Here is a 57671-nt window from a genome sequence, read left to right as displayed (position 1 = left end):
GACGTGGGTGACAGCCCGGGAGTCGTGCACCGCTACACCGCCGGCAACGGGATCGACCTCTACCCCGACGGCGCGTGGGTCGGCGTCATCACGGTCGGTGGCCAGGCCGGCATCCGGGTCGTGGCGCGCAGCGAGTACGTCGCCTCCTACCTGCTGAGCTCGGCGCGGCGCGTGGGCGAGGTGGACAGCAACGGCTGCGAGCCGGCCGCCGACCTGGCGATGACCGACGGGGTGCCCGTCCTGCAGGCCCTGCTGAGCGTGTCGGCGGTCTCCGTGTGCGGCTACGACGTGGTGGCGGGGCCGGCGACGCTCGAGCCGTTGGCCTGGAGCGCACGGCTCACCGGGGACGCCGCCCAGGAGCTGCTCGACTCCCTCAAGGAATCCGCCCTGCACGCTAACGCCAGTGCGCGTCGCTGCCTGCGAGATCCGTTCGGGCCGGCCTACCTGCTCCGGTTCGGGTCGGAACGGGTCTGGATCCGACCGGTGGGCTCGTGCCCGCCGGACGGAGCGGTCGTGGACGGTGCCCAGACCCGTTTCCTGACGCCGGGGATCCTGCGTGAGGTGGCCGCTCTGGCGCCGGGGGCGGGTGGCTCCTGAAACCCGGATGACTCCGGCCGCCTCGGCAGCGACAATGGGGTCGTGGGTCACGTGGATGTCGCCGGAGTGCGTTACGAGCTGCCCGACGGACGGGTGTTGCTCGACGACATCTCGTTCCGGGTCGGCGAGGGAGCCAAGGTCGCGCTCGTCGGTGCCAACGGCGCGGGCAAGACGACCCTGCTGCGCATCATCACCGGTGACCTCACCCCGCATGCCGGGGTCGTCACCCGGTCCGGAGGGCTGGGCGTGATGCGCCAGATGGTCAATGCGGGGCTGGGGGAGGACCCCACCGTCGCGGACCTGCTGCTGTCCGTGGCCCCACCCCGGGTGCGTGCCGCGGCAGCGGAGGTCGAGCGCTGCGAGCTCGCCCTCATGGAGTCCGACGACGAGAAGACCCAGATGCGCTACGCGCACGCGCTCTCGGAGTTCACCGACGCCGGTGGCTACGACATCGAGGTCACCTGGGACGTCTGCACCATGGCCGGCCTCGGGGTGGCCTACGACCGGGCGAAGTACCGCGAGTTGCGCACACTGTCGGGAGGCGAGCAGAAGCGGCTGGTGCTGGAGTTCCTGCTGCGCGGACCCGACCAGGTGCTGCTGCTCGACGAGCCCGACAACTTCCTCGACGTGCCGGGCAAGATCTGGCTCGAGCAGCGGATCAACGAGTCGGACAAGACGATCCTCTTCATCAGCCACGACCGCGAGCTGCTGGACAACACCGCCACCCGGGTCGTCACCGTGGAGCTCGGCAGTGCGGGCAACTCCGTGTGGACCCACCCGGGTGGCTTCGCGTCGTACCACCAGGCACGCAAGGACCGCTTCGAGCGGTTCGAGGAGCTTCGGCGCCGATGGGACGAGGAGCACGCGAAGCTCAAGGCGCTGGTGCTGCGCTACAAGATCAAGGCCGAGTACAACGACGGCCTGGCCTCGCAGTACCGCGCCGCCCAGACCCGGCTGCGCAAGTTCGAGGAGAAGGGCCCGCCGACCGAGCAGCCGCGCGAGCAGCAGGTCACCATGCGCCTCAAGGGTGGGCGCACCGGCAAGCGCTCGGTGGTCTGCACCGACCTGGAGCTGACCGGTCTCATGAAGCCCTTCGACCTCGAGGTCTGGTACGGCGAACGGGTCGCCGTGCTGGGCTCCAACGGCTCGGGCAAGTCGCACTTCCTGCGGCTGCTGGCCGCTGGCGGGAGCGACCCGGACGTCGAGCACCAGCCCGTCGGCGAGGTCCCGGTCGCGCCGGTGCCGCACACCGGCAAGGCCAAGCTCGGTGCCCGGGTCCGGCCCGGCTGGTTCGTGCAGACCCACGACCATCCCGAACTGCTCGGGCGCACGCTGGTGGAGGTGCTCCACCGAGGCGACGGCTCGGTCAACGGGCGCGACGGGATGGGGCGCGAACAGGCGGCTCGGGTGCTGGACCGCTACGAGCTGGCGCACGCCGCGGAGCAGAAGTTCGAGTCGCTCTCGGGAGGCCAGCAGGCACGCTTCCAGATCCTGCTGCTGGAGCTCTCCGGCGCCACTCTGCTGCTGCTCGACGAACCCACCGACAACCTGGACGTCCAGTCCGCCGAGGCGTTGGAGGACGGGCTGGCCGCCTTCTCCGGGACGGTCCTCGCGGTCACGCACGACCGCTGGTTCGCCCGGGGCTTCGACCGGTTCCTGGTGTACGGCGCTGACGGTTCGGTCTACGAGTCGGACGGACCGGTCTGGGACGAGGGCCGGGTCGTCCGCGCTCGATGACAGGTCGACGCCGGGTGTGACCTGGGCCACAATCAGCATCATGAGCGCACCTGAACCGAGCTTCATCGACGAGCGCCTGGACTGGTGGGCGCAGCACACGCCCGACGCCGAGGCGATGACCTACGGCGACCGCACCTGGACGTGGGCGCAGTGGAACGACCGGGTACGCCGCGCAGCTGGGGGACTGCGGGCCCTCGGGATCTCGCGCGGCGACACGGTGGCCTTCCTGGACAAGAACCACCCCGCCTGTGTCGAGATCACTCACGCCGCGGCCTCCGTGGGGGCCGCGAACGCCATCGTCAACTGGCGCTCGGCAGGCGACGAGGTCGACTTCGCGGTCAACGACTCCGGCGCCAGGGTGCTCTTCGTGGGCGTCGAGCTGATGCCCACCATCGACCGGATCCGCGACCGGCTGGGCAGCGTCGAGCAGGTCATCACCGTCACGCCCGACGGGGCCGAGGGCGATGAGTACGAGGCGTGGCTGGCTCGCAGCGAACCGACGCCCAGGCAACCCGAGGTCGAGCCGGACGACGTGTGCCTGGTGATGTACTCCTCCGGCACCACCGGCCGACCCAAGGGGGTGATGCTGACGCATCGCAACATGGTCGCCCACACCATCAACGCCCACGAGGGCTGGGGGTTCGATCCCGGCGACAAGTCGATGGTGTCGATGCCGCTGTTCCACGTCGGCGGGACGTCGTACGTCATGTTCGGCCTGTACGACGGCATCCCCAGCGTGATGACGCGTGACCCGGACGGTGCCTCGCTGGCCGGCGCCATCCTGAAGGGCGCCAACCGGACCTTCCTGGTCCCGGCGGTGCTCGCGCAGGTGCTGCAGTCGGGCCCCGAGGCGGTCCAGCTCTTCGGCCGCCTGAAGACCTACACGTACGGCGCCGCACCGATGCCGGCCCCGCTGCTGCGGGCCGCGATGCAGGCGTGGCCGGCGACCGACTTCATCCATGTGTACGGGCTGACGGAGGTGGCCGGCGTGGCCACCCATCTGCTCCCCGCGGCGCATCGGGACCCAGGGCACCCCGAACGGCTCGTCTCGGCCGGGCAACCGCTGCCCGGCTGCGAGCTGCGCATCGTCGACCCGGTCACGCTGCAGGACCTGCCGGTGGGTGAGCACGGCGAGATCTGGTTGCGCACCCCCCAGCTGATGAAGGGCTTCCTCCACCAGCCCGAGGAGACCGCCAAGGTCATCACGTCTGACGGTTGGTTCCGCACCGGTGACGTGGGGCGCGTCGACGACGAGGGCTTCGTGTTCGTCCAGGACCGGATCAAGGACCTGATCATCTCGGGTGGGGAGAACATCTACTCGCCCGAGGTCGAGCGGGTCCTGGCCGAGCACCCGGCGGTCATGGAGGTCGCGATCATCGGCGTGCCGGATGACCGGTGGGGCGAGGCGGTCAAGGCGGTCGTCAGCCTGCATGCCGGTGCGAGTGCCACGGAGTCGGAGCTGATCGACTGGTGCCGGGAGTCCTTGGCGGGCTTCAAGTGCCCGAAGTCGGTCGACGTGCTCGAGGCGCTGCCGCGCAACCCGACCGGCAAGATCCTCAAGCGTGAGCTGCGTCGCCCCTACTGGGAGGGTCGCGACTCAGCGGTCGTCTGAGCCGGCTCCCGCCTCGATGTGGAGGGTCAGCTTCTTGAGCATCCGGTTGAGCGTGGCCAGCTCCTTGCGCGTGAGCGCCGCCGCGAGGTCGTCCTCGGCGGCGCCGCGGATGGCCAGGGCCTCGCGCCAGATGCGTGCGCCCTCGCGGGTGATCTCGACGTCGACGCGCCGCCGGTCCGTGATGCCGGGGATGCGCTTGACCCAGCCCTTGGTCTCCAGGCCCTCGAGGCGTCCGGTCATGCCGGCGTTGGAGAGCCCCAGATCGGCGGCGAGCGTGCCCGGTGAGGCGTGGCCGGGAGTGTCGCGGATCATGAGGTGATGGAGGGTCTCGTACTCGAAGTCCTGCAGGCCGGTCTCGGCCAGGGCGAGCCGGGTGGCCGCCCTGAGGTGCCGCACCACCTGACCCACTCGGACGGTCATCGCCTCCACCTCGTCGTCGAAGGTGAGGTCGATGAAGCTGTCTCGCCAGCGCTCGACGTGCAGATCGGCGGCATCCTTCGGCATGGTGCCGAGTCTAGGGCACGATATTTCGTTGACGAACTGTTCGCTGACGAAATAGATTGCTGCCATGAAGGTGAGCCCGCTCCACCATGCGCCGTTCCGGTGGCTGGTCCTGGGCACCAGCACCAGCAGCCTGGGCAACGGCATCGCCCCCATCGCCCTGGCATTCGCGGTGCTCGACCTGGGCGGCAGTGCCTCCGACCTGGGCATCGTCGTGGGGCTCTACGCACTGGCCGACGTCGCCGCGGTGCTCTTCGGTGGAGTCCTGGGCGACCGACTGCCGCGCGCGGTCCTGATGCAGGGCGCCTCGGCCGCCGCGGCCGTGGCCCAGGGGGTGGCTGCCGCGTCCCTGATCGGTGGGTGGGGGAGCATCCCACTGCTGGCCGTGATCGGCATGCTCAACGGGGCTCTGGGTGCGCTCGGCGGCCCCAGCTCCTCGGCCATCACGGTGCAGACGGTTCCCGAGGTCCACCTCCGCCAGGCGATCGCCTGGCGCCGCCTCAGCCAGAACGTGGCGATGATCGTGGGCTCGGGCGTTGCCGGGATCCTGGTCGCGGTGGCCGGCAGTGGCTGGGCGCTGGCGCTGGACGCCATCACCTTCGCCGTCGCCGCCGGCTGCTTCTCGCGGATCCGGGTGCCCGCGCTCGCGGTGTCGGCGAGCTCGGGGATGTTCAACGAGGTCGGCGCCGGCTTCCGCGAGGTGATGCGCCACACCTGGTTGTGGATCCTGATCCTCCAGGCGCTGCTCTACCACCTGTTCTACGGCGGCGCCCAGGGTGTGCTCGGGCCGATCGTGGTCGGCGACGCCCTCGGCCGGCCCGCCTGGGGGTGGGCGTTGTCGGCGATGATGACGGGCTTCGTGGCAGGTGGTCTGCTGATGCTGCGCTGGAAGCCGCGCCGGGCGCTGTTCGTCGGCACCTGGTTCCTCGCCCTGACCGCGTGCTTCCCGTTCGCGATGGCCTGGAGCGCCACGGGCGGGTCGGGAGCCCTGGCGGTGGTGCTCGCCGGGGCCTTCCTGCACGGCTTCGGGCTGGAGATCTTCAGCGTCGGCTGGGACCTGTCGATCCTGCAGAACGTCGAACCCGACAAGCTCAGCCGGGTCTACTCCTTCGACATGATCGGCTCGTTCATCGCGAGACCGGTCGGTCTGGCCCTCACCGGGCCGATCGCCACTGCCGTCGGCTACCGGTCCTGGCTGGTCGTGGTGGGCACGGTGATCCTCATCAGCGTCGCGGCCGCGTTCGCCGTCCCGGAGGTCCGACGCCTCGAGCGGCACGCGGACGAGCCGGCTGCGGTCTAGCTCGGCTGCGACGTGCGCGGGCGACGACGCAGGGTACGACGGCCTCGGCCGCCGCTGCGACGGGGACTCAACTGGTTCTCTCGTTGGGGCTCGACCTGCATCTGGACCCAGGCCGCCAACGGGTGCGGTGTTCTACTCATGCCGACGATGAGGACAAAGTGGACATCCAGATACACCGAAATGCACCGAACGCCGCCCCCGACGATCCGGGAGCGGCGTTCGACGAGCCAGTGGATCAGGCCCAGCGCTCGGCCTGCGACTTGAAGTCGAGGGTGCGGTCGCCGGTGTAGATCTGCTTGGGACGCGCGATCTTCTGCTCCTTGTCCTGGACCAGCTCGAGCCACTGCGCCAACCAGCCCGGCGTACGGCCGATGGCGAAGAGCACGGTGAACATCTCGGGCGGGAACTGGAAGGCCTCGTAGATGAGGCCGGAGTAGAAGTCCACGTTGGGGTAGAGCTTGCGCTTGACGAAGTACTCGTCCTCCAGCGCGATCTTCTCCAGCTCCTTGGCGATCGAGAGGAGCGGGTTGACCCCGGTGACCTCGAAGACGTCGTCGCAGGCCTTCTTGATGATGGTCGCGCGCGGGTCGAAGTTCTTGTAGACGCGGTGTCCGAAGCCCATGAGCTTCTCGTTGCCGTTCTTCACGCCCTCGATGAACGCCGGGATGTTCTCCTTGGTGCCGATGCGGCGCAGCATCCGCAGCACCGCCTCGTTGGCTCCGCCGTGCAGCGGGCCGTAGAGGGCCCCCACACCGGCCGCGACGGCCGAGTAGGGGTCGACCTGCGACGATCCGACCGAGCGCACCGCGTTGGTCGAGCAGTTCTGCTCGTGGTCGGCGTGCAGGATGAACAGCACGTCGAGGGCCTTGACCAGACGGGGGTCGGCGTCGAAGCGCTTCTCACTCATCTTGAACAGCATCGACAAGAAGTTGGCGGTGTAGCCGAGCTCGTTGTCGGGATAGACGTAGGGCTTGCCCTGTGCGTGGCGGAACGCCCAGGCGCCCAGGGTCGGCATCTTCGCGATCATCCGCACGATCTGCATGTGCCGGTTGTCCGGGTCCCCGATGTTGCGGGCGTCGGGGTAGAACGTCGAGAGCGCGCCCACCGAGGCCATCAGCATGCCCATCGGGTGGGCGTCGTAGCGGAAGCCCTGCATGAAGGTCTTCACGTTCTCGTGCACGAACGTGTGGTAGGTGATCTCGTGCACCCAGGCGTCGTACTCGACCTTGGTCGGGAGCGTGCCGTGGATCAACAGGTAGGCGACCTCGAGGAAGGTCGACTTCTCGGCCAGCTGCTCGATGGGGTAGCCGCGGTACTCGAGAATCCCCTTGTCACCATCGATGAAGGTGACGGCGCTGCGGCACGAGGCGGTGTTGACGAATCCGGGGTCGTAGACGGCCAGGCCGGGCGTCTCCTCGTCGGTGCGGATCTTCCCGATGTCGGCGGCCTTGATGGTGCCGTCGACGATCGGGACGTCGTATTCGTTGCCTGTGCGGTTGTCACGAACGGTCAGCGACGCACTGCCGGATGCAGCTTGTGCGCCAGGAGAGGCCTGTACGTCGGTCACGTCGGCTCCTTGCGTTACTGTGAAGTTAGGTCGCAACAAACCTAGACCGCTTTGGCGAAAGCTGGGAAACCGGGTCCGTTTTGACTGTCGCCTGAGCGCCCGCGTAAACTCGGGCGCTGCGCCTGCCGACGGATGTTGTCGCGGCTGGCCCCGAACCGGGGATCCCCCCGGTTCACTCATCACGAACCTCAGGAAGTTGGCTTATCACCGTGCGTACGTACAGCCCGAAGCCCGCTGACATTCAGCGCGAGTGGCACGTCATCGATGCCACCGACGTCGTCCTCGGTCGCCTCGCTGTGCAGACCGCCAACCTCCTGCGCGGCAAGCACAAGGCGATGTTCGCCCCGCACATGGACACCGGCGACTTCGTCATCATCGTCAACGCCGAGAAGGTCGCCCTGTCCGGTGACAAGGCGAAGACCAAGATGGCCTACCGTCACTCGGGCTACCCGGGTGGTCTCACCGCCACGCCGATCGGCGAGCTGCTCGAGAAGGACGCCCGCAAGGCCATCGAGAAGGCCGTCTGGGGCATGCTCCCCAAGAACCGTCTCGGTCGTCAGCTGCTGACGAAGCTCAAGGTCTACTCCGGCCCGGAGCACCCGCACCAGGCCCAGCAGGCCATCCCGTTCGAGATCTCCCAGATCTCCCAGTAATCCGCGAAGAAAGTTTGAGTGAGGAACCCCGTGGCTGAGACCACCGAGACCGACAACCTGGCTGGTGACACCGAGGAGACCTTCGAGGTCGACGAGGCTGGCGTTGCCTACAGCTCCGAGAGTGCCCCGGCTGCCGACGCCCCGCTGCGTGCGGCGACGATCGCCCCGATGAACGCCACCGGTCGCCGCAAGGAGGCCGTCGCTCGCGTCCGCCTCGTGCCCGGCACCGGTCAGTGGCGCGTCAACGGTCGCACCCTGGACTCCTACTTCCCGAACAAGCTCCACCAGCAGGTCGTCAACGAGCCCTTCGTGACCACCGACCTGGAGGACCGCTTCGACGTGATCGCCCGGATCCACGGTGGCGGCATCACCGGTCAGGCCGGCGCCCTGCGTCTCGGCGTGGCCCGCTGCCTCAACGCCATCGACATCGACGCCAACCGCGCATCGCTGAAGAAGGCCGGTCTGCTCACCCGCGACGCTCGCGTCATCGAGCGCAAGAAGGCCGGACTCAAGAAGGCCCGCAAGGCGCCGCAGTTCAGCAAGCGATAGTCAGCAGCGTCTCGCATGACGCGACTTTTCGGCACGGACGGGGTCCGGGGCCTGGCCAACGGTCATCTGACCGCGGAGCTGGCCCTGGACCTTTCCGTTGCTGCAGCCCATGTCCTCGCCGACCGCGGCGAGTTCGCGGGGCACCGGCCCCTGGCCGTCGTCGGCCGTGACACCCGGATCTCCGGGCAGTTCCTCGAGGCCGCGGTCGTGGCCGGCCTCGCCTCGGCAGGGGTCGACGTACTCCTGCTCGGCATCCTCCCGACTCCCGGCGTCGCCTACCTCACCGGCACCTTGGGCGCCGACCTCGGGGTGATGCTCTCCGCGTCGCACAACCCGATGCCCGACAACGGGATCAAGTTCCTGGCTCGAGGCGGGGTCAAGCTCGACGACGTCGTCGAGATCGCCATCGAACGGCGGATGGGGGAGGACTGGGAGCGCCCGACCGGCGGCGCCGTCGGCACGGTCACGGCGTACCCCTCCGGCATCGACGAGTATGCAGCCCATCTGGTGCGCAGCATCGAGCACCCCTTGGCCGGCATCCGGGTGGTCATCGACTGCGCCGAAGGGGCGGCCTGGGAGGCCGGACCCAAGGCGTTGGCCGACGCCGGCGCCGACGTGACCGCGATCCACTCCCAGCCAGACGGCCTCAACATCAACGACGGTTGCGGCTCCACCCACCTCGGCCCGCTGCAGGCCGCCGTGCTCAAGGACGGGGCCGACGTGGGCTTCGCCCTCGACGGTGACGCCGACCGGTGCCTGGCGGTCGACCATGAGGGCAATGTCGTCGACGGTGACCAGATCCTGGCCATCCTGGCACTGTCGCTGAAGGAGTCCGGCCATCTGGCCAAGGACACCGTCGTGGCCACCGTGATGAGCAACCTGGGTTTCGTCCAGGCCATGAAGGCCAACGGGGTGGGGGTGCGCCAGACCAAGGTCGGCGACCGCTACGTCCTGGAGGCGATGAAGGTGTCGGGCTACACCCTCGGTGGTGAGCAGTCGGGCCACGTCATCCTCAGCGAGCACGCCACCACCGGCGACGGGGTCCTCACCGCCCTCCAGGTGCTGGAGCGGATGGCCACCACCGGCCAGAGCCTGCAGAAGCTGGCGTCGGTGATGACACGTCTGCCCCAGGTGCTGGTCAACGTCCCCGGTGTCGACAAGGCGCGCACCGACGACGACGCGGTCCTCGCGGCGGCCGTGGCAGAGGAGGAGGCCGAGCTCGGCGACTCCGGGCGAGTGCTGTTGCGCCCCTCGGGCACCGAGCCCCTGGTCCGGGTGATGGTCGAGGCGGTCAGCGCCGACCAGGCGCGCGCCGTGGCTGAGCGACTGGCCGAGGTCGTACGCCGCCAGCTGACGCTGTAGGGCCCGTAATTGGGTCGCGGCAGGGTCGGCCGGGTGCCTACCCTGACTGTTCGTGACCACCATCGAGATCCTCCGCGTCGACCCGTTCGACGACGTCGCGTTCGACGCCTGGCACGCGACCCAGTTCGCGGCCGACCGCTTCGGCCGCGAGGAGCACGCCACCCCGTGGATGCTCGAGGAGTCCCGGGTCGACAAGCAGAGCACGTTGAAGGGTCGAGACACGCTCACCTACTCCCTCCTGGTCGACGGCGCCGTGGCAACGGCCGCGGAGGTGTGGCTGCCGCTGCTGGACAACCTCGACCTTGCCGAGGTGGTGATCCACACCCACCCCGAGCACCGCAGGCGCGGCTACGCCGCCCGGATGCTCGCCCATCTCGAGGACGAGATGCGGGTGATCGGGCGCTCCAAGCTGATCACCGAGGCCGCCTACCCCTACGACGCCCCTCCCGATGGCTCCGGCCATCCCGGTCCGGACTTCCTGACCTCGCAGGGCTTCACGTTCGGGCTCGCCGACGTGAAGCGTGTCGTCTCGCTGCCGATCGCCGACGAGATCCTCGCCGGGCTGCTCGACGAGGCAGCTCCCCACCACACGGCGTACTCCCTGGTGTCCTGCGTGGGGCGCCTACCGGACGAGCACGTGCAGGCCTACGCCGAGCTCGACGCTGCCATCGTGACGGACGCGCCGATGGGTGAGCTGGACCTCGAGACACCCGCGGCAGACGTCGAGGACATCCGGGACAACGAGGCGCTGATGGCTCGTCAGCACCGGCGCCGCTACACGACCCTGGCGATCGCGCCCGACGGCACGGCGGTGGCCTACAGCGACCTGGTGATGCCCGAGGAGGATCCCGGCAAGGTCTACCAGTGGGGCACCCTGGTGCGCTCCGATCACCGAGGGCACCGGCTGGGTCTGGCGGTGAAGGCGGCCAACCTGCGCTTCCTGCAGTCGCAGCGCTCCGACGCTCGACTGTTGTCGACGTACAACGCGGAGGTCAACGCCCACATGATCGCCGTCAACGACCGTATGGGATTCCAGCCGGTGGAACGTCTCGGCGAGTTCCAGAAGCGTCTGACCGACGTTGGGCTGACCCGGTAGGTTCAGGGGCACCGACATCGAAGGAGCCCCGGTGATCCAGTTGACCAAGGGCGGAAATGCGCCCCTGACGGCGACCAGCGTGACGGTCACCGTCGACGTGGCGGCAGCCGCCGACCTGTCCGCCCTGCTCGTGACCCAGGCGGGCAAGGTGCGCACGGACGCTGATTTCGTGTTCTACAACCAGCCCACCGGCCCCGGGGTCACCTGCGTCCCCCCGAACGGCGGCCAGCCGTGGCAGATCCGTATCGATCTCGCCCAGGTCCCCGCCGACGTGCACGCGGTCCGCGTGGTGAGTTCGCTGGACGACGGGGGGAAGGTCTTCGGCCAGGTCGGACAGCCAGTGGCCCGCGTGGTGGACGCCGCCGGTGCGCCGGTGGCCGAGTTCACGATGGTCGACCTCGATCGCGAGGTCATCGTGGTCGCCCTGGAGTTCTACCGCCGCGACGCGACGTGGAAGCTGCGGGCCATCGGACAGGGCTACGCCGGCGGACTCGCCGACCTCATCACCGACCACGGGGTCTCGGTGGACGACACGCCAGCTCCCGCCGCCCCGCCGCCGCCACCACCACCGCCGGCCGCGGCAGCGCCTCCGCCGCCTCCTCCGCCTCCGCCGCCGCCTCCGGCACAGGCGACGCCTCCGCCTCCGCCTCCGCCACCGGCCGCGGCTCCCGCTGCTGTGACTGGCGAGGTGAGCCTGGTCAAGGGCAAGCCTGTGTCGCTGGCCAAGGGCCAGAAGGTGACCCTCACCAAGAACGGCGGCCAGGCCCTCACGCTGGTGCGGATGGGGCTGGGGTGGGACCCGATCAAGAAGAGCGGCTTCTTCGGCAGTCGCGAGGTCGACATCGACCTGGACGCGACGGCGGTGCTGTTCGCCGGCGGTCAGGTCGCGGACATGGCGTTCTACAACAACCTGCGCACGCGAGACGGCTCGATCCAGCACATGGGTGACAACCTCACCGGGCAGGGGGACGGCGACGACGAGGTGGTCGCGGTCGACCTGACCCGCATCCCGGTGCACATCGACACCGTCGTCTTCATCGTCACCAGCTATCAGGGCCAGACCTTCGAGCAGGTCGACAACGCGTTCTGCCGCTTGGTCGACCACCAGGACGGGGAGCTGGCCAGGTTCGCGTTGGCCGGCGGGATGCCGTTCACCGGGCTGGTGATGGCCAAGCTCTACCGAGAAGCCGGCAACTGGAAGTTCCAGGCCATCGGTGAGGGCATCTCCGCCCGGGTGCCCACCGAGGCGGTGCAGCACCTGAGTCGCTACCTGTGATCCACCTCGTCGCGGGCCAGAACCTGCCGTGGCCCGAGCTGCGGGTCACGGCGTACCTCGATGATCCGAGCGTCAGCGTGCGGGCCCTGGTGCTGGGAGCCGGCTACCGGGTGCGGTCTGCGGCTGACCTGGTGGACCGGGATCATCCTGCGCGCAGCGGGGTGGAGTGGCTCAGCGGTCCGCCGGAGGGCGTCACCGTCGACCTGACCGGCCTCGATGCCGACGTGGAACGGGTGCTGTGGGTCGCCAGCGCAGCGACCGGGCGCCCCGTGACCCTGCAGCTGGTCGCTGCGTCGGGCGAGGTCCTTGCCGACTTCAACCCGGTGGTGCCACCCGGGTCGGCCGTGGTCCTCGCGGAGGTGTATCGCAGGGACGGGGCGTGGAAGGTACGCGCCGTTGGCCAGGGGTACGCCGGTGGGCTCGACGAGGCCTTCCGGGTGCACGGTCTGGTGGAGCGGGAGGACACCGTCGCCCCGTCGCAGGGGCGCTCCTACGAGGACCTGCTGCGCCAGAACCGGATGATCCTGGAGGACGCCTCGCGCACCACCGCGTCGCTGGGCTCCACGCGCGACTTCGCACGACAGCGCTGGGAGAGCGAGCAGGAGCAGATCGTGGCCGATCCGGCCCTGCGGCTGGGGGAGCGCGGGGACACGGCCCGGCGTGAGGCACAACTGCGGCATGACGCGATGGTGCGGGAGGCACAGGAGCGTCATCGCGCCGACCTCGCCCAACTGCAGGCCGAGCTGGAGACCTTCGAGTCCGAGCTGCCGGCGCCGCTGGCGCGATGGGGCGAGAGGTCCTGGACCGAGTGGCAACCGCCCGAGCAGATGCATCACGGCCTGCGGGTGGGAGGACTCGCCCTCCCGGACGCACCGCTGTTCGCGATGCCGTTCCTGGTGGCGCTGCCGATGGGACGCCCCCTCTGGATCGAGGTGGATGCCGGGGCGGACGAGGCGACTCGTGTGTTGCGGACCGCCGCCACGAGGCTGCTGGCCGCGACCGCGGCCGCCCTGACGCGGGTGTCGGTGGTCGACATCGGGGGCACCCGAGGGTCGCTCGGGATCCCCGAGGCGCTGCTGCAGAGTCCGCCCGCCACCGATGCGGCTGCGGCCCAGGCCGTCCTGGCCGAGGTGGTCGATCACCTGGAGCTGCTCGGGACCGCCGTGGCGTCCGGCAGTCTCGACGCCCTCGACCCCCGGCACCAGGCCGACCGGTTGCTGCTGGTCACCGACTTCCCCACCGGTCTCGACGAGGGCACGTTGCGCCATCTCATCACCGTGATCGAACAGGGTCCGCGCCTCGGCGTCCACCTCATGGTCACCGGCACCCACGCCGAATCGCTCGACCTGCCGCTGCTGGCCTGGTTGCGCGACTACTTCCTGCGGGTCACGAGCGTGCCCGGTGGCGATCTCGTGGACGGTTACGCCGGGATCAACTGGACGTTCCTGCCGGACGCCGGGCCGACTGATCCGCGGATCATCGATGACGTGCTCGACCGGCTCGCTCTGACGCGCAGCGATCCCTACAACTTGCGCAGGCGCACGTAGCGCACCGAGTGGTCGGCATCCTTGCGCAGCACCAGGGTCGCGCGCGAGCGGGTCGGCAGCACGTTCTGCTGCAGGTTCACGCCATTGATGGTGTCCCAGATCCGCTCGGCCTCGGCGACCGCCTGTGCCGGGGTGAGGTCGCCGTACTTGGTGAAGTACGACGCCGGGTTGCGAAACGCCGTCTCGCGCAGCCGGAGGAACCGGTTGACGTACCACCGTCTGATGTCTCCCGTGGCGGCGTGCACGAAGACCGAGAAGTCGAAGAAGTCGCTGATCGCCAGGCCGGTGCGGCCGTCCTCGCGCACCCGCGCGGGCTGCAGGACGTTGAGGCCCTCGATGATGACGATGTCGGGGTGCTTGATGACGACCTTCTCGTCGGGCACCACGTCGTAGACCAGGTGCGAGTACGTCGGGGCCTCGACCTCGTCCTTGCCCGACTTGATGTCGATGACGAACCGCAGCAGGGCCTTGCGGTCGTAGGACTCCGGGAAGCCTTTACGGGCCAGGATGCCGCGCCGTTCGAGTTCGGCGTTGGGCAGCAGGAAACCGTCGGTGGTCACCAGGGCGACGCTGGGGTGCTCGGGCCAGTGCGCCAGCATCTGTTGGAGCACGCGCGCGGTGGTCGACTTGCCCACGGCCACGGAGCCGGCGATCCCGATCACGAACGGGGTGCGCGGCGGTTGTGGCCGATCGAGGAACTCCTCCTGCTTGCGGTGCAGCAGGCTCGCGGCCTCGACGTACATGGAGAGCAGCCGCGACAGCGGCAGGTAGACCTCGAGCACCTCGCGCAGGTCGAGCTCGTCACCGAGGCCGCGCAGCCTGCCGATCTCCTCGGCCGACAGCGGGGACTCGGTGGTCTTGGCCAGCTCCGCCCAGGCCGCACGCTCGAGCTCGACGTACGGCGAGGGTTCTCGGGAGTGGTCGGCGGAACCGTTCCCGGTGGAGGGCATGCGGGGCATTCTTCCCCACACCGCCCGCTCCGTGGCGGCGGGGCCCAGCAGCGAACCCGTCGTTAGACTCCGGCTCATGTGTGGAATCGTCGGGTATGTAGGGCAGCAGCAGGCGCGAGACGTGGTCATCGAGGGGCTGCGACGGCTGGAGTACCGCGGCTACGACTCGGCCGGGATCGCGGTCATCAGCGACGGCGCGATCGCCTCGGACAAGAAGGCCGGCAAGCTCGCCAACCTTGACAAGGCGATGGTCGAGGACCCCCTGCCACCGTCGACCACGGGCATCGGGCACACCCGCTGGGCCACCCATGGAGCGCCGAACGACCGCAACGCCCATCCGCATCTCGGCGCGAGCGGGCGGGTGGCCCTGGTGCACAACGGCATCATCGAGAACTTCGCCGAGCTTCGTGCCGCCCTGGAGTCCGCCGGTCACGAGCTGCTCTCCGAGACCGACACGGAGGTCGCGGCGCACCTGCTGGAGGGCGCCGTGGTCGCCGGTGCCGACCTGACGTCGGCCATGCAGTCGGTCTGTCGGCAGCTGGAGGGTGCCTTCACCCTGGTCGCCATCGACGCGGAGGATCCGTCGGTGGTGGTCGCCGCCCGGCGCAACTCCCCGCTGGTGGTGGGCCTGGGTGCCGGCGAGAACTTCCTGGGCTCCGACGTGGCCGCGTTCATCGAGCACACCCGTGATGCGCTCGAGCTGGGCCAGGACCAGGTCGTCACCATCAGTGCCTCCGAGGTCGTGGTCACCGGCTTCGACGGCTCGGCCAGCGAGGGACGGCCCTATCACGTCGACTGGGATCTCTCGGCCGCCGAGAAGGACGGGCACGACTGGTTCATGCGCAAGGAGATCTACGAGCAGCCCCGCGCCGTTGCCGACTCGCTGCTGGGGCGTCGTACGCCGCAGGGAGCCCTGCACCTGGACGAGGTCCGACTCTCCGACGACGAGCTGCGCGACATCGACAAGATCATCATCATCGCCTGCGGTACGTCGTTCTACGCCGGCATGGTGGCCAAGTATGCGATCGAGCACTGGACGCGGGTGCCGGTGGAGGTCGAGCTGGCCTCCGAGTTCCGCTACCGTGATCCGATCCTGACCCGCGAGACGCTCGTCGTGGCGATCTCGCAGAGCGGGGAGACGGCCGACACGCTGCAGGCGATCCGGCACGCCCGCACCCAGCGCTCCAAGGTGCTGGCGATCTGCAACACCAATGGCTCGACCATTCCGCGCGAGTCCGATGCGGTGATCTACACCCACGCCGGGCCGGAGATCGGGGTCGCCTCGACGAAGGGGTTCCTGACCCAGCTGGTTGCCTGCTACCTGTTGGCGCTCTACCTGGCGCAGGTCAAGGGCACCCGTTACGGCGACGAGATCGAGCAGGTGATGGACCAGCTCGAGTCGATGCCCGCCCACATCCAGACCGTGCTGGACAACGACGAGTTCATCTGCGCGCTCGCCCGTCAGCACGTGGACACCAAGTCCGTGCTGTTCCTGGGTCGACATGCGGGCTATCCGGTGGCCATGGAGGGGGCATTGAAGCTCAAGGAGCTGGCCTACCTGCACGCGGAGGGGTTCGCCGCAGGAGAGCTGAAGCACGGACCGATCGCCCTGATCGAACCCGGTCTGCCGGTGCTCTGCGTGGTGCCGCCGCGGGGGCGCGACCAGCTGCACGAGAAGATGATCAGCGGCATCCAGGAGGTGCGCGCGCGCGGTGCTCACACGATCTGCATCGCTGAGGAGGGGGACGAGAAGATCGCGCCGTACGCCGACGTGCTCATCCCGTTGCCGTCGGTGCCGGTGTTGTTGCAGCCGCTGGTGGCTGTCGTTCCGTTGCAGCTCTTCGCCTGCGAGCTGGCCACGGCGCTGGGTCACGACGTCGACCAGCCTCGCAACCTGGCCAAGTCGGTCACCGTCGAATGAGCCCCCGATGATCATCGGAGTCGGCATCGACGTCGTGGACATCGAGCGGTTCGGGCAGTCCCTGGTGCGCACGCCCGGGCTGAGCGAGCGGTTGTTCACGCCTGCCGAGGCCAAGCGTCAACTGGCCTCGCTGGCTGCGCGCTTCGCGGCTAAGGAGGCGGTGGCCAAGGCGTTGGGGGCGCCAGGCAACTTGCACTGGCACGACGCTGAGGTCTTCTCCGAACCGTCAGGTCGGCCCCTGCTCGAGCTGCGCGGCACGGTGCGTGCCCGCGCCGATGAGCTGGGGGTGAGGTCGGTGCACCTGTCGTTGTCCCACGATGCCGGGATCGCCTCGGCGATCGTGGTGTTGGAGGGCTGAACTGAGCGGCATACTCGGAGGGTGAGTCTGCCGACCACGGTGCCCGACGTCGTCTCCCGGTTGCGGGAGATCGACGACCGGTTGTCGCCTGAGGACGGTGTTGCGGTGTTCAACCGGATGTACCTCACCGTCACCGAGCAGATCGCCGGGTTGTTGGCGACGGCCAGCACGTTCCACGACGGGCCGACGATGGCCGAACTGGACGTACGTTTCGCGAACCTGTGGCTCGCGGCGTACGACGCCGACACCGCTGGATCGGCGGTGCCCGCGGCGTGGCGGCCGTTGTTCGAAGGGCGACGGGCTGCCTGCCTGCCCATCCAGTACGCCGTGGCGGGCATGAACTCCCACATCGAGCACGACCTCCCGATCGCGGTGGTCGAGACCTGTCGGGCGCGCCGAACCGCGCCCGAGGAACTCCGCCGCGACTACGAGGCTGTCAACGACGTCCTCGCGCAGGTGGAGGGATCGGTGCGGCGTTCCTTCCTGGACTCGGTCGGTCACGAGATCGACGACCGGATCGGTCCGCTCGTCCATCTGCTCAGCGTCTGGAACATCGAGAAGGCACGCGATCTCTCCTGGGTGACCGTGGAGACGCTGTGGTCGCTGCGCAGCACCCGTCTCCTGCGCGGACGGTTCCTCGACGGGCTCGGGCACACCGTGGGCATGGCGTCGCGAGCCCTGCTGACCCCCACAGGTCGCTGACTCGGCTCGCTCAGCCGTCGGGGTGCCAGCAGCCGCGGGGTGGCGGTGCGGGTGGCGGTTGAGTGGTGGTGTGGGTGCCGGTCGGGTTGGTGAGGTAGGTGTGGCCGTGAGGAGTGGTCCAGTGGTGGGTGCCGGGGGTAGGGGTGGTGTAGGTCCAGCGCGTGTGGGTCTTGAGCCGGTGGTGTCGTCGGCACAGAGGGGCGAGGTTGCAGGTGCAGGTCCTGCCTCCTTGGGCATGGGGTGCGGTGTGGTCGTGGTCGCAGGTGCGGGCGGGGCGGGTGCAGCGGGGGAAGGCGCAGTGCACTTCGCGCAGGGTCGTCTGCTCGTGAAGGCGCTCGGGTATCTCGTAGCGGTCGACGGCGAGGTGGTCGTTGAGGTCGATGACGGGCTGGACGGTGAGGTGGGTGTCGGTGCGGGAGCACCAGTCGCGGATCTGCGTGCTCAGGACGGGCAGGCTCAGGTTCTCCAAGCGGCCCAGTGCGCCAGCGCCGCTCCGGGGGTTGGCGAGCGCGGTGTGGCTGAGGTGGACGTAGAGGACGAGTTGTTTGCGCAGCCGCGGTCGTCGGCCGCTGTCGCTGTCGGTGGTGGTGAGGGCGCCCGGTGTGGTCGTGAGGAGGTGGGCGGCATGGTGGGGGTCGGCGAGGATGCCGAGGGCCTGGGAGCGGCGGACGTCGAGGGGCGCGGTGTTGCCCTGGGTGGCGAGGATCGCGGCGATGGTGGCGAGGGTGTGGTTGAGGTCGAGGAAGTCCTTGAGGTCGCCGGTGGCCTCGAGATAGGCCATCCCGGTGGGTTGGGGCAAGGGGCGGATGGTGGCATGTCGGGTGTTCATGGCCTGGTCGTGTTCGGCCACGCTCTGGACGGGGTGGAGCCGGGTGAGGGTCTCGTGGAGCAGGCGGTGGGTGGTGACGGGGCCGACCTGGTGGGCGAGCGGTGCGAGAGTGGCGTCGAGGTGGGTGGCCACGTCGTCGGGGTGGGCGATGGTGTGTTCGGCGATGCGGCGGGCTCGCCAGCTCTGGAGACCGTGGGGGGTGCCGGCGGCCATGGTCCGGGCCCAGAGGCGCGGCAGGCGGTGGCGCAGCTCGAGGGCCTGGTGGATCAGGCGGGCGCCGGCGTCGTGGGTCGTCCCGATGGCCAGGGCGAATTCGGCGGGGGCGTCCCAGGCCACAGCGGGTAGATGGGGGTCGTCGAAGGCGTCGGCCTCACCCGGGCTGGCGGGGTGCAGGTCGGCCCAGTCGCAGGCCAATGCCAGGATCCGTGCCTCTGCCTGGTCCGCGACGGCACGCTGCGCGCGAGCAGCGTCCAGCACCCGGGCCGGGGTCTCAAGCACGGTGCCAACACTTTCCATGACAGTGATTTTATTCGAACAGGTGTGCGACAGCGAGAGCCCGAAACCAATCTGTGGACAGGCGCTTGAGGAGGCCGGCTGCTGTGGATGCGGCCGCGTGAGACCCCGACGCCAGTAGTTTGGCTCCATGAAGCATGCACACACCGTCGAACAGGTCCGGGCGGTCGAGGGCGAGCTGCTGGCGCAAGTTCCCGACGGCACCCTGATGGCGAGGGCGGCCACCGGCATCGCTGCCGTGGTCATCGACCTGCTGGGCTCGGTCTACGGCCGGCGGGTGCGCCTCCTGGTCGGCACCGGCGACAACGGCGGCGATGCGCTGTACGCCGGAGCGCTGCTCGCCCGACGTGGCTGCGCCGTGGATGCCGTCCTCCTCGGCGCACCCCACGCAGCGGGGCTGGCGGCCCTGCAGCAGGCCGGGGGCCGGATCGCCGATCAACGGTCCCGACGACCTGACGTCGTCCTCGACGGGATCGTCGGGATCGGCGGCCACCCCGGACTCCGGCCGGACGCGGTCGCCGCGCTCGCCGACGTCGACGGGGTGCCCGTCGTGGCCGTCGACGTCCCGAGCGGGGTCTCGGTCGACGACGGACGGATCGACGGACCGCACGTGCAGGCCGCGGTGACCGTGACCCTGGGGACCCACAAGGTGGCTCACCTCGTCGATCCGGCAGCCGGTGCCTGCGGAACGGTCGTCCTGGTCGACATCGGCCTGGACCCGCCGCAAGCGGACGTGACCGCTCTGCAGGCCAGCGACGTCACCGACCTGCTGCCGCGCCCTTCCGCCACAGCCCACAAGTACACGCGCGGCGTGGTCGGCATCCGCTCCGGTTCAGCGCAGTATCCCGGGGCTGCCCTGCTCAGCGTGGCCGGCGCCAACTGTGGGCTCGTCGGCATGGTGCGCTACGACGGAGAGGTGGCCGACCTCGTCCGCACGGTCCACCCCGAGGTCGTGGGAGACGGTCAGGTCCAGGCCTGGGTGGTGGGCAGCGGTGGCGGCGCCGGCGCCGCACAGGCGCTGGCGGCCTGCCTCGAAGCGGGCGTGGCGACGGTCATCGACGCCGATGCCCTGCTTCACGTCTCGGGGCCTCTGTCGCCGCCCGTCATCCTCACTCCGCACGCCGGCGAGCTGGCCCGCATGCTCGGCGTGGAGCGCCACGAGATCGAGGCTTCCCAGCTCCGTTACGCCCGGATCGCTGCTGAGCGGTTCGCTGCGACCGTCGTACTCAAGGGTCGTCACACCCTCACCGCCGCGCCTGACGGCCGCGTGCGGGTGACGACGACCGGTGTGCCCTGGCTGGCCACGGCCGGTGCCGGAGACGTGCTGGCGGGGCTCATCGGTGTGCTCGCGGCTGCCGGCCTGGATCCGTTCGATGCCGCCTCGGTGGGGTCCTGGCTGCACGGTGCGGCCGCCACCATGGCTGCGGACGGTGGACCGGTGCTGGCGCACCAGGTCGCCGCGGCCATCCCGGTGGCGGTGCGCACCCTGATCGCGGGGACCTGAGAGAATCAGGACCCATGAGCCCTGTCCGCGCGGAGATCGTCGTCGACCTCGGCGCGCTGCGCGCGAACGTCCGTCGGCTCACGGACCTGGTCGGTCCCGAGGTGCAGATGATGAGCGTGGTGAAGGCCGACGGCTACGGCCACGGCATGCTCGCCTGCGCGCAGGCTGCCCGTGAGGCCGGGGCGCAGTGGCTCGGCGTGGCGACGCTGGAGGAGGCCCTGCGTCTGCGTGAGGGCGGCGACACCGGTCGGATCCTGAGTTGGCTCTCCGGCCCGGGTGAGGACTACGCAGCCGCGGTCGAGCGTGGCATCGACGTCACCGCCTACACCCGTGCCGAGCTCGACGAGATCGTCCGCGGTGCATGGACGGCCGGGCGCCCCGCAGCGGTGCAGCTCAAGGTGGACACCGGGCTGTCGCGTGGCGGGTCCACGCTCCAGGCCTGGCCCGGTCTGGTGGAGGCCGCGCGAGAGGCCGAGATCGCCGGAGGGATCAGCGTGACCGGGATCTGGTCGCACTTCGCCTGCAGCGACGAGCCCGAGCATCCCGAGAACGACCGGCAGGAGCAGGCGTTCCGCGCTGCCCTGGCCGTCGCCGAAGCTGCCGGGCTCCGTCCTCAGGTGCGTCACCTTGCCAATTCCGCTGCAGCGATCCTTCGACCGAGCAGTCGCTTCGACCTCGTCCGCTGCGGGATCGCCACCTACGGCCTCGACCCGGCACCCGGGGTCACGTCGCCGGTAGGGCTCGTGCCGGTGATGACGGTGCGGGCCGGGCTGGCCGTGGTGAAGCCGATCGCCGCCGGTGCCGGGGTGTCCTACGGCCACACCTGGGTCGCCGAGCACGACACGACGGTCGGCGTCGTCCCCGTCGGGTACGGCGAGGGGATCCTGCGCCACGCCGGCAACACCGCCGAGGTCTGGAGCGCAGGTCGGCGCCGACCGGTGCGCGGCCGGATCTGCATGGACCAGTTCGTCGTGGACCTCGACGCGGACGACCTGCCCACCGGGACCGAGGTGGTGCTCTTCGGACCAGGGTTCGACGGGGAGCCCACCGCGCAGGACTGGGCCGAGGCGTGCGACACCATCAACTACGAGATCGTCACCAGGATCGGTGGGCGCCTGCACCGGCGCTACCTCGATCGCCGTACCAGTGCCGCCCTGACCGGCGCGGCCGAAGGAGTCACCCGATGAGCTCTCGTCGCCGCATCGTCGAGATCGCCGCGGGCGCTGCCGGGATCGCCGTAGCCGGCGCCGCGCTCAAGGTGGCCCACGACAGCCGTGTCATCGCCCGGCGCGGCCTCGGTGACGCCACCCGGCTGGGCTCGCTGCGCTCCGATCCGCACACCGTGGTCGCCGATGACGGGGTGCCGCTGCACGTCGAGGTGGACCCGGCCGAAGACACCCCGTCGACCGGGCGGCGGCGAGGCGCCAAGCGCCGTACCCAGCCCCCCACCCTGGTCTTCGTCCACGGCTACGCCCTCAACCTCGACTGCTGGCACTTCCAGCGCGCGGCCTACCGCGGCTTGATCCGCACCGTGTTCTACGACCAGCGCTCCCATGGTCGCTCCGGGCGCTCGAGCGCCCGCAACGCCACCATCGAGGACCTCGGCATCGACCTGCTGCGGATCATCGAGCACGAGGTGCCCGAGGGTCCCGTGGTGCTGATCGGGCACTCCATGGGCGGCATGAGCATCATGTCGCTCGCCGAGCAGCATCCCTACCTGTTCGGTACCAAGGTCGTCGGGGTCGCCCTGATCGCCACCACCGCCGGCGGGCTGAACCCGCAACGGCTGTTCCTGCCGCTGCTCCCCAGCTCCGTGGGCGGTCCGGTCGGACTCCGCCTCGTGGCCGGGCTGGCCCGCGGAGCGCGCGCCGTGGACCGGCTGCGCCAGGTCGGGCACGGGGTGGCGATGGTGGCCACCGACCGCTACGCGTTCGGGGACAAGGTGCCGGCCACCTACGTGGAGTTCGTCGACCAGATGCTCTCCGGCACACCGTTCGAGGTGCTCGCGGAGTTCTTCCCGAGCTTCGGCAGCCTCGACAAGTACGCCGTGCTGACCGCCCTCGGCGAGGTGCCGACCAGCATCATCTGCGGCACCGCCGATCGGATCACCCCGATCGAGCTCAGCCACCGGCTCAACGAGGTGGTGCCCGGCTCCAGCATGCTGGAGTGCGACGGCGCCGGGCACATGGTGATCCTGGAGCGGCACGAGCAGGTCAACGCCGCCCTGGACCAGCTCATCGCCGCGGCCCAGGAACACGAAGCCGTCGGGCCCGCATGATCGACGTACGACTGGTCGGCGCCGAGGCGGCGCCCGGCGTCCTCGGCGTGATCCATGCGGCATTCGGTGCCCGAGCGCCGCTTGACCCGCCCACCTCGGCGCTGTCCGAGACGCTCGAGAGTGTCGCCAGCGAGCTCGGGCAGTACGGCGGGCTGCTGGTCGAGCTCGACGGCCGGCAGGTGGGGTCGCTGATCTTCGAGCCGGTCGGCTCCACGCTCGGACTGCGCCGATTCGGGGTGCTGCCCGAAGCCCAGGGGACCGGCGTGGCGACAGCGCTGATCGCGGTCGCGCAGGAGCAGGCGCGCGCCCGGGGCTGCGCCGGGATGCGGGTGGTCGCCCGGGTCGAACTGCCAGCCACCATCGCCTTCTGGGAGCACCAGGGGTTCGTCGAGGTCGCCCGCGAAGGCGTCAACGTGCACCTGGCCAAGCTGTTCGCGACCAGCATCGACGCGCACACCCGAGCCGACACCCAGGCCGTGGCCGAGACGTTGGCGCCGCGCCTGCGCGCCGGTGACCTGATCATCCTCAGCGGCGACCTGGGGGCTGGCAAGACGACCTTCACCCAGGGCCTGGGCCGGGCGCTCGGCGTCCGCGGGGACATCACCTCGCCGACGTTCGTCATCGCCCGCGTGCACCCGTCCCTGACTGACGGGCCGGCGCTCGTGCATGTCGACGCCTACCGGCTCGGCGGCCTGGCCGAGCTTGACGACCTCGACCTCGACACCTCGCTCGACGACGCGGTCACCGTCGTCGAGTGGGGCTCGGGCGTCGCCGAGTCGCTGGCCAGCGACCGTCTCGAGATCACGCTCACCCGGGCGCTCGGAGACGTCTCGGGGGTTTCGGTCACCGAGGACCACGACCCGCGCCGGATCGTGATCCAGCCCGTCGGGCTGCGGTGGGCCTGAACCGCCCGACTGCTCCCGGTAGCCTCGAGCCGTGCTGCTCGCCTTCGACACCGCCACCGCCTCGGTCACGGTCTGCCTCTACGATCCGTCCGCCGGGGTCGTGCTCGCCGAACGCAACGGGATCGGCCCGATGAAGCACGGCGAGCTGCTCGCCCCGGCGATCGACGAGGTGATGACCCAGGCGGGCGTCTCGCGCGAGGAGCTGTCGGCGATCGTGGTCGGTGTCGGCCCCGGCCCCTACACCGGTCTGCGCGTCGGCGTCGTCACCGCGCGCACGTTGGGCTACGCGCTCGGACTCCCCGTCCACGGGGTCTGTTCGCTCGACGCCATCGCACTGGCCGCTGTCGACGACGGCCTCGCCGAGCCGTTCCTGGTGACCACCGACGCGCGTCGCAAGGAGCTGTTCTGGGCGGCGTACGACGCCGCGGGCGAGCGGGTCGAGGGACCGTTCGTGGACAAGCCGGCCGAGCTCCCGCAGGACCGCCCCGTGGTCGGGGCCGGTCCTGAGCTCTACCCCGACCTGTTCGCGACCGGCACCGGCCCGCGTGACCCGGCCGCGAGTGCACTGGCCCGCCTCGTGGCGAGCGGACGGGCCAAGGTCCTCGACCCCGAGCCGATCTACCTGCGCCGTCCTGACGCGGTCGCCCCCGGGCAGCCCAAGCCGGTCTCGTGATCCGCGCCGCCACCGGAGCCGATGCGGAGGCGATCGCCTCCTTGGAGCTCACGCTGTTCGGTGTCGACGCCTGGTCGCTCGACCAGGTCCGCGACGAGCTCTCCGGACCCGGGCGGGCTGCTCTCGTCGCCGAGGAGGACCAGGTCGTCGGCTACCTGATCACCCGCCTGGTCGACGACGTGAGTGACCTGCAGCGGATCGGCGTACACCCGGAGCGTCAGCGCCAAGGCCTCGCAGCGGCCCTGCTCGCCGAGGCGCTGGCCCGTCCCGCGGCCCGGATGCTGCTGGAGGTGGCGCAGACCAACGCGGCGGCGCGCGCCTTCTACGCACGAGCCGGCTTCGTCGAGATCCACCGGCGACCGCGCTACTACCGTGACGGGTCGGACGCCCTGGTCCTCCAGCGCACCGGCGCAGGCACAATGGTGCCATGACAGACCAGCCGCTGGTGCTCGGCATCGAGACCTCCTGCGATGAGACCGGGATCGGCATCGTGCGGGGGCACACCCTGCTCGCGGACGCCGTGGCCAGCAGTGTCGAGGAGCACGCCCGCTTCGGAGGTGTGGTCCCTGAGGTGGCCAGCCGCGCTCACCTTGAAGCCATGGTGCCGACGCTGGAGCGTGCCTGCGACACGGCCGGGATCAGGTTGGCCGACGTCGACGCGATCGCGGTCACCAGTGGCCCGGGCCTGGTCGGTGCTCTCCTGGTCGGCGTCGCCGCCGCGAAGGCGCTGGCGATCGGGCTGGGCAAGCCGATCTACGGCGTCAACCACCTGGCCGCCCATGTGGCTGTGGACCAGCTCGAGCACGGTCCCTTGCCTGAGCCCTGCCTGGCCATGCTGGTCAGCGGCGGGCACTCGAGCCTGCTCCGGGTCGAGGACGTCACGCTCGGTGTCACTCCGCTCGGCGCCACCATCGACGATGCGGCCGGCGAGGCCTTCGACAAGGTGGCGCGGCTCCTGGGGCTGCCGTTCCCCGGCGGACCGCACATCGACCGGGAGGCGCGCTCGGGCAACAGCATCGCCATCGACTTCCCGCGCGGACTCACCAGCCGCCGTGACCTCGAACGCCACCGGTTCGACTTCTCCTTCTCCGGCCTCAAGACGTCCGTCGCCCGGTGGGTCGAGGCCCAGCAGCGCGCCGGGGTCGCCGTACCCGTGGCGGACGTGGCGGCCAGCTTCCAGGAGGCCGTCTGCGACGTGCTCACCCGCAAGGCCGTCGACGCGGCGGTCAGCGAGGGCATCGACACGATCCTGATCGGCGGCGGGGTGGCGGCCAACAGCCGGCTGCGGTCGATGGCCGAGGAGCGGGCGAGCGCGAAGGGGATCCGAGTGCGGGTGCCGCGTCCGGGCCTGTGTACCGACAACGGGGCCATGGTGGCGGCGCTCGGCACCGAGCTCGTAGCCCGCGGGCGCACGGCCTCCGCGCTCGACCTGCCGGCCGACTCCTCGCAGCCCATCACCACCGTGGTGGCCTGAGGTCGTTCAGCCGTCGTATGCCACGTGGGCGGTCCAGCCCTCGTCGGGCCGGGTGGCCGCCGCGTGCAGTGCCGCGGAGACCGGGCCGGGGGAGAACGCTCCCTCCCGGGCGAGGGTGCCGTTGATCTGGACGGCGACGGCGCGGATGCCGTCGGGCTCCAGGGTCGCGTCGAGGCTGGTGACGAGGTTGCGCACGGCCGCCTTCTGTACGCCGAGCGAGGCGGCGCCGTGCCACGGCTTGTCGGCCGCCGCGCTGCCGGTGACCAGGATCCTGCCGCCAGCCGTCATGAACGGTCGCGCGGCCTGGACGGCCGGCAGCAGCGGAGTCAGTCCGACCTGGAGATCCGCGAGGAGCTCGTCGACGCTGAGCTGGAGCGGGTCCTTCTCGCGGTAGGCGCTCGGGTTGAAGTGCAGGACGTCGATGCGGCCCTTCGCCTCGCCGATCGCGGTGACCAGCTCGGTGACACCACGGGGATCTGATAGGTCGACGGCGGCCAGCGAAGTGTCGATGCCCTCCTCGCGCAGGGCGACGCCGAGCGGGGCCAGGCTCTCCTCGGAGAGCCCGGCCAGCGCGACGTCGTACCCCTCGGCGCCGAACCGGCGAGCCACCGCCAGCCCGAGACCGGGGCCGGCACCAAGGACGACGAGGACCGGGTTGCTCATGGGGTGAGCCTAGGACAGGGGACCTGCCCCGAACTGGAACGGCGCGGTGGTCTCGTCGCCCTGGACCCTGACCGAGCGCTGCTGGAGGACCCCGTCAAGGCTGAGGTGCTCGAGGGTCCAGGTGCCCTGCTTCCAGACCTGGGCGAGCAGCGTGTCGCCGTCCCACGCCATCGGAAGCCAGATGAAGGCACCACGCGGGACGGTGAAGTTCGCGGCAGGCTTCAGGGTCTGTGCGTCGAGGATCGACACGACGCTGGCGCCAAGACCGTCCGCGTTGGACGGGGAGCCCATCACGTAGCGGCCGTCGGCACTGAACTCGTCGAGCGCGTGGTCGCAGGTGCGTGCGAGCTTCTTCCCGCCCGTGTCCACCACCGCCCAGCACGAGGTGCCGTCGTCGTTGTAGGACGTCTGCACGGCGATCCGCCCGTCCGCGGTCGCGTCGACGGTCTTGAGATACTTCCCCGGGAGCGCCGTGATCCGGCCGTCGGGGTCGGCGAGCATCGGCTTGCCTGACTCGAACTCGAAGACCACGGTGCCGTCGCTCAGGATGCCCATCGGACCGCCGCCGGGCGCCTCGGAGTCGGTGGTGCCGAGGTCCCAGGTCTGCGGATCCGCGCCGGCCTTGACCAGGGTCCACGTAGGGTCCCCGGGTCCGTCCGGGCTGATCTTGGCGATGTAGGCATAGCTGCTGCCGTCCGGAGTGACGGCGACGGCGTCGGCCATGGTCGGCGAGGTCTCCAGCTCTCCCCCGTCGGGGTCGAACGACGCCCACGCCGTGGTGCCCTCCTGGTCGTCGAACGTGATCCCGGCCCACTGCCCGATCGTCGTGTCGAAGACGGGGTGGTACACCGGCTGAGGCACGGACACGACGTCGCCGGCGGGCGAGTTGAGCTGCCCGTCGTACCAGTAGGGGATGCCGAGCTCGGCGCCCGTGGTGCCCTCGGCGGGCGGTGTCAGGTCGATGTCGTACCTCGGCGCCTCACCGGCGTTGGTGCCCGGTGTCTCGGAGGGCGTCACGGTCGGCGATTGCGTGGTTCCCGTCGGCTGCTGCAGGGGTGGAGCCGAGTCCGGCTGGTTGTTGGCCAGGGCCACCCCGAACGGTGCGATGACCGCGACCGCTGCGGCAGCCGACACCGATGCCGCGATCCGGCGGCGGCGCAGGATCCGCTTGGCTCGCGACTGGACATCGCCCAGGCTCAGCGGCGTGCTGTCAAGGTGCTCGACCTGCTGGCGCAGGGCCCGGTCGAGGTCGTCGTGGTTGTGGTTCATCGCTCCTCCTCCCCGGAGATCAGTGCATCGGGCACGCGTTGACGCAAGGCGGCCAGCGCCCTGCTGGCCTGGGACTTCACGGTCCCGGTCGAGACGCCGAGCGCGGTGGCGATCTCGGCCTCGGACAGTTGTTCGTAGTAGCGCAGCACGATCACCGCGCGCTGCTTGCGTGGCAGGGTGCGCACGAGCTCCCAGACCGCGGCGACGCGCCCGTCGTCGTACTCGTCGTCGGCGCTGCGCTCCGGCATGGCCGCCGTGGTGACCTCGTTGCGCTTCCACGCCCGGCGCCACAGGGAGTTGTGCTCATTGATCATGATCCGGCGGACATAGCCGTCGAGAGACTCCCGGTTCTGGACCTTGTCCCAGCTCAGGTAGAGCTTCGCGAACGCGGTCTGGACCAGGTCCTCGGCCGAGGCGAGGTCGCCGGTGAGCAGGTAGGCCGTGCGGAGCAGGGCTCCCTGCCGGGCCGCCATGTACGCCGAGAACTCGCCATCGCGAGCGCGGTCCGCCATCTCCACTCCCGACCTGAGTGCTGTGTGCATCGAGGATCTCACCACCTTTCCACGTCCAAGACGCGAAATGCCCGAGGTGGGTTGCATTGCGGCCCGTCGATGCTCGAACCTGCCTCTCGGTGGTCGCTCCTGGGTGCGAGCACTACCGTTGCCTCACCGTCATCGCGAGCAAGGAGCAGTCATGCAGCAGGTCAAGGCCGTCGTCGCCCGGGGCAAGGGTCAACCGGTCTCGGTGGAGACGATCAACGTTCCCGATCCCGGACCGGGTGAGGCAGTCGTGAAGGTGCAGGCCTGCGGCGTCTGCCACACCGACCTGCACTACCGCGAGGGCGGGATCAACGACGACTTCCCCTTCCTGCTCGGGCACGAGGCGGCCGGTGTGGTCGAGTCGGTCGGGGCCGGGGTGGTCGGCCTGGCCCCGGGGGACTTCGTGATCCTGAACTGGCGTGCGGTCTGCGGTGACTGCCGGGCCTGCCGGCGTGGTGAGCCGTGGTACTGCTTCAGCACCCACAACGCGACGCAGAAGATGACCCTGTCCGACGGCACGGAACTCTCCCCGGCGCTGGGCATCGGGTCCTTCGCGGAGAAGACGCTCGTGGCAGCGGGGCAGTGCACGAAGGTCGACCCGTCCGCGCGGGCCGCAGCGGTCGGCCTGCTGGGCTGCGGCGTGATGGCGGGCCTGGGCGCCGCGATCAACACCGGCAACGTGACGCGAGGCAAGTCCGTGGCGGTGATCGGCTGCGGCGGCGTGGGATCGGCGGCGGTCGCCGGGTCAGCGCTGGCCGGCGCCTCGAAGATCATCGCGGTCGACATCGACGACCGGAAGCTGGAGTGGGCACGCTCCATGGGTGCGACGCACACCATCAACTCGAAGGGCCTCGACCCGGTGGCGGCGATCCAGGAGCTGACCGACGGCAACGGCGCGGACGTGGTGATCGACGCAGTGGGTCGCCCTGAGACCTGGAAGCAGGCGTTCTACGCCCGCGACCTGGCCGGCACCGTCGTGCTGGTCGGCGTCCCGACCCCGGACATGAAGCTGCCCGACATCCCGCTGATCGACGTCTTCGGTCGCGGTGGCGCGTTGAAGTCGAGCTGGTACGGCGACTGCCTGCCTTCGCGCGACTTCCCGATGCTGGTCGATCTCTACCAGCAGGGCCGCCTCGACCTCGACGCGTTCGTGTCGGAGGAGATCGGTCTCGACGACGTGGAGGCCGCGTTCGAGAAGATGCACCACGGCGACGTGCTCCGCTCGGTCGTGATCTTCTGATGGCTGCACGTGTCGATCATGCGGTGGTGTCGGGGACCTTCTCGCTCGACGGGGAGACCTTCGAGGTCGACAACAACGTCTGGGTGGTCGGTGACGACACCGAGTGTGTGGTGATCGACGCGCCGCACTCGGTGGACGCCATCATGAAGGTGGTGGGGGAGCGCACCGTCAAGGCGATCCTGTGCACCCACGCCCACGACGACCACGTGCGGGTGGCACCGGCCCTGCGCGAGCGCGTGACCGCACCGATCATGCTGCACCCTGCCGACCAGCCGCTCTGGTCGCTGACGCACACCGACCACCTCTGGGACGTGGATCTCAGCGACGGGTTCGAGATCACGGTGGGGGGGACCCTGCTGCGGACGATCCACACCCCGGGCCACGCCCCGGGCGCCGTCTGCTTCCACGCGCCCGACCTCGGCTGCGTGTTCACCGGCGACACCCTGTTCAACGGCGGCCCGGGCGCGACCGGTCGTTCCTTCAGCGACCCCGAGGAGATCGTGGAGTCCATCCGGACCCGGCTGTTCCAACTGCCCGAGGACACCGTCGTGCACACCGGACACGGAGACGACACCACGATCGGTGCCGAGCGCGCGGTCCTGCGTTGAGTCGAGGGGCCGCGAGGGGGTCAGAACGGAGCGACCAGGAGCGCCGTGCCGGTGTCCTTGATCCGGGTGAGCACCAGCGTCGCGGTGTTCTCCCCGCGCAACGCCAGGCGCTTGCGCAGGGTCTCGGGCACGACGTCCACGCCGCGGGTCTTGATCGTGAGTACGCCGATGCTGCGCTCGCGTAGCGCCGCCCGGAGCGGCTTCTCCCGGAAGGGCACCTCCTCCAGCACCCGGTAGCCGCGGGCGAACGGAGTGTGGAACGAGTCATCCGAGGTCACCCAGGCGATGTGCTCGTCGATCAGTCCACCCCCGACGCCCGCGGCCACGGCGGTCACCAGTCCGGCACGGATCACGGCCCCGTCGGGTTCGTAGAGGAACCGACCGAGCTCACGCACCGGACGCTCACGGCCCTGCCACGGGTCGTCGTCCTCGGTCAGCGTGGCCAGGCCGCCGGCGCCGATCACGGTGGCGCGACGCGCCACGGTTGCCAGGGGCCCCGACCACAGCGAGGCCTCCTTCACCTCTCCGTCGTCACTGACCCACTCGGCCTCGACGCCTGCCGGGATCAGCTCGTGGGGTACGCCGGGCGCCACCTTGACCACGGCTGCCCGCGTGAGCAGCGACTGCACGAACGACCAGGGGGGAGTCCAGTCCTCCACCCGGAACGTGCGGCCGCGGCCGCTGCGCCGGGCTGGGTCGGCGAACGCCACCGCGAAGCCGGAGAGGTCGATGCTGGTCGCGTCGGCCACCTGGGTCGCCCCCGGCAGCCCGAGCGCAGCGAGGTTGGCCGCGGCGATGGCCACCCGCACCGGGTCGAGGTCGACACCGGCCGTGGTCAGCCCGGCGCGCGCGAAGGCGATCAGGTCGCCGCCGATGCCGCACCCCAGGTCGATCACGCTGGCCGGCTGGGCCGCAGCGAGTCGCGCGGCCCGGTGGGCGGCGACCCGCGCCCGGGTCGACTGCTCGAGCGCATCGGGCGTGAAGTACATCCCGACGGCGTCGTCGCCGAACTTCGCGACCGCCCGGGCCCGCAGTTGCACCTGGGTCAGCGCCGCGGCCGCCCGATCGGCGTCCGGCTCGATGCGGCGCACCGACGACGCGGCACGCACCGGGTCGCCCTCGGCGTCGACGTACACATGGGTGGCCCGGTCCAGCAGGCGCTGGCCGTCGTCGGTCAACAGCCACTGGAAGGTCTCGAGGTCCACGTGGCCATCCTGACAGGCGGATCATGGCCAGGGGTCTCTGGCACTCCGTCAGGTCGAGTGCTAACGTCTGTTCTGGCACTCTCGACCCGAGGGTGCCAGCCGCAAGCGAACATCGTGCGACCCCCGCGACGGCGTACGAAATCCCATCGCCCGGCACCAAACGTTTCCTAGAAGTCTGTTAGAGAAGTGGAGTTCGACATCGTGTCGGTCAACATCAAGCCTCTCGAGGACCGCATCGTCGTCAAGGCGCTCGAAGCGGAGCAGACCACGGCCTCCGGCCTGGTCATCCCGGACACGGCCAAGGAGAAGCCCCAGGAGGGCGAAGTCCTGGCCATCGGCCCCGGTCGCATCGACGACAAGGGCAACCGCGTCCCGCTCGACGTCGCCATCGGCGACAAGGTCATCTACAGCAAGTACGGCGGCACCGAGGTGAAGTACGCCGGCGAGGAGTACCTCATCCTCTCCGCGCGCGACGTGCTCGCCGTCGTTTCCTGAAATTCCTGGAGCCGTGAGTCCGGGCGCGCGCACGTGCGTGGGCCCGGACCACGGCTCGATCTGTACTGAGGAGAGCAATGCCCAAGATTCTTGAGTTCGACGAGCACGCACGACGCGCGCTCGAGCGTGGCGTGGACGCCCTCGCCAACGCGGTCAAGGTGACGCTCGGCCCCAAGGGCCGCTACGTCGTCCTCGACAAGAAGTGGGGCGCCCCCACGATCACGAACGACGGTGTGACCGTCGCCCGCGAGATCGAGCTGGACGACCCGTTCGAAAACCTCGGTGCGCAGCTGACCAAGGAGGTCGCCACCAAGACCAACGACGTCGCCGGTGACGGCACGACGACGGCCACGGTGCTCGCCCAGGCCATGGTTCACGAGGGTCTGCGCGCAGTCGCCGCCGGCGCCAACCCGATGGGGCTCAAGCGGGGCATGGACCTCGCCACGGCTGCCGTCGGAGACGCGCTGGCCGCTGCGGCCCGCGAGGTCGAGTCCCGTGAGGACATGGCCTCGGTGGCCACGATCTCCTCGCGCGACAGCGTGATCGGCGACCTGCTCGCGCAGGCCTTCGACAAGGTCGGCAAGGACGGCGTGATCACGGTCGAGGAGTCCAACACCATGGGCACCGAGCTCGAGTTCACCGAGGGGATGCAGTTCGACAAGGGCTACATCTCGCAGTACTTCGTCACCGACCAGGAGCGCATGGAGGCCGTCCTGGACGACCCCTACATCCTGCTGCACCAGGGCAAGATCTCCGCGATCGCGGACCTGCTTCCCCTGCTGGAGAAGGTCATCGCCGCAGGCAAGCCGCTGTTCATCCTCTCCGAGGACGTCGACGGTGAAGCCCTCTCGACCCTGGTGGTCAACAAGATCCGCGGCACGTTCAACGCCGTCGCGGTGAAGGCGCCTGCCTTCGGTGACCGTCGCAAGGCCATGATGGAGGACATCGCGACCCTGACCGGTGGTCAGGTCGTGTCCCCCGAGGTCGGTCTTCGCCTCGACCAGGTCGGTCTCGAAGTCCTCGGCCAGGCCCGTCGCGTCGTCATCACCAAGGACAACACGACCATCGTCGACGGTGCCGGCGACGCCGCCGCCGTCGAGGGTCGAGTCAACCAGATCAAGGCCGAGATCGAGAACACCGACTCCGACTGGGACCGCGAGAAGCTCCAGGAGCGTCTCGCGAAGCTCGCCGGCGGCGTGTGTGTGATCAAGGTCGGCGCCGCCACCGAGGTGGAGCTCAAGGAGAAGAAGCACCGCATCGAGGACGCCGTCTCCGCGACGCGCGCCGCGATCGAAGAGGGCATCGTCCCCGGCGGTGGTTCGGCCCTGATCCACGCGGTCGCGGTCCTCGACAAGGACCTCGGTCTCACCGGTGACGAGGCAGCCGGCGTACGCATCGTGCGCAAGGCTGCCGACGAGCCGCTGCGCTGGATCGCGGAGAACGGCGGAGTCAACGGCTACGTCGTCACCTCCAAGGTGCGCGAGCTCGGTCTCGGCAACGGCTACAACGCCGCGACCGAGGAGTACGGCGACCTGGTTGCCCAGGGCGTCCTCGACCCGGTCAAGGTGACGCGTTCGGCCCTGGTCAACGCCACGTCGATCGCGGGCATGCTGCTCACGACCGAGACGCTGATCGTCGAGAAGCCCGAGGACGAAGACGCGGCTCCGGCTGCGGGTGGCCACGGCCACGGTCACGGTCACTGACCCGTTCTCAGCACCACAGCACAAGCGCTGACCCGTCGCTTCCGCGGCGGGTCAGCGTTCTGCTGTCTGGCGAGGACCTAGAAGGTGGGCCTGTCGCAGTCGGGGAGCACCACCGGTCGCTGGACCCCGCGCAGCAGGAAGATCGGGGTCTCGTCGCAGCCCCACGCGTGCAGCTCGTAGCGGGAGCGGACCACCTGGCCCAGCCGGGTCCCGGCGTCGAGGTTCCACACGGCCAGCGGGGCCGCGGCCACGAACCACGTGGGTGCCCGAGGTCCCTCCAGCAGCCTGATCAGCTGGTGGTAGTCCGGGTCCAGGGTGCGCATCGGCAGGCTCCACAGGTAGCGGTACGGCGAGGGCAGGCCGGAGGCGAACTGCAGGTCGGCCCGGCCGCCGAAGACCACGAGTGAGTCCGAGGGCTGGGCGACGGCTCCGATGGCCTCCCCGGTGTAGACCCAGCTGGGCGTGACGCGACCCTGCTCGTTGGTCACGGTCCAGGCCACCAGGGAGACCACCGTGGAGGCCACCGAGATCGCGACCATCGCCCGCATCGCGAGCCCCCGCTTGGAGGGTCGGGCGACGAGCATCGCCGCGCACAGCGCCGTACCCGGGATGAGCACGAACAGGTAGGGGCGCCAGTAGCTGCCGCCCAGCAGCAGGCCGAGCCCGTCGGCCAGCACGACGGCGAGCGTCGCCGCGGTGACGGCCCGGTTGGTGAGCCAGGCACCCTTGAGGTGCACCAGGAAGCCGCCGATGATCAGCGCCATGCCGCTGCCCAGGACGATGCCGGCGAGGATCTTCGCCCGGTCCTCGGGCGCGGACAGGTTGCCGGCGAGCAGCACCTCGAGGGCGTCTCCGCGGAAGCCGTAGACGGCGTACCAGAGTGCGTCGAGGCGCACGCCCACGCTGACGGCCCACACGAGTGTGGCGACGACCGGGGTCAGGGCGCCGGCGATCGCGGCGCCGGCCAGGCGAGCGAGATCACGACGGCTGAGCTCTCCGACCGCGGTCGCCACCACGAGCAGGACGCCACCGAAGACGAGTCCTGCGAAGAGGTTCTGCTTCAGCCCCAGGGCGAGTACGGCGAGCAGGCCGGCGCCGAACGCCCAGCGTCCCGAGCGCCGGTCCAGGGCGATGAGCGAGCACCAGATGCTGGTCATGATGACCGGCAGTCCCAGCAACTCGCCCTTCGCGGCAACCGCGTCGATCATCGGGTTGGTGGTGATGGCAGCGACCGCCACGGCCGTCCAGGCAGCCGCGCGGTCACCGGAGATCCTCCGGGCCACCGCGGCGGCACTGAGGACCAGCACGATGCAGCCCAGCGCGGCCACGAACCGCATGAACAGCGGGCCGCCGATCCAGTCCGACACCTTGACGACCGCGATCAGCAGCGGTGGGCGATCCACCCAGTGCACGCCGTACACGCTGCCCGGCAGGGGGTGCCACGACCTGGCCACGAGCGTGAAGCCCGCCTCGTCGGGACCGATCGGCCAGAGGGCTCCGGGGAACCGCAGGAGGGCCGCACACAGGGCCGCACCCCAGATGACCCCCCGGTTGCGCACGACACCCACTGTAGGCACACGACAGGCTGTGACGTGGGCGAAACATTCCCGGCGCCGATTCGCAATCCGGATCGCGCACAGTGGCGGAGTCAGGGGTGGATGGACTGCAGGGAGATGCCAGCATGCTGTGGAGAGTTCGTACGACGCTTCCCGATCGGCCCGGTTCGCTGGCGGTCCTGGCCCAGGACTGTGGCGACGCGGGCGTCAACATCCTCGGCCTGCAGATCTTCCCGGGCGTGGACGGGGTCACCGACGAGCTGGTCCTACGCACCCCGGCAGGCTGGGGAATGGTCGAGATCGCCCAACTGATCGAGGGCTCCGGTGGTCTGGCGGTGAGCGGGGCGGCGTGCACCGAGCACGCCCTGGTCGACCAGCCCACGCGCTACGTCCAGGCGGCGCGCACGATCCTGGCGCACCCGGCGCGCTTCCCCGAGGTCGTGGCCCAGCTCTTCGACGCGGAGGCGGATCCGGCGCAGGGTGTGCTGGCGCCGGTGCAGGACGTGATGGAGATGCGGGTCGGTGACATCGGCGTGCAGGTGCGGCGTACGGCGCCCTTCACTCCCACCGAGCACGCCCGGGGAGCTGCGATGGCCGACCTGGTCAGCGAGGTCCTGGCCCGACAGATCGACCTGCCGGCGACCTCCGGCGGCCACGCTGCCGGCCATGACGCCCACCCGGAGTTCGTCGTGGACGAGGATGGCATCGCGGCCTGGGTCGAGGGCAGCGTCGTGGGGATCGCGATGATCCGCTCCGAGGGGTCCGGGATGGTCGAGGCCGGGGGACGCGCGGTGAGCCTTCGGGTCGATCCGCAGTGGCAGCGTCGCGGCATCGGCACCCGGCTGCTGAACGACGTCGCCCGGCTGGCGGCCGGCATGGGGGTGCAGGAGATCGTGCTCACCACCCGCGCGGACAACCAGGCCGTGCTGCCGATGGTGCTGGCCGCCGGCCTGCGGGGCCGGATCCGGATGGCCTCCGACGTCCTCACCGTGCGGATCCCGGTGCGCGACCTCAAGCCGCTGCCTGTCTGAGCACGCCGATAGGATGGGGGCGTGGAGCTCCCGGAGAAGTTTGCGGCCCTCGGCCTGACCTATGACGATGTCCTGCTGCTGCCGGGGGAGTCCGACCTGGCGCCGTCCGACATCGACACGACCACGCGGCTGACCCGCGAGATCTCGATCAAGGTTCCCCTGATCAGTGCGGCCATGGACACCGTCACCGAGTCCCGGATGGCGATCGCGATGGCGCGCCAGGGCGGGCTGGGTGTGCTGCACCGCAACCTCTCGGTCGATGACCAGGCCATGCAGGTCGACCTGGTCAAGCGCACCCAGACCGGGATCATCTCCAACCCCGTCACCATCGGCCCGGACGCGACCCTGGAGGACCTCGACCGGGTGTGCGGTGAATACCGGGTCTCCGGGCTGCCGGTGGTCGACACCGACAACCGCCTGCTGGGCATTATCACCAACCGCGACCTGCGCTTCACCCCGGTCGCGGAGTGGGCCACCACGAAGGTCGACGAGGTGATGACGCCGATGCCGCTGATCACCGGGCACGTCGGCATCGCACGCGAGGAGGCCACCCTGCTGCTGCGCAAGCACAAGCGTGAGCGGCTGCCGCTGGTCGACGCAGACGGCCGCCTCGCCGGGCTCATCACCGTCAAGGACTTCGTGAAGTCCGAGCAGTTCCCCAACGCCTCCAACGACGCCGACGGACGCCTCATGGTCGGCGCCGCCATCGGCTACTTCGGCGATGCCTTCGAGCGGGCCACCCGGCTGGTCGAGGCCGGTGTCGACGTCCTGGTCGCCGACACCGCCCACGGCCATGTGCGGATGCTGCTCGAGATGGTCCAGCGCCTCAAGAACGACCCCGCGACCCGTCACGTCCAGGTCATCGGTGGCAACGTCGCCACCCGGGCCGGAGCCCAGGCCTTCGTCGATGCCGGAGCCGACGCGGTCAAGGTCGGAGTGGGGCCGGGCTCCATCTGCACGACGCGCGTGGTGACCGGCGTGGGTGCCCCGCAGGTGACCGCGGTCTACGACGCGTGGCTGGCCTGTCACCCGGCCGGCGTACCCGTGATCGCCGACGGCGGGCTGCAGCACTCCGGCGACATCGCCAAGGCGATCGTGGCCGGTGCCGAGTCGGTGATGATCGGCTCCCTCCTGGCCGGCTGCGAGGAGTCCCCGGGCGAGCTCGTGTTCGTCAACGGCAAGCAGTTCAAGTCCTACCGCGGCATGGGGTCGTTGGGGGCGATGTCGAGCCGGGGCAAGAAGTCCTACTCCAAGGACCGCTACTTCCAGGCCGAGGTCACCAGCGACGACCAGATCGTGCCCGAGGGCATCGAGGGTCAGGTGGCCTTCCGCGGTCCTCTGGCAGCGGTCGCCCACCAGCTGATCGGCGGCCTCAACCAGTCGATGTTCTACACCGGTGCGCGCACCATCCCCGAGCTGCAGGAGAAGGGCAGATTCGTGCGGATCACGGCGGCCTCGCTCAAGGAGAGCCACCCCCACGACGTTCAGATGACCGTCGAGGCCCCCAACTACTCAGGACGCTGACACCCATGACCGAGATCGAGATCGGCCGCGCCAAGCGAGCCCGCCGGGCCTTCAGCTTCGACGACATCGCCATCGTGCCCTCACGCCGCACCAGGGACCCCGAAGAGGTCAGCGTGGCCTGGCAGATCGATGCCTACCGCTTCGAGCTCCCCGTGCTGGCGGCGCCGATGGACTCGGTGATGTCGCCGGCCACGGCGATCGCGTTCGGCAAGCTCGGGGGCCTCGGAGTGCTGAACCTCGAGGGACTCTGGACCCGCTACGACGACCCGTCCGAGCTCCTGAGCGAGGTGGCCGGCCTCCACGGCCTCGAGGCGACCCGCAGGATGCAGGAGATCTACGCCGAGCCCATCCGGCCCGAGCTGATCACCGCCCGGTTGCAGGAGATGCGCCAGGCCGGGGTCACCGTCGCCGGTTCCTTGTCCCCGCAGCGCACCAAGGAGTTCGCCAAGACGGTCGTGGATGCCGGGGTGGACATGTTCGTCATCCGGGGCACGACGGTGTCGGCTGAGCACGTGTCCTCGCAGGCGGAGCCACTGAACCTCAAGGAGTTCATCTACGAGCTCGACGTGCCGGTCATCGTCGGGGGCTGTGCCACCTATCAGGCGTCCCTGCACCTGATGCGCACCGGCGCTGCCGGCGTGCTCGTGGGTTTCGGTGGCGGTGCCGCCCACACCACCCGCACCGTCCTGGGCGTCGCGGTGCCGATGGCGAGCGCGGTGGCCGATGTCGCGGCCGCCCGCCGTGACTACATGGACGAGTCCGGTGGGCGCTACGTGCACGTCATCGCCGACGGTTCGATCGGGCGCTCGGGCGACGTGGCGAAGGCGGTCGCCTGTGGCGCGGACGCCGTCATGGTGGGCTCACCGTTCGCTCGGGCCTCCGACGCGCCGGGACACGGCTTCCACTGGGGCACCGAGGCGCACCACTCCGAGCTGCCGCGCGGCGAGCGGGTCGAGTTCGGGACGGTCGGCACGCTGGAGGAGATCCTGTTCGGTCCCTCCCGGGTCGCCGACGGCACGATGAACCTCATCGGTGCACTGAAGCGGTCCATGGCCACGACCGGCTACACGGACGTGAAGGAATTCCAGCGCGTCGAGATCGTCGTCGAATAGCAGGCCGGGACCCCACTCAGCGGGGGCGCGGATAGACTGTTGCCTCCTGGTGAGCGTGTGAAAGGCCCCCATGTCCCACGATCTGGTCCTCGTCGTCGATTTCGGGGCGCAGTACGCCCAGCTGATCGCCCGGCGGGTGCGTGAAGCCCGCGTCTACTCCGAGATCGTGCCGCACACGATGCCCGTGGCGCAGATGCTCGAACGCGGCCCGGCCGCCATCGTGCTCTCCGGCGGGCCGTCCTCGGTGTACGCCGAGGGAGCCCCGTCCATCGACCCGGCTCTGTTCAGCGCCGGAGTTCCGGTCTTCGGGATGTGCTACGGCTTCCAGCTCATGGCCCGTGCCCTGGGTGGCGAGGTGGCCCACACCGGGGCGCGCGAGTACGGCCGCACCCCGGTCGCGATCAGCGACGGCGGCACCCTGCTGGCCGACCTCCCCTCCAGTCACAACGTGTGGATGTCGCACGGCGACTCCGTGACCGAGGCGCCGGCGGGATTCGCGGTCCTCGCGAGCACCGACGTCACCCCGGTGGCGGCGTTCGAGAACCTCGCGGCCCAGCAGGCCGGCGTCCAGTGGCACCCCGAGGTGATGCACACCGAGCACGGTCAGCGGGTCCTGGAACACTTCCTGCACGACATCGCGGGCTGTCGGCCGACCTGGACGATGGTCAACATCGTCGAGGAGCAGATCGAACGGATCCGTGCCCAGATCGGTCCCGAGGGCCGCGCCATCTGCGGTCTGTCCGGTGGCGTCGACTCCGCGGTCGCGGCAGCCGTCGTCCAGCGCGCCATCGGTGATCGCCTGACCTGTGTGTACGTCGACCACGGACTGATGCGCAAGGGCGAGACCGAGCAGGTCGAGCGGGACTTCGTGGCGGCGACCGGGGTGGACCTCAAGGTGGTCGACGCCGAGAAGCGGTTCCTCGACGCCCTTGCAGGGGTCAGCGACCCGGAGGAGAAGCGCAAGACGATCGGGCGCGAGTTCATCCGGGTCTTCGAGGCTGCCGAGGCCGACATCATCAACGACAATCCCGGCACGGTCGGCTTCCTGGTCCAGGGCACGCTGTATCCCGACGTGGTCGAGTCCGGTGGGGGCGCCGGCACCTCGACGATCAAATCCCACCACAACGTGGGCGGACTGCCCGACGACCTCGAGTTCGAGCTGGTCGAGCCGCTGCGCACCCTGTTCAAGGACGAGGTCCGGCTCGTGGGTGAACAACTCGGGCTGCCCGCCGACATCGTGTGGCGGCAGCCGTTCCCAGGTCCCGGCCTGGGTATCCGGATCATCGGCGAGGTCACCCGCGAGCGTCTCGACATCCTGCGCGAGGCCGACGCCATCGCCCGCGAGGAGCTCACGCGAGCCGGTCTGGACCGCGACATCTGGCAGATGCCGGTGGTCCTGCTGGCCGACGTACGCTCGGTCGGGGTCCAGGGCGACGGCCGGACCTACGGACACCCGGTCGTGCTGCGCCCGGTCACCTCCGAGGACGCGATGACCGCGGACTGGGCGCGGCTGCCCTACGAGGTGATGGAGCGGATCTCGACCCGCATCACCAACGAGGTCCGCGAGATCAACCGGGTCACGGTCGACATCACCAGCAAGCCGCCGGGCACGATCGAGTGGGAGTGAGATCACCCTCGCGCTGATTCGTGATGGTATGGGCTGATTCGGTACCGTTTCGCCAGTGACGTGGTCCTACCGCCCTGCCCTGGACGGCCTGCGCACCGTCGCGGTCTACCTCGTGCTGCTCTACCACGCAGGAATGGCTGCGGTCGGTGGCGGCTTCGTCGGAGTGGACCTCTTCTTCGTCCTGTCGGGATTCCTGGTCTCCAACGTCATCCTCAGTGAGATCGACGAGCGCGGCACGCTGAGGCTGGGGCGCTTCTATGCCCGCCGGGTCAAGCGCCTGCTGCCGGCAGCAGTGGTGGTGATCACCGCGACCGCGGCCGTGTTCGTCCTGGCCACCACGGTGGTACGCCGCCTGCCGCTGGTCGCCGACGCCCAGAGTGCGCTGCTGTACGTCTCCAACTGGCGGTTCCTGAGCCAGCAGAACGACTACTTCGCCACCGAGGTCGACCGCAGCCCCTACCTGCACTTCTGGTCGCTGTCGATCGAGGAGCAGTTCTACTTCGTCTTCCCCATCCTCCTGATCCTGCTCGTGCGTGCCGCCCGACGCCGCGGCTGGGTGCTGCCGGCCGGCATCGCGGTGCTCATGGTGCTCTCGGTCGCCGCCCAGCTCTACTGGGCGAGCGCCGACCCGAGCCACGCCTACTACGGCACCGACGCCCGCCTCTACCAGCTGCTGGCCGGCGCCCTGCTCGCCGTACTCCTGAGGGCGCGCAAGGTCAGCGACCGGCAACGCTGGCTCGGGGTCGTCGGGCTGGTGATGATCCTGGTGGTCGGCAGCGGCCTGCTCGACGTCACTCCCTCCAACCGCGGACTCCTGGCGACCGTGGCGAGCGTGCTGCTGATCCTGGGTGTCTCCTGCGACCGGTCGAGTCCGTTGACCACGGTGCTGTCGCGACCGACCCCGGTGTTCCTGGGCAAGATCTCCTACGGCACCTACCTGTGGCACTGGCCGGTGCTGCTGGTGCTGATGGAGTTCTTCGACGTCCGTCCGCTGGTATTGGCTCTCCTCGGTGGCGCGGTCAGCACCGGGCTGGCAGCCTTGTCCTACCAGGTGCTCGAGATGCCGATCCGCCGGTCCGAGACCCTGAGCCGGTTCACCTGGCCGGTCGCCGTGGTCGGGGTGACCGCCAGCGCTCTGGTCGCCTTCCTGGTGATGCCTCCGCTGCTGCAGTCCACCCGCCCACCGGCGCTGGTCGCCTCCGGGGTGGCAGCCACCCCCAACGGCACCGCCAAGGGTGCGAAGATCCCCTCGGACATCGACTGGGAGGCAGTGTCGCTGGACTACGGCTCCGAGCAGACCTGCACCACGCCCGCAGAGTGCGTCGTGGTCGACGGCGACGGCCCCCATGTCGTGCTGGTCGGCGACAGCCACGCCCGGATGCTGGAGCCGATGTACGAGAAGCTGGCCGAGGAGCACGGCTTCCAACTGTCGGTCAACATCATGCACGCCTGCCCGTGGCAGGCCGACCTGATCAACTTCAACCGCCCGCCGGCCGAGCGCCAGGAGTGCGTCGCCCAGCGGGGCGCCTGGTACAAGGACGTCCTGCCCGAGCTGAAGCCCGACCTGATGATCCTGGTCTCCAACAGCTACGACAACGAGGCCAAGTACGCCAAGGGGTTCAAGCGCATCGGCGGCTCCGACGAGAGCCTGTCGCAGCTGCTCGACAACACGACGCAGGAGACGCTCGCCACGTTCAGCGAGCTGGGTGCCCGCTCCCTGGTCACGCTGAACACCCTGGAGACCGGAGGCATCGATCCGCTCGACTGCCTGGCGCGCGCGACGTACATCTCTCAGTGCACGATCCCCGCGAGGATGGGCAGCCGGCCCAGCGACGCCTACTACCAGGTGGCGGCCGTGCGCTCCGATGACGTCTACACCGTCGACATCAACCCCGTCGTCTGCCCCGATGCGCCCCTGTGCCTCCCGATCCTCAAGGGCGTGGTGGTCTGGCGCGACCCCGACCACCTCACCGGTGCCATCGGGATCGAGCTCAGGGACAAGGTGTGGAAGGCCATCAAGAAGACCGGCGCCCTCCAGGGCCTGGGCTTCAGCTGATCACAGGGCAGGATTCACAGGGCAGGATGGGGACATGGCAGTCGAGGTCACCGACAATCCCGGGCAGCACCGCTACGAGGCACATGTGGACGGCGAGCTCGCCGGCTTCGCGGCGTACACGCTCAGCGCGACGCAGATCGTCTTCACCCACACCGAGGTGCACCTCGAGGGTCGAGGCGTCGGCAGCGCCCTCGTGCGGGCAGCGCTGGACGACGTGCGTCGTCGCGGGGGCCTCCAGGTGGTGCCGCGGTGTCCCTTCGTGAGGGCGTTCATCGACAAGCACCCCGCGTACGCCGACCTCACGTGAGGCAGCTGCTCAGCGCGCTCGTTCTGGCCGCTCTGGTGGCCTGCGGCCTGAGTGCGTGCCAGGAGGCCGAGGACCGCGACCTCGTCGTGCTGCTGCTCCCCGATGAGGACGGCGGCGCCCGCTGGAGTGCGCAGGACCGCCCGGCGTTCGAAGCCGCCGTGGAGGCCTCGTGCGCGAGCTGCGTCGTCGAGGTGCACCAGGCCGCCGGCAGCGAGTCGACGCAGCGCGCCCAGTTCGCCGACGCCCTGGAGCAGGGCGCGGACGTGATCGTCCTGGTGAGCCTCACCGCGGAGGCCGGCGAGATGATGGTCCAGGATGCCGGGACGACGCCGGTGATCGCCTACGACCGGTTCGTGGCGGGAGCCGACTACTTCGTCACCGTCGACAGCGCCCAGGTCGGGACCCTGCAGGCCCGGGCCGTGCTCGCCGCGGCCGGCCCCAAGCCCCACGTCATGATGATCAACGGACCCGCCGACGACCCCAATGCCGCGCTGGTCAAGCTCGCCGCGCACGCCGTGCTCGAGGACTCAGGCGCGCGCATCCTGGCCGAGGTCGACCCCGTTGACGGGCAGACCAGCACCGCCCAGGAGTGGGTCACCGACCAGCTCGCCGCGATGAAGGGCAAGAGGATCGACGCGGTCTACGCGGCCAGTGACGCCCAGGCAGGGGGAGTGGTGGCTGCCTTCCGGGCTGACAAACGCCCACTGCCCGTGCTGACCGGACAGGACGCCGACCTCGAGGCGCTGCGCCGGATCGTGCTCGGTGAACAGACCATGACGGTCTACAGGTCCGTGCCGGATGAGGCGGGAGCCGCAGCCCGCGTCGCCGTACGGCTGATCGCCGGGCGCAAGGTGGGTGGCACGGAGCCCTACGAGGGGGTGCCGTCGATCATCTTCGACCCGGTCGCGGTGAGGCTCGACAACCTCACCGACACCGTGGTCCGTGACGGCGCGGTGGGGATCGAGGAGCTGTGCGCCGGGCCGGTCCTGGCGACCTGCGAGTCCCTCGGGCTGGCCTGACGGAGCGTGATCGTGCTCACCCCTTGACATTAGTTCGAGACTCGTACTTAATAGCGACATGACGTTGGTCCTGGGCGTGGACTCCTCCACGCAGTCGACGAAGGCGCTCCTCGTCGACTCCGCCGATGGCACGGTGGTCGCCCAGGCGACGGCTCCGCACCCGGTCGGCACCGAGGTCGACCCGCGCGCCTGGCTGACCGCCTTCGACCAGGCCGGCGCCGACCTGCTGGAGCGAGCCTCCGCGGTCGCCGTGGGCGGGCAGCAACACGGCTTGGTGGCCCTCGACTCCTCCAGCGCGCCCGTCCGCGACGCCCTGCTCTGGAACGACACCCGCTCCGCGCAGGCAGCCACCGACCTGATCCGCGAGTGGGGTGGGCCGGGCGCCTGCGCCGAGGCCGTCGGCAGCGTGCTGGTGGCCTCCTTCACCGCCAGCAAGCTGCGCTGGGTGCGCGACCACGAGCCCGACGTCGCTGCGCGCGTCGCTCGGGTGCTGCTGCCCCACGACTACGTCTCGGCCCACCTCTGCGCCCCCGGCACCGCGACGTTCACCGACCGCGGTGACGCCTCCGGGACCGGCTACTTCTCGACCGCGGACGGCACGTGGCGCCCCGATCTGGCCGCTGCGGCACTCGGCCACGACGTCGCCCTGCCGGAGATCGTCCCGGCCGGGGCTGTCGCTGCGCACACCGACGCGGGACAGGTCGTGGCCGGCGGCACGGGCGACAACATGGCCGCCGCCCTGGCCCTGGACCTGCAGCCCGGCGACGTCCTGGTCTCGGTCGGCACCTCCGGGGTCGCCTCCGCGGTCACCGACCGCCCCGTGATCGATCCCTCGGGCCTCGTCACCGGCTTCGCCGACGCCGCGGGCGGGTTCCTGCCCCTGGTGGCCACGGTCAACGCGGCCCGGATCCTCGATCTGCAGGCTCGGCTGCTGGGTGTCGACCTCGCCGAGCTCTCCGACCTCGCCCTGGCCGCGCCGTCCGGGGCGAACGGCGTGACTGTCCTGCCCTACTACGGCGGCGAGCGCACGCCCAACCGGCCCAGCGCCACGGCCACGTGGACGGGGCTGACCGACGCGACGTCGCGTTCCGATCTCGCCAGGGCCGCTTTCGAGGCACTGCTGTGCTCGCTGGCCGACGCTGTCGACCACCTCGTCTCGGCCATGGGTCGCCCGGCCGGCCGGATCCTCATGGTCGGAGGGGCGACCCGGAGTCCTGCCCTGCAGGCCCTGGCCCCGGCCATCCTCGGCCGGCCGGTGGTCCTGCCCTCGCCCGGGGAGTACGTCGCCCTCGGGGCTGCCCGGCAGGCCGCCTGGGCTCTGGCCGGCACGGCCCGACCTCCGACCTGGGCGCTGGTCGACAGCCACACCTTGGACGCCGAACCCACCCCCCATGTGCGGGAGACCTACGCACAGCTTCGTGACCGCACACAGGTGTGGTCCTGACCAGGAAGGCTCATCGATGAGCACCAACACCCCCGCACCCACCGTGGAGGACAAGTTCTCCTTCGGACTGTGGACGGTCGCCTACGGCGGCCGCGATCCCTTCGGTGACGCCACCCGTGCCCCGATGGACCCTGTCTACGCGCTCGAGCGACTGGCCGGGATCGGCGCCATGGGCGTCAACTTCCACGACGACGACCTGATCCCGTTCGGCAGTGACGAGGCCACCCGCGAGCAGATCATCGCGCGCTGGAAGCAGGGTCTGTCCGACACCGGCATCGTGGTCACGACGGCCACCACCAACCTGTTCACCCACCCGGTGTTCAAGGAGGGGGCGCTCACCGCCAACGATCGCGACGTACGTCGCTTCGCCCTGCGCAAGGTGATGCGCAACATCGACCTGGCCGCCGAGCTCGGTGCCAAGACCTATGTGTGCTGGGGTGGCCGGGAGGGCGCTGAGTCCGGAGCGGCGAAGGACGTGGCCGCTGCGCTCGACCGCTATCGCGAGGGGTTCGACCTGCTCGGCGAGTACGTCACCGACCGCGGCTACGACATCCGCTTCGCGATCGAGCCCAAGCCCAATGAGCCCCGCGGGGACATCCTGCTGCCGACCATCGGACACGCGCTGGCCTTCATCACCACCCTCGACAAGCCCGAGCTGGTCGGCGTGAACCCGGAGATCGGCCACGAGGAGATGGCCGGGCTCAACGCCGCGCACGGCTATGCCCAGGCCATGTGGCAGGGCAAGCTCTACCACATCGATCTCAACGGCCAGAACGGCCCGAAGTTCGACCAGGACCTGAGGTTCGGGGCGGGCAACGTGCGGGGTGCCTTCTGGGTGGTCGACACCCTGTTGGCCGGCGGCTACGACGGTCCGGTGCACTTCGACTTCAAGACCGCACGCACCGAGGACGACGAAGGTGTGTGGGTGGCGGCCGAAGCGTGCATGACCAACTACCTGATCCTGCGGGAGAAGAGCCGCGCCTTCCGTGCCGACCCTGAGGTCCAGGCGGCGCTGGAGGTGGCGAAGGTGCCCGAGCTCTCCGTTCCCTCGCTCGCCGAGGGTGAAGGGTGGGCCGAGCTGCTCGAGTCGTCTCCGGTCGACGTGGAGGCCCTGGCCGCGCGCGGCTCCGGACTCGAGCGCCTCGACCAGCTGGCGCTGGAGTACCTCTACGGGGTCCGCTCAGCTTGAGCCCGGACCTCCCCTCTCCCTCGCCGGTCGGATCGGAGTCGCTGCGGCGGCAGAACACCGCCCGCCTGCTCGGCTCGCTGCGCCGGTCCGGGCCCGCCACGCGGGCCCAGCTCGCCAAGCGCACCGGGCTGGCCAAGGCGACCGTCGGCGTGATCGTGGCCGATCTGGCCGCCTCCGGCGCCGTCGACGAGGACGGTTCACGCACCGAGGGGCGGGGGCGGCCAGGACGCCCGGTCCGGTTGCGCGAACGTACCTTCCTCGGGCTTGGCCTCGAGGTCAACGTCGACTACGTGTCGGCCGTGGTCCTCGACCTCGCCGGTCGCATCCAGCTGAGCGAGACCCGTCCGGTGGCACCAGGCACCCCGCTCGCCGGGCATCCGGTGCTGGACCTGGTCAGGGCCGTCGGCGAACGGTTCCCGCCGGCCGAGCACACCCTGGTGGGGGTCACCGTCGCCGTACCGGGCCTGGTGCGCGGTGACAACCGCACCGTGGCCTGGGCTCCCAACCTCGGCCTGGACGGACCTCTCCTGGCCGATGCCCTCGAGGCGAGCCTCGAGGGCCGCGTCGCGGTGCGGGTGGACAACGATGCGAACTGTGCGGCGCTCGCCGAGGCGCACCACGGTGCGGCTACCGACACCGGCTTCGCCCTCTACCTGACCGGGACCGTCGGGATCGGTGCGGGTCTCCTCAACGACGGCCACCTGGTGCACGGTGCCAGCGGCTTCGCCGGCGAAGTGGGCCACATGCCGATCGGGGACCCGGCCGCGCTCTGCGGCTGCGGCCGTCTCGGGTGTTGGGAGGCCACCATCGGGCTGCACGCCATGCTCGCCCGGACCGGCATGCCCGAGCTGGCCACCCCGCTGCGCTCAGCCGAGCATGTGGCCGAGCGGGCTGCCGGCGATCCGAAGCTCAGCGCGCTGGTGGCCGCTGTGGGGCGCGATGTCGGGATGGGCCTCGCGACGCTGGCCAACGTCCTCGACCCGGCGGTCATCGTGCTGGGCGGCTACTTCGTCCCGCTGGGGGAGTTGATCCTCGGCCCGGCTCGCCGGGTCCTCGACGAGCGGCTCGCCTCGGCTGCGCAGGACCGACCCGAGCTCCGGTTCAGCACCCTCGGCATCCAGGCGGCCGCCACCGGGGCGGCTGAACAGTCCCTGCGTGGTGTCTTCGCCGGCGAGGTGGCGATCACCGACGAGGCACGGGTCTGACTCAGACCGCGAGAGTGGCCAGCGTCGAGCCGACGTCGATCAGAGCATGCGACAGGCTCGCGACGGGATCCACGAACAGGGGGTCGAAGGCGATCTCGCCGGCGCCCAACAGCACCGAGTCACTGCCGAGGCCGGGCAACGACAGCGTCACCGACTCGCTGGGAGCCTGCAGTGCGCGCTCGGCCAAAGCAGCCTTCACCTCGTCGGACACCAGCGGGTACAGCGAGCCCAGATAGCCACCGAGCACGATCACCTCCGGGTTCAGCACGTTGACCAGGTTGGCCAGACCGCGGCCCAGGTGAGCGCCGATCACCCGCAGCTCCGGGGTGGCCGCGGGGAAACCGTCGAGGACCTCGCCCAGTCCGGGGACCCGCTCGCTCGGGCAGTTGATCGCCTGTGCGATGGCCACCGCCCCGATCTCGGTCTCCCAGCAACCGCGGTTGCCGCAGTGACACATCGGCCCCTCGGCGTCGTACGGCAGGTGGCCGACCTCGCCGGCGTACCCCGCGGCACCGCCGAGGGGGATGCCGCCGGCGATCACGCCGGCTCCGACGCCGACGTTGCCCGAGACGTAGATGAGGTCCGCCACGCCCACGCCAGCACCGCGCTCGTGCTCCGACAGCGCCCCGAGATCGGCGTCGTTGCCGATGACCACGGGGATGCTCAGCCCGAGCCGTTCGCGGACCAGTGAGGCGAAGGGGACGTCATGCCAACCGAGGTTCGGCGCGATCCGGACCAGACCGTCGGTACGTCGCACCAACCCTGGGACGCTCACCCCGATCCCGACCAGCGGGGCGCTGCCGGGGACCTCGGAGACCACCTCACGGATCAGTCGGACGACCTCACGCTCGACCTGTTCGACAGCCGGCCCGTCGATGATCGGGACCATCGCCCGCTGGTGGATCCGGCCACCCAGGCCCACTCGGGCCACCTTGACCCGGTCCACCCCGACGTCGACGGCCACGACGTAGGGCCCGTTGGCTCCCGGTCGCACCTCCGCGGAGGGGCGACCGGCAGCCTGTCGGCCACCCGCCGCACGCTGGGTCTGCTCGGTGATCCCCAGTGCTTCGAGCTCGCTCACCAAGGCACCGATGGTGCTGCGGTTGAGCGCCATCTGAGTGGTGAGTTCGGCACGCGACAGGTGCCCGGCCCGATGCACGTGGCGCAGCAGTGTTCCCAGGTTGTGCCTGCGAACGTCCTCCTGGTTGGTGCCGGTACCGACTCTCTTGGTCGGTGACATCGCCTCAGCCGATACCGGCTGCCGTCCGCCGACGGCGGGAGATGGCATCGACGCTGGCTGCGAGCAGCAGCACGCCGCCGGTCACCACGAAGTTGATCCAGCTGGCCTGGTTGAGCAGGCCGAGGCCGTTGACGATGGTGGCGATGACGAGCCCGCCGATGAGGGCGTTGCTGGCCTTGCCCTTCCCACCGAACAGGCTGGTGCCGCCGATGACAGCCGCGCCCACGGCATAGAGCAGCACGTTGCCCGAGCCGGAGGAGGTGGAGACCTTGCCGACGTACGACGCGGCCACGATGCCGCTGATCGCGGCCATGATCGAGCAGGACATGAAGACCAGGATCCGCATCCGGTCGACGTTGATGCCGGCGCGTCGAGCGGCCTCGGAGTTGCCACCGACGGCGTACACGTGACGGCCCCACGCGGTGCGACCGAGCACGAAGGTCCAGAAGATGAGGAGCACGACGACGACCGGCAGCACGTAGGGGATGCCGGCGATCACGATGTTGGGGTTGACGCTGCGGTTCTGGTTCAGCAGGTAGGTCACGACGAGGATGACCGCGGCCAGCGCGACGAGCTGAGTGACCACGACGGCGAGCGGCTGGTGCTGAAGACCGCCGGCCACTTTCCGGCGGTGGGTCAGGAGGGCGATGGCGGCGTAGGCGACGACGATGGCGATGGCCGCGATCCAGCCCCAGAGCGGGGTCACGTTGTTGTTCGCGATGCCGCTGATCACCGGGTCGTTGACCCGGACCGAGCCACCCTCGCCGATCAGCTTCAGGGGCACCCCTTGGAGCCCGAGGAAGAAGGCGAGCGTGACCACGAATGAGGGGATCCCGACCTTCGCCACGAGGATGCCGATGACCAGCCCGATCACGGCGCCGACGACGATGGCGGCCGCGACCGCGACGTACCAGGCCTGGCCGTGCTCGGCCAGCATGAGGCCCATCACACAGGCCGAGACGCCTCCGGCGACGCCGGCGGACAGGTCGATGTCGCCGAGGAGGAGCACCGGGATCAGGGCCATGGCCAGGATGATGATCGAGCCGGCCTGGGTGATCAGGTTGGCCAGGTTGAGGTTCGAGAGGAACCGGTCGTTGGCCAGGCCGAAGACGATGAAGAGCACGACGAGGCCCAGGATCGACGGCAGGGCACCCATGTCGCCGCCGCGCACGCGCTGGAGGTAGGCGCGCACGGAGTCGCCGAAGGTGACGGACTGGGTGAGGTCGGAGGCGAAGCCGGCCTCTTCGGATTCGGTGATGATGTCGGTCATGTCCTTCTCCTGCGTCAGACCGTGGTGGACGGCTTGGTGAGGCCGTCGAGGTCGGATGAGTGGCCCGTGGTGATGAGTTCGACGACCTGGCGCGAGTTGACGTCCTTGGTCGCGACGTCCGCGGCCACCCGGCCGAGGTAGAGCGCGGTGATCCGGTCGGCGACCTCGAACACGTCGGTGAGGTTGTGGGAGATCAGCAGGACGCCGACGCCGGAGTCGGCGAGTCGGCGCACCAGGTCGAGGACCTGTCGGGTCTGGGCGACGCCCAGAGCCGCGGTCGGCTCGTCGAGCAGCACGATCTTGGAGTTCCAGAGCACGGACTTGGCGATCGCCACGGTCTGGCGCTGGCCGCCGGACAGGCTGGAAACGCTCTGCCGCACCGACTTCACGGTGCGCACCGAGAGGGACTTCAGCGCCTCGCGGGCTCGCGACTCCATGGTGGTCTCGTCGAGCAGGATGCCGTTCTTCGTCTCACGGCCCAGGAACATGTTCTCGACGATGTCGAGGTTGTCGCACAGCGCCAGGTCCTGGTAGACGACCTCGATGCCGAGGGCGGCCGCGTCCTTGGGGCTGTGCACGTTGACGGGCTTGCCGTCGAAGAGGTACTCGCCCGTGTCGGCCAGGTAGATCCCGGCGATCGCCTTGACGAGGGTGGACTTGCCGGCGCCGTTGTCACCGACGAGCGCGGTGACCTGTCCGGGATAGATCTTGAGGTCGACGTCGTGCAGCACGTGCGCGACACCGAAGCTCTTGTTGATGCCCCGTAGTTCGAGGAGCGGAGTCGAATTGCTCATGGTGAGCCTTCCCGGGTGTGCAGGAATACGGACGAGTCAGACTAGTGCGATTTCGCAGGAGACGAGGGGTGGCCCTCCGGATGCACCGGAGAGCCACCCCCACGTCATGCTGACTAGCTGATGCCCGCGTCGGCGCACAGGGCGGCGAAGTCGCCCGTGCACAGGTCGGAGGCCTTCATGTCACCGGAGTCGATGACGGCCTTGACGTTGTCCTTGGTGATCGCAACCGGGTCGAGCAGGATCGAGGGCACGTCACGGTCGCCCGTGTCGTCACGAACCGTGCCGTTGGTCTGCGGGTCCTCGCCGTTGACCATCGCGATGGCCGTCTCGGCGAGCGCGCCGGCCTGACCGGTGGCGGACTTCTGGATCGTCATGCACTGGGTGCCGGCGAGGATGTTCTGCAGGCCCTCCACCGAGGCGTCCTGACCGGTGACCGGGACCTTGCCGGCCTGACCGTTCTTGTCGAGGATCGAGATGACTCCGCCGGCGAGACCGTCGTTGGCGGCGTACACGCCGTCGACCTTGCCGTCGACCTTGGTGTAGAGCTGCTCGAAGATCGTGACGGCCTTGTCGTTGTCCCAGTCGGGGACGGCCTGCTCGCCGACGTTCTTGTAGGTCGGGATCGCGTCGAGGACCTCGTGGGCACCCTGCGAGAACAACGTGGCGTTGTTGTCGGTCGGCGAGCCGTTGAGGTAGATGATGTTGGCGTCCACGTCGCCCAGGCAGTCAGCCAGGCCCTGGCCCTGGAGAGCGCCGACCTTGCTGTTGTCGTAGGAGATGTAGGCCGATGCGGAGCCACCGAGGGTCAGCCGGTCGTAGTCGATCGTCTTGACGCCCTGCTTGTCTGCCTTGGCCTCGATCGCGGCGCCCGAGTCGGAGTCGAGGTTGACGATCGCCAGGACGGTCACGCCGTCGGTGATCATCGAGTCGGCGATGGTCGCCATCTTGTCGGCGTCGCCCTCTGCGTTCTGGATGGTGTACTCCACGCCCGCAGCCTTGAACGCGGCCTCGAGGGCCGGCTTGTCGGCCGACTCCCAGCGAACCGAGGACTTGGTGTCGGGGAGGATCACGCCGATCTTGCCCTTGGAGTCCGAGCCGGCGCCCGGTTCGTCGTCGTTGCTGCCGCACGCAGTGAGGGCCAGCGCGCCCACCATGCCCACGAGTACCAGACTGGTCATTCGCTTCACGCGGATCGTCTCCTTGCATTCTTTTCTGGGCGCCGTGCCCGGCTCGTGACTGACTCCGGCGCGTTTGTTGTTTCGCACAACATATAGAGTGATCGCCGTCACGTCCAGCACCCGTGTCCCAATTGTGACAATGCGGATCGGCCCTCCCTCTGCTGGCTTGCGGCAGCGAGCGGGAGGACCGCGCGCGAACCAGTACCGTGCTCCTATGTCACGAGCCCTGCATCACCTCGACCTGTGGGTCAGCGACCTCTCCGTGGGGCAGGACGAGTGGGGCTGGCTGCTCGGTGAGCTCGGCTGGGAGGCCGACGTCGAGCCCAGCTGGGTGCACCCGGACGGCACCCGACTGTTCCTGGAGCGGTCCTCCGATCAGCGCGAGGAACCCCACGACCGGCTGCGGCCCGGGGTCAACCACGTCGGCCTGCTCACCGACGAACGACCGCTCCTGGACCGGATCCGGGCGGAGTCGTCGGCCCACGGTTGGCACGAGATGTACGCCGACCGCTATCCGCACGCCGGCGGTCCGGAGCACACGGCGCTCTACCTGGAGAACTCGGAGGGCTTCGAGGTGGAGGTCGTCTGGGATCCTCGCTGATCGCAGGCGCGGGGAGACTCAGGGGAGTCCCTGATCCCCCGGGCCCGGTTCGTCGGGCAGACTGTGGGTGAAGTTTTCGACTCTTGCAGGGGGAATTGGTGCTCAGGGCAGCGCAAAGTGCGGTGCGAAGGCTCCTGGTGTGGGCCGCCACCCGCCGTGGTGGGGTGGACCTGTCACGCCTGGACAAGGTGCCCGACTCGCTCGGCTGGCCGCTCAAACGCGACGGCATGGACCCTCCGGCGCGACTCGCGGAGATCCGGGCCACCGAGCCGATCCACACGTTGACCACCTTCATGGGCATCAAGGTCTGGTTGGTCACCGGCCACGACCTCGCCCGTGAGGTGCTGGGTGACATGAAGTCCTACAGCACCGACATCCGGCCCTACGTCGGCAAGGCCGGCGCAGCCGACGGCGACATCGGGGGACTGGGGTTCACCGATCCGCCCGAGCACACCCGGCTGCGCAAGCTGCTCACGCCCGAGTTCACCATCCGTCGCCTCGAGCGGCTGCGGCCGATGGTGCGCCGGATCGTCGACCAGCAACTCGACGAGATCGCGGCCAAGGCCCTCGAGGACGAGGTCGTCGACCTCGTGCCGACGTTCGCGTTCGCCGTCCCCTTCCTGGTCATCTGCGAGCTGCTGGGCTTGACCGATGAGCGCCGCGAAACATTCCGCAGGCTCGGGGCCGCTCGCTTCGACATCACCAGCGGTGGTGCGGCCTTCGGGGCCATCTCGGGGTCGCGGGAGTTCCTGCTGGCCGAGGCTGCCCGCCAGCGGCTCGACCCGGGCCCCGGCCTGATCGGCCAGATCGTGCGCGACCAGGGTGACGACATCAGCGACTACGACCTCGGCGGGCTGGCTGACGGGGTGTTCACCGGAGGCATGGAGACCAGCGCAGGCATGCTCGCGCTCGGCACCGCCGTGCTGCTCGGCGACGCCAAGGTCTGGGCCCAACTGCAGGACGACGCGGTCGACGTGGACCCGATCGTGGAGGAGCTGCTGCGCTACCTCTCCGTGGTCCAGGTCGCCTTCCCCCGATTCGTGAAGCAGGACCTCACGGTCGGTGGCGAGGCCGTCCGCAAGGGTGACGTGGTCCTGGCCTCGCTGCCCGCCGCGAGCCGCGACGACATCTACGGGCCGCACGCGGAGCGGTTCGACCCGAGTCGCCCACCCCGACCCCACCTGGCGTTCGGGCACGGCCTGCACCGCTGCGTCGGCGCCGAGCTGGCCCGCATGGAGCTGCGCTCGGCGTACCCCGCCCTCGCCCGGAGATTCCCCGAGATGCGGCTGGCCGAGCAGGAGATCTCCTACACCGAGAGCTCGATCGTGTTCGGGGTCGAGTCGCTGCTGGTGATCCCGGGGCGAGACGCGAAGGTCTCCAGCAGCTGATCAGATGCCCAGCGAACGGCCGATGATCTCCTTCTGGATCTCGGTGGTGCCTCCGTAGATCGTCTGCACCCGTGAGTTCACGTAGGCCTTGGCGATCGGGTATTCGGTCATGTAGCCGTAGCCACCGTGCATCTGGACGCCCTGGTCGACCAGCTTCTTCTGGAGCTCGGTGGTCCACCACTTCGCCATCGACGCGGTCTTGGCGTCGAGCTCGCCGGCCACGTGCCGTTTGATGCAGTCGTCCACGAAGACCCGGGCGATGTGCGCGTCGGTCGCCATCTCGGCGAGCACGAACCTGTTGTGCTGGAACTTGGCGATGGCGCGCCCGAAGGCGGTGCGGTCCTTGGCGTAGCCCAGTGTCGCGTCGAAGATCGCCTCGCAGGCGCTGGCCGCGGAGACAGCGATCGACAGCCGCTCCTGGGACAGGTTCGTCATCAGGTGCACGAACCCGGAGCCCTCCTCGCCGAGCAGGTTCTGGCGCGGCACGCGCACCTCGTCGAAGAACAGCTCGGCGGTGTCCTGGGCGTGCTGACCGATCTTGTCGAGGTTGCGGCCCCGACTGAATCCCTCCATCCCGCGCTCCACCACCAGCAGGCTGATGCCCTGGTGTCCGGCGTCGGGATCGGTGCGGGCCACGACGATGACGAGGTCGGCCAGGATCCCGTTGGAGATGAAGGTCTTCTGACCGTTGAGGACGTAGTGGTCGCCGTCGCGGACCGCCGCGGTCCGGATGCCCTGGAGGTCGGAGCCAGCTCCCGGCTCGGACATCGCGATGGCTGCGATCCGCTCCCCGGCGCACAGGGAGGGGAACCAGCGCTCCTTCTGCTCGTCGTCGGCGAGGGCGGCCAGGTAGGGCACGATCATGTCGTTGAACAGCGGGTACGCCGCGCCGTACACCCCGCGGCGAGCCATCTCCTCGCCGATCACCACGTTGTAACGGAAGTCGGGAGTGCCACCACCGCCGTACCGCTCGTCGAGCTGGAGGCCGAGCAGACCAAGGGCTCCCGCCTTCGACCAGGCCTCGCGGTCCACGATCCCGGCTGCCTCCCAGGCGTCGTGATGGGGCACGACCTCCTTGTCGAGGAACGTGGCGACACTGCTGCGGAAGGCGTCGTGCTCGGCGTCGAAGATGTCGCGGCCCATGTCAGGAGACCCATTCCTTCATCTGGCTGATGGTGCCCATGGGATCGGGGGAGACCGGCGTGACCTGCAGGTTGCTGATGCCGGCCTCGCGGTAGGCGGCGATCCGCTCCTTGACGTACGACGCGGGGCCGACCAGGTTGGCCAGCTCCAGCCACTCCAGGGGCACCTCGGCCTCGGCGTCCCGCTTGTGTCCGTCGAGGTAGAGGTCCTGGATCTTCTTGGCCTGTTCCTCGAAGCCGTAGTGACAGGCGAGGTCGTTGTAGAAGTTCTTGCCCCGAGCCCCCATGCCCCCCACGTAGAGGGCGAAGAGCGGCCGCGCCAGGTCCAACAGCCCCTTCACATCCTCGCCGATGGCGACCATCCCGCCCGCGGTGACCTCGAGGGGTGCCAGCCCAGCCTGACGCTTGGCGGTCCCGGCGCGCAGGGAGTCGCCCCACACCTGGTCCGCGCGCTCGGGGAGGAAGAGGAACGGGATCCACCCGTCGGCGTACTCCGCGGCCCCCTCGACGCTCTTCGGACCCAGGGCGGCGATGTAGAGCGGGACGCTGCGGCGCTCGGGTTTGGTGAGCAGCTTGAGGGGTTTGCCCAGGCCGGTGCCCTGACCCTCAGGCAGTGGAAGCTTGTAGATGCCGTCGCTGGTCAGCGTCTCGCGCCGGAGGCCCCGGCGGATGAGGTCGATGATCTCGCGGGTGCGACCCACCGAGCGGTCGTAGGGGACGCCGTGGAAGCCCTCGATCACCTGGGGCCCGGAGGCACCCAGGCCGATGATGGCTCGCCCGCCGCTTACGTTGTCGAGCCCTGCAGCGGTCTGGAGCAGCGCGCCGGGGGTGCGCGAGTAGATGTTGAGGATCGCCGCGCCGATCTGGACCCTCTCGGTCTTCGCGGCCAGGTAGCCCATGAGGGTGGGTGAGTCGAAGCCGTAGGCCTCGGCCACCCACACGGTGTCGAGACCGGCCTTTTCGTAGCCAGCGATCTGGTTGGCAGCCTCGCGCGGGTTGCCGGAGTAGGTCAGCGGGGTCGAGAGAAGCATGCGCCAACCGTGACAGAATCACTGTCAAGATGGAAGGGCGCCTCCCGCGAGGCCGTGACCTACTTCGACAGCTCGGCCTCGGGGAGTCCGGCGTCGGCACCCGCGCTCGGACCACCACGGTCCAGCGAACTGGGCCACCAGATGCGGCTGCCGAGATCCAGGTTGAGCGCCGTGACCAGCACCGAGCGGACGATCATGGTGTCGAGCATGACCCCCAGGGCGACCGCGATGCCGATCTCGGCGAACGCCACCAGCGGGAGCGTCGCGAGGACCAGGAACGTGCCCGCCAGCACGAGGCCGGCCGAGGTGATCACCCCGCCGGTCGCGGCCAGGGCGACCAACGACCCCTCCCGGGTCCCCCGGGTCGCGGTCTCCTCACGCACCCGGGTCATCAGGAAGATGTTGTAGTCGATGCCCAGCGCCACGAGGAAGACGAACACGAAGAGCGGTAGTGACGCATCAGCTCCGGCGAACCCGAAGACGTAGTGGAACAGCAGGGCCGACAGTCCGATGGCAGCCCCGTAGGACAGCACCACGGTGAGCACCAGGAGGAGGGGGGACAGGACGGCCCTGAGCAGGACCATCAGGATCAGCATCACCACGATCAGCACGATCGGGATGATCACCTTGTTGTCGCGGTTGGACGCGTTCTCGGTGTCGAGCAGGATCGCTGAGTAGCCTCCGACCAGCGCATCGGCCCCGGGCACCGCATGGACCGCGCTGCGGATCTCGGTGACGGCGTCGAAGGCTGCCTGGGAGGTGGCGTCAGCCTTGAGTGGCACGCTGATGAACGCCACCCCGTCCTTGACCAGGGGCTCGCCCACCTCGGCCACGCCCGACACGTCGGCGACCGAGGCCGCCACGTCCGCTGCCTGATCGGCGTTGGCGACCACCTGGACGGGGTTGGACTGGTCGACCAGGCCGTGCTCGGTCAGCACCCGCTGACCCACGATGGAGTCGAAGTCCTTGGTGTAGGACTCCTCGGTGGTCAGGCCGTTGGCGTCGAGCTTGACCCAGCCCACACAGGCGATGGCCAGCAACACCCCGGTGACGACCCAGACCTTGCGCGGCTTGGGCTTGATCCACTGACCCACCTTGGACCACAGCCCCGAGGCCGTGGGCTCCACGGACCCGAGCCCGGGACGCTTGGGCCAGAAGATCCAGCGCCCGAAGATCACCAGGAGCGCGGGCAACAGGGTGATCATCACCAGCAGCGCGACCGCGACGCCGATCGCGAGCACCGGGCCCATCCCGGCCGTGGAGTTCATCTCCGCGAACACCAGGCACAGCATGCCCAGGACGACGGTGGCCGCGCTGGCCACGATCGCCGG

The 57671-nt window shown here is 69.8% G+C and carries 52 protein-coding genes (2 of these 52 only partly in view); 36 read left to right on the top strand and 16 right to left on the bottom strand.

All coding sequences use genetic code 11. The features are described 5' to 3' along the window. The 3 genes in view from AB7I40_RS12260 to AB7I40_RS12250 are tightly spaced (at most 42 nt apart) and all read left to right on the top strand, a layout consistent with a single transcriptional unit that may run on beyond the window. Positions 1-597 carry the 3' portion of a hypothetical protein gene (locus tag AB7I40_RS12260; protein ID WP_428344684.1) on the top strand. 453 nt of this gene lie to the left of the window's left edge, so the window shows 597 of its 1050 coding nt (coding positions 454-1050); the start codon falls outside the window, past its left edge; its stop codon occupies positions 595-597. 42 nt (positions 598-639) lie between these two features. After that, positions 640-2334, top strand: coding sequence for an ABC-F family ATP-binding cassette domain-containing protein (locus AB7I40_RS12255; RefSeq protein ID WP_428344683.1), 1695 nt, complete (start codon positions 640-642; stop codon positions 2332-2334). Between the two features lie 40 nt (positions 2335-2374). Then, entirely contained in the window at positions 2375-3946 is a 1572-nt protein-coding gene (locus AB7I40_RS12250; RefSeq protein WP_428344682.1) for a long-chain-fatty-acid--CoA ligase, read from the top strand. On the opposite strand, the gene AB7I40_RS12245 is transcribed toward AB7I40_RS12250, so the two are convergent. Beyond that, positions 3932-4450, bottom strand: a complete 519-nt coding sequence (locus AB7I40_RS12245) for a MarR family winged helix-turn-helix transcriptional regulator (RefSeq protein ID WP_428344681.1) — start codon at positions 4448-4450, stop codon at positions 3932-3934. The genes AB7I40_RS12250 and AB7I40_RS12245 overlap by 15 nt on opposite strands. Positions 4451-4514: 64 nt before the next feature. On the opposite strand from AB7I40_RS12245, the gene AB7I40_RS12240 reads away from it, so the two are divergent. Next, the gene (locus AB7I40_RS12240) at positions 4515-5747 is read left to right on the top strand and encodes an MFS transporter (RefSeq protein ID WP_428344680.1); all 1233 of its coding nucleotides are present in this window, start codon (positions 4515-4517) and stop codon (positions 5745-5747) included. Between the two features lie 235 nt (positions 5748-5982). On the opposite strand, the gene AB7I40_RS12235 is transcribed toward AB7I40_RS12240, so the two are convergent. Beyond that, complete coding sequence (locus tag AB7I40_RS12235) at positions 5983-7314, bottom strand: citrate synthase (protein ID WP_428344679.1); 1332 nt, start codon at positions 7312-7314, stop codon at positions 5983-5985. A 209-nt stretch (positions 7315-7523) separates the two neighbouring features. Between AB7I40_RS12235 and rplM the strand changes: the two genes are divergently transcribed. Genes rplM through AB7I40_RS12205 form a run of 6 tightly spaced genes read left to right on the top strand, consistent with a single transcriptional unit; the run spans position 7524 to position 13797 of the window. After that, positions 7524-7967, top strand: a complete 444-nt coding sequence (gene rplM, locus AB7I40_RS12230) for a 50S ribosomal protein L13 (RefSeq protein ID WP_428344678.1) — start codon at positions 7524-7526, stop codon at positions 7965-7967. Positions 7968-7997: 30 nt separating this feature from the next. After that, the gene (rpsI, locus tag AB7I40_RS12225; protein WP_428344677.1) at positions 7998-8516 is read left to right on the top strand and encodes a 30S ribosomal protein S9; all 519 of its coding nucleotides are present in this window, start codon (positions 7998-8000) and stop codon (positions 8514-8516) included. A gap of 15 nt (positions 8517-8531) precedes the next feature. After that, complete coding sequence (gene glmM, locus AB7I40_RS12220; RefSeq protein ID WP_428344676.1) at positions 8532-9878, top strand: phosphoglucosamine mutase; 1347 nt, start codon at positions 8532-8534, stop codon at positions 9876-9878. A 52-nt stretch (positions 9879-9930) separates the two neighbouring features. Beyond that, on the top strand, positions 9931-10974 hold the full coding sequence (locus AB7I40_RS12215) for a GNAT family N-acetyltransferase (RefSeq protein ID WP_428344675.1): 1044 nt from the start codon (positions 9931-9933) through the stop codon (positions 10972-10974). A 31-nt stretch (positions 10975-11005) separates the two neighbouring features. Further along, a complete protein-coding gene (locus AB7I40_RS12210) occupies positions 11006-12250 on the top strand; it encodes a TerD family protein (protein WP_428344674.1) in 1245 nt (414 codons plus the stop codon). Then, on the top strand, positions 12247-13797 hold the full coding sequence (locus tag AB7I40_RS12205; protein WP_428344673.1) for a TerD family protein: 1551 nt from the start codon (positions 12247-12249) through the stop codon (positions 13795-13797). The genes AB7I40_RS12210 and AB7I40_RS12205 overlap by 4 nt, the downstream gene beginning before the upstream one ends. On the opposite strand, the gene coaA is transcribed toward AB7I40_RS12205, so the two are convergent. Next, complete coding sequence (gene coaA / locus AB7I40_RS12200) at positions 13773-14747, bottom strand: type I pantothenate kinase (RefSeq protein ID WP_428344672.1); 975 nt, start codon at positions 14745-14747, stop codon at positions 13773-13775. The genes AB7I40_RS12205 and coaA overlap by 25 nt on opposite strands. Positions 14748-14823: 76 nt before the next feature. Between coaA and glmS the strand changes: the two genes are divergently transcribed. Genes glmS through AB7I40_RS12185 form a run of 3 tightly spaced genes read left to right on the top strand, consistent with a single transcriptional unit; the run spans position 14824 to position 17728 of the window. Next, positions 14824-16668, top strand: coding sequence for a glutamine--fructose-6-phosphate transaminase (isomerizing) (gene glmS, locus AB7I40_RS12195; RefSeq protein WP_428344671.1), 1845 nt, complete (start codon positions 14824-14826; stop codon positions 16666-16668). Between the two features lie 7 nt (positions 16669-16675). Next, entirely contained in the window at positions 16676-17026 is a 351-nt protein-coding gene (locus AB7I40_RS12190) for a holo-ACP synthase (protein WP_428344670.1), read from the top strand. 21 nt (positions 17027-17047) lie between these two features. Further along, positions 17048-17728 carry a DUF5995 family protein gene (locus AB7I40_RS12185; protein WP_428344669.1) on the top strand — a complete coding sequence of 227 codons (681 nt, stop codon included), beginning with the start codon at positions 17048-17050 and terminating at the stop codon, positions 17726-17728. 10 nt (positions 17729-17738) lie between these two features. Here the strand turns inward: AB7I40_RS12185 and AB7I40_RS12180 are convergent, their stop codons facing one another. Then, positions 17739-19073: an HNH endonuclease signature motif containing protein gene (locus AB7I40_RS12180; RefSeq protein WP_428347960.1), complete on the bottom strand. Its 1335-nt coding sequence runs from the start codon at positions 19071-19073 to the stop codon at positions 17739-17741. A 127-nt stretch (positions 19074-19200) separates the two neighbouring features. On the opposite strand from AB7I40_RS12180, the gene AB7I40_RS12175 reads away from it, so the two are divergent. Genes AB7I40_RS12175 through tsaD form a run of 7 tightly spaced genes read left to right on the top strand, consistent with a single transcriptional unit; the run spans position 19201 to position 25904 of the window. Continuing rightward, the gene (locus AB7I40_RS12175; protein WP_428347738.1) at positions 19201-20574 is read left to right on the top strand and encodes an NAD(P)H-hydrate dehydratase; all 1374 of its coding nucleotides are present in this window, start codon (positions 19201-19203) and stop codon (positions 20572-20574) included. Between the two features lie 14 nt (positions 20575-20588). Then, entirely contained in the window at positions 20589-21761 is a 1173-nt protein-coding gene (gene alr / locus AB7I40_RS12170) for an alanine racemase (RefSeq protein ID WP_428347737.1), read from the top strand. Beyond that, on the top strand, positions 21758-22852 hold the full coding sequence (locus tag AB7I40_RS12165; RefSeq protein WP_428347736.1) for an alpha/beta fold hydrolase: 1095 nt from the start codon (positions 21758-21760) through the stop codon (positions 22850-22852). Before alr ends, AB7I40_RS12165 begins: the two co-directional genes overlap by 4 nt. Continuing rightward, on the top strand, positions 22849-23757 hold the full coding sequence (gene tsaE, locus AB7I40_RS12160) for a tRNA (adenosine(37)-N6)-threonylcarbamoyltransferase complex ATPase subunit type 1 TsaE (RefSeq protein ID WP_428347735.1): 909 nt from the start codon (positions 22849-22851) through the stop codon (positions 23755-23757). Before AB7I40_RS12165 ends, tsaE begins: the two co-directional genes overlap by 4 nt. Before the next feature lie 31 nt (positions 23758-23788). Further along, positions 23789-24430, top strand: a complete 642-nt coding sequence (gene tsaB, locus AB7I40_RS12155) for a tRNA (adenosine(37)-N6)-threonylcarbamoyltransferase complex dimerization subunit type 1 TsaB (RefSeq protein WP_428347734.1) — start codon at positions 23789-23791, stop codon at positions 24428-24430. Next, complete coding sequence (rimI, locus tag AB7I40_RS12150) at positions 24427-24861, top strand: ribosomal protein S18-alanine N-acetyltransferase (protein ID WP_428347733.1); 435 nt, start codon at positions 24427-24429, stop codon at positions 24859-24861. The genes tsaB and rimI overlap by 4 nt, the downstream gene beginning before the upstream one ends. Beyond that, positions 24858-25904 (top strand): tRNA (adenosine(37)-N6)-threonylcarbamoyltransferase complex transferase subunit TsaD, encoded by a 1047-nt coding sequence (tsaD, locus tag AB7I40_RS12145; protein WP_428347732.1) that lies wholly within the window; start codon positions 24858-24860, stop codon positions 25902-25904. The genes rimI and tsaD overlap by 4 nt, the downstream gene beginning before the upstream one ends. A 6-nt stretch (positions 25905-25910) precedes the next feature. Here the strand turns inward: tsaD and AB7I40_RS12140 are convergent, their stop codons facing one another. From AB7I40_RS12140 to AB7I40_RS12130, 3 genes are read right to left on the bottom strand one after another with little or no spacing between them, the layout of a single operon-like run. Next, the gene (locus tag AB7I40_RS12140; RefSeq protein ID WP_428347731.1) at positions 25911-26567 is read right to left on the bottom strand and encodes an SDR family oxidoreductase; all 657 of its coding nucleotides are present in this window, start codon (positions 26565-26567) and stop codon (positions 25911-25913) included. 9 nt (positions 26568-26576) lie between these two features. Further along, a complete protein-coding gene (locus tag AB7I40_RS12135; protein ID WP_428347730.1) occupies positions 26577-27836 on the bottom strand; it encodes a hypothetical protein in 1260 nt (419 codons plus the stop codon). Then, positions 27833-28378 (bottom strand): SigE family RNA polymerase sigma factor, encoded by a 546-nt coding sequence (locus AB7I40_RS12130; protein ID WP_428347729.1) that lies wholly within the window; start codon positions 28376-28378, stop codon positions 27833-27835. The genes AB7I40_RS12135 and AB7I40_RS12130 overlap by 4 nt, the downstream gene beginning before the upstream one ends. A gap of 151 nt (positions 28379-28529) precedes the next feature. Here AB7I40_RS12130 and AB7I40_RS12125 point away from each other — a divergent pair, with 151 nt between their 5' ends. Together AB7I40_RS12125 and AB7I40_RS12120 are read left to right on the top strand one after the other, a co-directional pair. After that, the gene (locus AB7I40_RS12125; protein WP_428347728.1) at positions 28530-29615 is read left to right on the top strand and encodes an S-(hydroxymethyl)mycothiol dehydrogenase; all 1086 of its coding nucleotides are present in this window, start codon (positions 28530-28532) and stop codon (positions 29613-29615) included. Beyond that, entirely contained in the window at positions 29615-30223 is a 609-nt protein-coding gene (locus AB7I40_RS12120; RefSeq protein ID WP_428347727.1) for an MBL fold metallo-hydrolase, read from the top strand. Before AB7I40_RS12125 ends, AB7I40_RS12120 begins: the two co-directional genes overlap by 1 nt. 20 nt (positions 30224-30243) lie before the next feature. Here the strand turns inward: AB7I40_RS12120 and AB7I40_RS12115 are convergent, their stop codons facing one another. Then, on the bottom strand, positions 30244-31428 hold the full coding sequence (locus tag AB7I40_RS12115; RefSeq protein WP_428347726.1) for a THUMP-like domain-containing protein: 1185 nt from the start codon (positions 31426-31428) through the stop codon (positions 30244-30246). 201 nt (positions 31429-31629) lie between these two features. On the opposite strand from AB7I40_RS12115, the gene groES reads away from it, so the two are divergent. Both groES and groL read left to right on the top strand, forming a co-directional pair. After that, the gene (groES, locus tag AB7I40_RS12110) at positions 31630-31923 is read left to right on the top strand and encodes a co-chaperone GroES (RefSeq protein WP_428347740.1); all 294 of its coding nucleotides are present in this window, start codon (positions 31630-31632) and stop codon (positions 31921-31923) included. 77 nt (positions 31924-32000) lie between these two features. Further along, positions 32001-33626 carry a chaperonin GroEL gene (gene groL / locus AB7I40_RS12105; protein ID WP_428347725.1) on the top strand — a complete coding sequence of 542 codons (1626 nt, stop codon included), beginning with the start codon at positions 32001-32003 and terminating at the stop codon, positions 33624-33626. Positions 33627-33703: 77 nt separating this feature from the next. Here the strand turns inward: groL and AB7I40_RS12100 are convergent, their stop codons facing one another. Beyond that, positions 33704-35185: a glycosyltransferase family 39 protein gene (locus AB7I40_RS12100; protein WP_428347724.1), complete on the bottom strand. Its 1482-nt coding sequence runs from the start codon at positions 35183-35185 to the stop codon at positions 33704-33706. A gap of 122 nt (positions 35186-35307) precedes the next feature. Here AB7I40_RS12100 and AB7I40_RS12095 point away from each other — a divergent pair, with 122 nt between their 5' ends. From AB7I40_RS12095 to AB7I40_RS12050, 10 genes are all read left to right on the top strand, one after another. Further along, a complete protein-coding gene (locus AB7I40_RS12095; protein WP_428347723.1) occupies positions 35308-36213 on the top strand; it encodes a GNAT family N-acetyltransferase in 906 nt (301 codons plus the stop codon). 21 nt (positions 36214-36234) lie between these two features. Then, a complete protein-coding gene (guaB, locus tag AB7I40_RS12090) occupies positions 36235-37737 on the top strand; it encodes an IMP dehydrogenase (RefSeq protein ID WP_428347722.1) in 1503 nt (500 codons plus the stop codon). Between the two features lie 5 nt (positions 37738-37742). Continuing rightward, on the top strand, positions 37743-38849 hold the full coding sequence (locus tag AB7I40_RS12085) for a GuaB3 family IMP dehydrogenase-related protein (RefSeq protein WP_428347721.1): 1107 nt from the start codon (positions 37743-37745) through the stop codon (positions 38847-38849). A gap of 70 nt (positions 38850-38919) precedes the next feature. Continuing rightward, on the top strand, positions 38920-40476 hold the full coding sequence (gene guaA, locus AB7I40_RS12080; protein WP_428347720.1) for a glutamine-hydrolyzing GMP synthase: 1557 nt from the start codon (positions 38920-38922) through the stop codon (positions 40474-40476). A gap of 55 nt (positions 40477-40531) precedes the next feature. Continuing rightward, positions 40532-42532 (top strand): acyltransferase family protein, encoded by a 2001-nt coding sequence (locus AB7I40_RS12075; protein ID WP_428347719.1) that lies wholly within the window; start codon positions 40532-40534, stop codon positions 42530-42532. 34 nt (positions 42533-42566) lie between these two features. After that, entirely contained in the window at positions 42567-42839 is a 273-nt protein-coding gene (locus AB7I40_RS12070) for a GNAT family N-acetyltransferase (RefSeq protein WP_428347718.1), read from the top strand. Beyond that, a complete protein-coding gene (locus AB7I40_RS12065; protein ID WP_428347717.1) occupies positions 42836-43858 on the top strand; it encodes a substrate-binding domain-containing protein in 1023 nt (340 codons plus the stop codon). The genes AB7I40_RS12070 and AB7I40_RS12065 overlap by 4 nt, the downstream gene beginning before the upstream one ends. Positions 43859-43916: 58 nt before the next feature. Further along, positions 43917-45302 (top strand): xylulokinase, encoded by a 1386-nt coding sequence (gene xylB, locus AB7I40_RS12060; RefSeq protein ID WP_428347716.1) that lies wholly within the window; start codon positions 43917-43919, stop codon positions 45300-45302. A gap of 16 nt (positions 45303-45318) precedes the next feature. Beyond that, the gene (gene xylA / locus AB7I40_RS12055) at positions 45319-46491 is read left to right on the top strand and encodes a xylose isomerase (RefSeq protein WP_428347715.1); all 1173 of its coding nucleotides are present in this window, start codon (positions 45319-45321) and stop codon (positions 46489-46491) included. Next, positions 46488-47696 (top strand): ROK family protein, encoded by a 1209-nt coding sequence (locus AB7I40_RS12050; protein ID WP_428347714.1) that lies wholly within the window; start codon positions 46488-46490, stop codon positions 47694-47696. Before xylA ends, AB7I40_RS12050 begins: the two co-directional genes overlap by 4 nt. A 1-nt stretch (position 47697) precedes the next feature. On the opposite strand, the gene AB7I40_RS12045 is transcribed toward AB7I40_RS12050, so the two are convergent. The 4 genes from AB7I40_RS12045 to AB7I40_RS12030 form a co-directional block, all read right to left on the bottom strand. Beyond that, positions 47698-48936: an ROK family protein gene (locus AB7I40_RS12045; RefSeq protein WP_428347713.1), complete on the bottom strand. Its 1239-nt coding sequence runs from the start codon at positions 48934-48936 to the stop codon at positions 47698-47700. Between the two features lie 4 nt (positions 48937-48940). Next, a complete protein-coding gene (locus tag AB7I40_RS12040) occupies positions 48941-50206 on the bottom strand; it encodes a sugar ABC transporter permease (RefSeq protein ID WP_428347712.1) in 1266 nt (421 codons plus the stop codon). A gap of 14 nt (positions 50207-50220) precedes the next feature. After that, positions 50221-51000 (bottom strand): ATP-binding cassette domain-containing protein, encoded by a 780-nt coding sequence (locus AB7I40_RS12035; RefSeq protein WP_428347711.1) that lies wholly within the window; start codon positions 50998-51000, stop codon positions 50221-50223. Positions 51001-51113: 113 nt separating this feature from the next. Beyond that, positions 51114-52178, bottom strand: a complete 1065-nt coding sequence (locus tag AB7I40_RS12030) for a sugar ABC transporter substrate-binding protein (protein WP_428347710.1) — start codon at positions 52176-52178, stop codon at positions 51114-51116. 214 nt (positions 52179-52392) lie between these two features. On the opposite strand from AB7I40_RS12030, the gene AB7I40_RS12025 reads away from it, so the two are divergent. Both AB7I40_RS12025 and AB7I40_RS12020 read left to right on the top strand, forming a co-directional pair. Next, positions 52393-52779, top strand: coding sequence for a VOC family protein (locus AB7I40_RS12025; RefSeq protein ID WP_428347709.1), 387 nt, complete (start codon positions 52393-52395; stop codon positions 52777-52779). Between the two features lie 137 nt (positions 52780-52916). Next, positions 52917-54167, top strand: a complete 1251-nt coding sequence (locus AB7I40_RS12020) for a cytochrome P450 (RefSeq protein ID WP_428347708.1) — start codon at positions 52917-52919, stop codon at positions 54165-54167. Here AB7I40_RS12020 and AB7I40_RS12015 read toward each other — a convergent pair whose 3' ends face one another. The 3 genes in view from AB7I40_RS12015 to AB7I40_RS12005 are tightly spaced (at most 59 nt apart) and all read right to left on the bottom strand, a layout consistent with a single transcriptional unit that may run on beyond the window. Further along, positions 54168-55310, bottom strand: coding sequence for an acyl-CoA dehydrogenase family protein (locus tag AB7I40_RS12015; protein ID WP_428347707.1), 1143 nt, complete (start codon positions 55308-55310; stop codon positions 54168-54170). A 1-nt stretch (position 55311) separates the two neighbouring features. Beyond that, a complete protein-coding gene (locus tag AB7I40_RS12010) occupies positions 55312-56340 on the bottom strand; it encodes an LLM class F420-dependent oxidoreductase (RefSeq protein ID WP_428347706.1) in 1029 nt (342 codons plus the stop codon). Positions 56341-56399: 59 nt separating this feature from the next. Next, positions 56400-57671, bottom strand: partial view of an MMPL family transporter gene (locus AB7I40_RS12005; protein ID WP_428347705.1) — the 3' portion only. 828 nt of this gene lie beyond the right edge of the window; only the last 1272 of its 2100 coding nucleotides appear in the window; its start codon lies beyond the right edge, outside the window; the stop codon is at positions 56400-56402.

Source organism: Nocardioides sp., assembly GCF_050246775.1.
Lineage (GTDB): Bacteria > Actinomycetota > Actinomycetes > Propionibacteriales > Nocardioidaceae > Nocardioides.
The sequence above is the reverse complement of the archived record's forward strand: the minus strand, read 5'-3'. Positions and strand labels throughout refer to the sequence as shown.

What these genes read in the sequence shown, in the direction of transcription:
- AB7I40_RS12030 (WP_428347710.1), bottom strand. Translation starts at nt 52,178, where the DNA reads ATGACCAGTCTGGTACTCGTGGGCATGGTGGGCGCGCTGGCCCTCACT.
- AB7I40_RS12085 (WP_428347721.1), top strand. Translation starts at nt 37,743, where the DNA reads ATGACCGAGATCGAGATCGGCCGCGCCAAGCGAGCCCGCCGGGCCTTC.
- AB7I40_RS12175 (WP_428347738.1), top strand. Translation starts at nt 19,201, where the DNA reads ATGAAGCATGCACACACCGTCGAACAGGTCCGGGCGGTCGAGGGCGAG.
- coaA (WP_428344672.1), bottom strand. Translation starts at nt 14,747, where the DNA reads ATGCCCTCCACCGGGAACGGTTCCGCCGACCACTCCCGAGAACCCTCG.
- AB7I40_RS12165 (WP_428347736.1), top strand. Translation starts at nt 21,758, where the DNA reads ATGAGCTCTCGTCGCCGCATCGTCGAGATCGCCGCGGGCGCTGCCGGG.
- AB7I40_RS12095 (WP_428347723.1), top strand. Translation starts at nt 35,308, where the DNA reads ATGCTGTGGAGAGTTCGTACGACGCTTCCCGATCGGCCCGGTTCGCTG.
- AB7I40_RS12240 (WP_428344680.1), top strand. Translation starts at nt 4,515, where the DNA reads ATGAAGGTGAGCCCGCTCCACCATGCGCCGTTCCGGTGGCTGGTCCTG.
- AB7I40_RS12245 (WP_428344681.1), bottom strand. Translation starts at nt 4,450, where the DNA reads ATGCCGAAGGATGCCGCCGATCTGCACGTCGAGCGCTGGCGAGACAGC.
- xylA (WP_428347715.1), top strand. Translation starts at nt 45,319, where the DNA reads ATGAGCACCAACACCCCCGCACCCACCGTGGAGGACAAGTTCTCCTTC.
- glmM (WP_428344676.1), top strand. Translation starts at nt 8,532, where the DNA reads ATGACGCGACTTTTCGGCACGGACGGGGTCCGGGGCCTGGCCAACGGT.
- AB7I40_RS12190 (WP_428344670.1), top strand. Translation starts at nt 16,676, where the DNA reads ATGATCATCGGAGTCGGCATCGACGTCGTGGACATCGAGCGGTTCGGG.
- AB7I40_RS12125 (WP_428347728.1), top strand. Translation starts at nt 28,530, where the DNA reads ATGCAGCAGGTCAAGGCCGTCGTCGCCCGGGGCAAGGGTCAACCGGTC.
- AB7I40_RS12130 (WP_428347729.1), bottom strand. Translation starts at nt 28,378, where the DNA reads ATGCACACAGCACTCAGGTCGGGAGTGGAGATGGCGGACCGCGCTCGC.
- groL (WP_428347725.1), top strand. Translation starts at nt 32,001, where the DNA reads ATGCCCAAGATTCTTGAGTTCGACGAGCACGCACGACGCGCGCTCGAG.
- AB7I40_RS12015 (WP_428347707.1), bottom strand. Translation starts at nt 55,310, where the DNA reads ATGGGCCGCGACATCTTCGACGCCGAGCACGACGCCTTCCGCAGCAGT.
- AB7I40_RS12040 (WP_428347712.1), bottom strand. Translation starts at nt 50,206, where the DNA reads ATGACCGACATCATCACCGAATCCGAAGAGGCCGGCTTCGCCTCCGAC.
- AB7I40_RS12035 (WP_428347711.1), bottom strand. Translation starts at nt 51,000, where the DNA reads ATGAGCAATTCGACTCCGCTCCTCGAACTACGGGGCATCAACAAGAGC.
- guaA (WP_428347720.1), top strand. Translation starts at nt 38,920, where the DNA reads ATGTCCCACGATCTGGTCCTCGTCGTCGATTTCGGGGCGCAGTACGCC.
- AB7I40_RS12250 (WP_428344682.1), top strand. Translation starts at nt 2,375, where the DNA reads ATGAGCGCACCTGAACCGAGCTTCATCGACGAGCGCCTGGACTGGTGG.
- tsaD (WP_428347732.1), top strand. Translation starts at nt 24,858, where the DNA reads ATGACAGACCAGCCGCTGGTGCTCGGCATCGAGACCTCCTGCGATGAG.
- tsaE (WP_428347735.1), top strand. Translation starts at nt 22,849, where the DNA reads ATGATCGACGTACGACTGGTCGGCGCCGAGGCGGCGCCCGGCGTCCTC.
- AB7I40_RS12135 (WP_428347730.1), bottom strand. Translation starts at nt 27,836, where the DNA reads ATGAACCACAACCACGACGACCTCGACCGGGCCCTGCGCCAGCAGGTC.
- AB7I40_RS12025 (WP_428347709.1), top strand. Translation starts at nt 52,393, where the DNA reads ATGTCACGAGCCCTGCATCACCTCGACCTGTGGGTCAGCGACCTCTCC.
- glmS (WP_428344671.1), top strand. Translation starts at nt 14,824, where the DNA reads ATGTGTGGAATCGTCGGGTATGTAGGGCAGCAGCAGGCGCGAGACGTG.
- AB7I40_RS12045 (WP_428347713.1), bottom strand. Translation starts at nt 48,936, where the DNA reads ATGTCACCGACCAAGAGAGTCGGTACCGGCACCAACCAGGAGGACGTT.
- AB7I40_RS12120 (WP_428347727.1), top strand. Translation starts at nt 29,615, where the DNA reads ATGGCTGCACGTGTCGATCATGCGGTGGTGTCGGGGACCTTCTCGCTC.
- AB7I40_RS12180 (WP_428347960.1), bottom strand. Translation starts at nt 19,073, where the DNA reads ATGGAAAGTGTTGGCACCGTGCTTGAGACCCCGGCCCGGGTGCTGGAC.
- AB7I40_RS12140 (WP_428347731.1), bottom strand. Translation starts at nt 26,567, where the DNA reads ATGAGCAACCCGGTCCTCGTCGTCCTTGGTGCCGGCCCCGGTCTCGGG.
- xylB (WP_428347716.1), top strand. Translation starts at nt 43,917, where the DNA reads ATGACGTTGGTCCTGGGCGTGGACTCCTCCACGCAGTCGACGAAGGCG.
- AB7I40_RS12070 (WP_428347718.1), top strand. Translation starts at nt 42,567, where the DNA reads ATGGCAGTCGAGGTCACCGACAATCCCGGGCAGCACCGCTACGAGGCA.
- AB7I40_RS12010 (WP_428347706.1), bottom strand. Translation starts at nt 56,340, where the DNA reads ATGCTTCTCTCGACCCCGCTGACCTACTCCGGCAACCCGCGCGAGGCT.
- alr (WP_428347737.1), top strand. Translation starts at nt 20,589, where the DNA reads ATGAGCCCTGTCCGCGCGGAGATCGTCGTCGACCTCGGCGCGCTGCGC.